Genomic DNA, 55,029 nt, shown 5'->3' on the forward strand with positions numbered 1-55,029 from the left:
CGCGGCAGTGGCGCGAGATCGGCCTCGGCGCGCAGATCCTGCGCGATCTGGGCGTGGTCTCGATCCGTCACATGGTGTCGTCCGCCGCCTCGCTCTCGGGCCTCTCTTATGTCGGCGTTTCGGGCTTCGGCATCGAGATCGCGGATACGATCACGCTGGGCGCCTAATTCCCCAGCAATTGTTCGTCGCGGGCCCAGCCGGCGTTGCCGTCGGCCATGGCGACCAGGGCCCAGCCGGCCTGATGGTCGAGGATGATCACGCGCTGGCGCCCGGCCGGCAGATGGCCGATCACCGGGCAGCGCTCGAGGCCGCAGCGGCGCAACTCGGCGCCGTCGCCGCCGAGGTCGACCAGGCGGGTCGGCGCCCGCGTGTCGCCCGGCGTGCGCAGCGCCTCGGCCGAGCGGACCAGGGTCGCGCCCGGCGGCGGCGCGCGGCCGGCGCCGCGCGGGGCCGCCACCTCGCCTTCCAGGGGAAAGACCACGTCGCCGAAACGGGCGACGCCAAAGGCGGTGACCACCGGATCTCGGCACGGCCGAAGATCGGCGAGGGCGATGCGCGCATGCCAGCCGGCATCGGGCAGATTGGGATGGCGCTCGCGGATATCCTCGCGCTCTCCCTCGACCGCCACCGTCGCGATCACCCGGTCGCAGGCGACCAGCAGGACATGGCTCATGCGCAAGCCCATGGAGACGTCGCCGGCCCAGCCCCCGATCTCCAGCATGCGGTCGTCGTGGCGGCTCTCCTCGATCCGGCCGACCGTGGTCTCGGTCGAGGCCGGCCGCCACAGCCAGATCGGATAGACCAGATCGCCGACGGCGCTGTCGACCGCCAGCGCCGGCCCGTCGGGCCCGCCCCGCCCCGCGATCAGTTCCAGCCCCGTCGCCACCGTCGCCGGGCGGTCTTCGCCGCCGATCCAGGCGGTGGCCGCGGCCATGGCGACCACGAGAGCGGAAAGCAGGAGAGCGGTGAGGCGTATCGGTGACATGGTGGCGATCGTGCAACACAGGCGAAAAACTGGCCGAGCCTAACATGGTTGGGCCGGGGATGCTTGCGCCCAGCCATGCATGGGCGGATGATCCTTAAATCGAATTATACCAGTCCTGGCTCGTCACGGATCAATCGCCATGGACAGATTTGACAGCGCCGCCCATCGCGCCCCCCCCTCCGCCGAGACACCCGCCCCCTCTCGCCGCACGGTCCTTCATGGGCTTGGCGCCGCCGGCCTGATCGCCGCCCTGCCGGGTCAGGTCCGGGCCCAGGATGCCCGCTATCTCCGCATTGCCACCGGCAGCGCCGCCGGCACCTATTACCCCGTGGGCGAGACCATCGCCCGCCTGCTCAGCCATCCGCCCGGCCTGCCGCCCTGCGATCCCGGCGCCGCCTGCGGCGTGCCCGGCCTGGTCGCCGCGGCCGAGACCAGCGAAGGTTCGGTCGCCAATGTCGAGGCGGTCGCCGGCCTCCAGGTCGAGACGGCGCTCGCCCAGGCCGACGTGCTCGCCTGGGCTCATGGTGCCCGGGGCGCTTTCGAGGGACAGCCGCCGCGTGACAATCTCCGCGTGATCACCAGCCTCTATGCCGAGAGCATGCATGTGGTCGTGCGCGCCGATTCCGGCGTGGCCGGCATTGGCGATCTCGCGGGGCGCCGGGTCTCCCTGGACCGGCCGGGGTCGGGCACGCGGGGCGACGCGGTCATGATCCTCGATGCCTATGGCATCGCAACCGATGCCGTCGAGGCGGTCGACCTCGGGCCGTCCCAGGCGGCCGCGGCCCTGATGGCGGGGGAAATCGACGCCTTCTTCTTCCTGGGCGGGGCGCCCGCCGTGAACGTGCGCGAAATCGCCGATACCGGCGGCATCGCGCTGCTGCCGATCGACGGGCCGGCGCGCGAGAAGCTGCTGGCGGCCGGTCGCTATTTCCAGTCGGGCGCGATCGCCGAGACGGCCTATCCGGGCCTGCCCGCGACCGAGACGGTGAACGTCAGCGCGCAATGGATCTGCGCTCTCGAAGTGGACGCCGACCTGATCTACGACGCCGTCCGCACCCTGTTCGACCCGGTCAATCGCGAAGCCCTGGACGAAGGCCACCCCAAGGCACGGGAAATCACCCTGGCCGGCGCGATCCTGGGGCTCGGCGCGCCGCTGCATCCGGGTGCCGTCCGCTTCTACCGGGAACAGGGCATGACCCTGCCGGCCGAAGCAATCTGACGCCCTGGTTCAGCACCCCGTCGCGAGCTGTTCCTCGGCGCCGGCCCGCCATGCCTGATATGCCGGATGGTGACTGGCGGCCGCGACATAGTCGGCGGCCGACGGCAGCAGGTGCGGGCCATAGGTGACGAAGCGGCTGACCACCGGCGCGAACATGGCGTCGGCGACGGTCCAGGCCCCGAACAGATAGGGACCGCCCCTGCCGTATTCGCGCCGACAGGCGTCCCAGATCGCCTCGATCCGGGCGATGTCGACGCGGCAGGCGTCGCTGAAGGGATGGCCGCCGTGGTCGGCCAGCATGTCCATGGGGCATTCCCGGCGCAGGCTGGCGAAGCCCGAATGCATCTCGGCCGAAACCGCCCGGCACACCGCACGCGCCACCGGATCCTCGGGCAGCAGGGGGCCGCTCCGGCTCTCTTCCGCCGCCCATTCGCAGATGGCGAGGCTCTCGGGGATCACCACCGCGCCCAGTTTCATGGCCGGGACCGTGCCGCTCGGCGAATGGCGCAGGATGGCGGCCTTGGTCTCCTCGGTGCGGAGCTTGACGTGCACTTCCTCGAAATCGATGCCGCCCGCCGTCAGCGCCAGCCATGGCCGCATGGACCAGGAAGAGTAGTTCTTGTCGCCGATCACCAGGATGGGCTTGTCGAGGACGGCCATGGGCAAGGTTCCGCGGATGGGGGTAAGATTCGCTACAGGCAACCCGAGCCCGAGTCGTTCCGCAAGTCCTTGCGTGCGGATGCCGAATATGCCGCGGAAGGAGATCATGTCCGAAGACCCTGCCGAGACCTTTGCCCTGGCCCTGCCGCTGGTCGCCGTGCGCGACGGTGCCGTGCCGATCCATTGCGTGGCCCGGGGCGCGCTCGACGAACTGGCGGACAGGGTGCCGCCCGCGGCCCTGCGCTTCGCCCGTGCCAGCGGCTTCGACGGCCGGCCCGGCGGCCATCTGGTGGTGCCGGATGCGGAGGGCGGTCTCGGCCTCGTGCTGTTCGGCGTCGGCGCGGTCCAGGAACATCAGCCCTTCGCCTTCGGCGCATTGTCGGCGGCGCTGCCCGCCGCCACCTATGAGATCGCCTCGCCCCTCGGCCCGATGGAGGCGACGGCGGCGACGCTGGGCTGGGTCATGGGGCGCTACGGCTTTCGGCGCTACCGCGACGACAGCCCGCCCGACGATCCCCTGCTGGTGCCGCCCGAAGGCGCCGACCTCGACGCCGTGCGCCGGACGGCGGAGGCGATGTTCCTGGTCCGCGATCTCGTCAATACCCCGGCCTCCGACCTCGGGCCGGAGGAACTGGCGGCGGCGGCCATGCGTCTCGCGGTCGCCCATGACGCGCGCATCGCCATCACCGTCGGCGACGACCTGCTCGATGCCGGCTACCCCATGATCCACGCGGTCGGCCGCGCCAGCGAACGGGCGCCGCGCCTGATCGACATGACCTGGGGCGAATCGGACCTGCCGCGCGTGACCCTGGTCGGCAAGGGCGTGTGCTTCGACACCGGCGGCCTGAACATCAAGACCGGCAGCTACATGAACCTGATGAAGAAGGACATGGGCGGGGCCGCCCATGTCCTCGGCCTCGCCCATATGATCATGGACGCGGACCTGCCGGTGCGGCTGCGCGTGCTGATCCCGGCGGTGGAGAATTCGGTTTCCGGCAATGCCATGCGTCCCGGCGACGTGCTGACCTCGCGGAAGGGCCTGACGGTGGAGATCGGCGATACCGATGCGGAAGGCCGCCTGGTGCTGGCCGATGCCCTGGCCGAGGCGGACGAGGAAAAGCCCGACCTGCTGGTCGATTTCGCCACCCTGACCGGGGCGGCGCGGGTGGCGCTGGGCCCCGAACTGCCGGCCCTGTTCACGCCCGACGACGAATTGGCCGCCGCCTTCGCCGACCACGGCCTCGAACAGCGCGACCCGACCTGGCGCCTGCCGCTCTGGCCGCCCTACGACCGCATGCTGGAAAGCCGCGTCGCCGATCTCTCCAACGTCGGCGAGGGCGGCATGGCCGGCGCGTCGACCGCGGCCCTGTTTCTCCAGCGTTTCGTGACCGATACGCCGTCCTGGGCCCATCTCGACGTCTACGCCTGGACCACCAAGCCTTCGCCCGGCCGTCCCGTCGGCGCCGAAGCCTATGGCATCCGCGCGCTCTTCGCCCTGATCGCGGAACGCTTCGCGTCATGAGCATGGCCTTCGACCGCCGCCTGACGCCGGCCCGGCCCGACCTCGCCGCGTCTCACCTCGAAGGCCGGGTGGATGCGACGCGCTTCGTGAAGGGGGAGCCGTTCCACGTCATCGTGCCCCATGCGCCGCTCCGTCCCCGGCCGGAAGCGGCCTGTTCCCTCGACACCGAAGTGCTCTACGGCGAAGGCTTCACCGTCTATGAGGATCGGCGCGACGGCTGGCTGTGGGGCCAGTCGGACGTCGACGGTTACGTCGGCTACATCCCGCGCGCGGCCGTGGTGCGCAGCCCGGCGCCGGTGGCGAGCCATGTCGTCGCGGTGCCGCGCAGCCATCTCTATCCGGTGCCGGAGTTGAAGCGCCCGGCGGTGATCGCGCTCTCCATGGGCGCGCGGCTCTGCGTGACCGGCGAAAGCGACGACGGGCGCTGGCTGGCGCTGTCCTGCGGGCGGCATATCTTCGCCGGCCATGTCGCGCCCGTCGACGCGCCCGACGCCGACGTCGTCGCGACGGCGGAGAAGTTCCTGGGCACCCCCTACCTCTGGGGCGGGCGCACGGCGGAAGGCATCGATTGCTCCGCCCTGGTGCAGACCGCTTTCGCCCGGGCCGGCATGGCCGTGCCGCGCGACAGCGACATGCAGGCCGCCTGGGGTACGGCGGTCGCCCCCGACGACATCCGCCGGGGCGACGTGCTGTGTTACCCCGGGCATGTCGCGTTGGCCCGGGGCGACGGCACGATCGTCCACGCCACCGCCCATGTCATGGCGGTGACGGTGGAGGATCAGGCCGCCCTCGAAGCCCGGGTCCGGGCGGAAGCGGGCGACCGGCCCCTGCCGACGGCGATCCGGCGCGGCGCCTGACACCGACGGGAAAACCCGCCACCGACGGGAAAACCCGCCACCGACAGGAAAAAGCGAATTCCGGCGTGGACGGTGCCGGGCCTAGAATTGCCGGGCCCCTTGCGCCCCGACGATGGAGACGCGATGACCGCCCGGCACCGCCCCGCCCCCGACGTCTTCTCCCTTTCCGAACTGATGCGGGAAGCGGCCGAACTCGCGGTTCGGGTGGCGCCGGAGGTCCCGGCCGACATGGCGATGGAAACGCCGCTGTTTTCGGGCCGCATCGCGGCGACGGAAGTGCAGCCCGGCCTTGTCGCCACCTGTCACGACATCACCTATGCCGACGACGGCGAAATGGCCATGGATGTCGACCGCTCCCTGGTCTTCGGCCTGCATCTGGGCGGGGCGGCGGATCGGATGGAGATCAGGGGGCAGGGCACGGTCGAGCAGGAGAGGGGACAGGCCATGGTCATCGGCTTCGACGGGCCGGTGCGCTGCAGCCGGGCCTGGCGCCAGGGCCAGCACAGCCGCCTGTCGGGCTTCGTGCTGGCGCCCGCCTTCTTCGATCGCTTCGGCGCCCTGGTGGACGACGACGGCATCGCCGGCCTCGGCGATCTGCTGCGGGCGGGCGGCATCCGGCGTCTCGCGCCGTCGCCCCGTCTCGCCGATCTGGCGCGCCGGGGCCTGGACCATCCCTATGGCGGCCCGCTGGGCCAGATGTTCCTGGAAAGCAACACGCTCTCCCTGGTGGTCGAGGTGGCGAGCCTGCTGGGCGAGGAGCGGCGCCATATCGCGCGGATCGGCCGGCGCTCCTACGAACGGGTGGCGGCGGCCCGCGCCATCCTGGACGACTCTCTTGTGGCACCGCCCAAGACCCTGGACCTGGCGCGCCGGGTCGGGGTCAACGTCACCAGCCTGCAGGATCATTTCCGCGCCGTCCTCGGCACCACCATCTTCGGCTATGTCCGCCGCCGCCGGCTGGAGATCGCCTGCCTGCTGCTGACAGAACACGGCCTCGGCGTCGCCGAGGCGGGCTATCGCGTCGGCTTCGCCAGCCCGGCCGCCTTCAGCGCCGCCTATCGCCGCCATTTCGGCCATCCGCCCGGACAGCACGTCCGCCGCGCCTGACCTGCTTCTGGCGACAGTGTTTCTGTGTCCCGCGACAGGGCGCGGCGTTCCGCGCCGCGCCATCGCCCGCTAGACTTGCATCTGATAGTCATTATCAGATGTTGCGTCCATGGACCGATCGACCTTCCTCATCCTGATGTCGGGCACCGCCGTCGGCATCGTCCTCGGCGCCGGCGTCGCGGCATGGGCCCAAAATGCGGTGGCCGAGAATGCGGTGGCCGGGGATGCGGTCACGGCGGAAGAGCCCACCGTCCTCGACGTGGTGACGGTCAGCGCGACGCGCCAGGATACGGCGGAAGACCGCATGCCGGCCTCCGTGACGATCCTGCCGCCCGAGCGGATTTCCCCCGCCGCGCTCGACCCCGGGGCCGAGATCATGCGCCAGTCGCCCACGGGCAATTTCGTCGACCTGTCACGGGCGGGGGAGGCCTATGCGACCATGCGGGGCGTCGCCAGTCTCGGCTCCCCGCTCAATTCCCTCGACAATACGGTGGGATTTTCGGTCGACGGCGTCCCCAGCAGCCTTGCCGGTTTCGCGCCGGTGCTGATGGACGTGCAGCAGGTCGAAGTGCTGCATGGGCCTCAGGGCACGGCCTTCGGACGAAACGCCATGGCCGGCGGTATCAATGTCGTCACCATGCCGGCCGACGGTTTCGCCGAAAGCCGCATCGACCTCGAGACCGGCAGCGACGGCTACAGCCTGGTGCAGGCCATGACGGCGGGCTGGCTCATGGCCGACGTGCTGGCCGGGCGCGCGGTCGTGCGCTGGCAAAACTACGACGGCGACATTTCCAATGTGATCACCGGCGGTACCGAAGGCGGCGTCGAACTGGGCGCCGGCCGCGCCAGCCTGCGCTTCACGCCGGACGAGACGCTGACCATCGACATCACGGGCGGTTACAGCCGCGACGAGCGCGACAATCCCGCCTATCTGCTCTACGAGACGCCGGATTTCCCGGTCAGCGCCTCCGACACCGAATCCTACGGCCGGCGCGAGATCGGCCACGGCACCCTGACGATCGAGAAGGTGCTGGAGGATCTGACCCTGACCGCCATCACCGGCCTGCAGAACATCGACATCCAGAACGACGGCGATTTCAGCGACACCCTGCTCTATTCCTCCTATCTGGGCCTGCCGCCGATCCTGGATTTCGTGCCGGAAGCCCTGTTCACCAACCCCGATCAGGACAAGATCGCGACGGGCGAGACGGAACGGATCTTCTTTCAGGAATTCCGCGCCAATGCGCCCGACGGCGCCGGCCTGCAATGGGTGGTCGGCGCCAATTACTTCCGCTCCGACTACGAGATCCACCGCGACATGCAGACCCTGCTGTTCGCGGTGCTGAACGGCACGGTCGACAACGACATCGACAGCGAGACCTGGGCCGGCTTCGCCGACGTCACCATCCCCCTGTTCGAGAGCTGGAGCCTTTCGGGCGGCATCCGCATCGCCCACGACAGCCAGCATCTGGTGGGCCGCTTTCGCGGCAACGGCTATCCCGGCACCGAGGACAGTTTCGATCAGGACGGCGAATTCTCCGACGACTACGTCACCGGCCGCATCGCCCTGGCGCGGCAATGGGGCGAGCGGGTGATGACCTATGCCTCGGTCGCCTGGGGTTACGCCTCCGGCGGATTCGAGCGTCTGACCCCCTATGCCGCCGAAGGGGCCGAAAGCGTGCCGTTTCGCCCGGCCCGGGCCGAGACCGTCGAGATCGGCGCCAAGCTCGGCCTGCTCGACTGGCTGCGCCTCGATCTCGGCCTGTTCCACAACGACGTGACCGACGGCCAGCTCGCCTCCTTCGATCCGGATACGATCCAGATCTTCTTCGCCAATCAGGACTATCGCAGCTATGGCTTCGAGGCGAGCCTGCTGGCGGAACCGGTGCGGGGGCTGACCTTCCGGGCCGGCGCCGGCTTCACCGAGACGCGTCAGGGCGAGACCACGGCCGACTCCGCGGCGGCGGGGGCGGCCAAGGGCAACAAGGTGCCGATGGTGCCGACCTGGACCGTCAATCTCGCCCTCGACTACAGAATGCCGCTCGGTTTCGCCGGCCTGCCCGGGGCCTTCGTCGTCGGCGCCGACTATCAATATGTCGGCTCGCGCCAGACCGATGCCGCCAACAGTGCCAAGCTCGATCCCTATACCATCGTCAATGCCCGCGCCGGCTGGCAGGGGGAACATCTGGGGTTCTATGCCTTCGGCCGCGACATGCTGGATTCCCGGCCGATCTCCTTCGCGGCGCCGTTCCGCGACGGCGTCACCGGGGTCTATGTCGGCCGGGGCCGGATGGTCGGTCTCGGCATGAACGTGAAATGGTGACCATGTTCGGACGGGTGCTGCGCGAAGCCGGGCGGACGCTGGTGCGCCGGCACCAGCACGCCGCCATCCGCCGCCGGGTCCGCAGCATCGCCGGCGACGGCCTGGTGCCGGCGGCGGACGTCGGGGCCGAGGATATCGCGTGTCATGAGATCGAAGGGCCGGGCGGGCCGCATCGGATCCACGTCATGCTGCCGCCGGCGCCGGTGCCGCCTGGCGGCTATCCCGTGCTCTATCTGCTGGACGGGGATGCCTGGATCGGCACGGCGGCGGATGCGCTTCGGGCCCAGGCGCGTTTTCCGGCCTTCAGCGGCGTCGGCCCCATCGCCCTCGTCGCCATCGGCTATCCGGGGCGGGAGCCGGTGAACCTCGGCCGGCGCGCGCGCGATTTCCTACCGCCTCACACCTCGCCGAAGCTGGCCGACCGCTTCATGCAGGGCGCGCCCTGGCACCAGCCGGGCGGCGCCGACGCCTTCCTCGACTTCCTGACCGGGCCGCTGGCGGCGGCACTCTGTCGCCGCTATCCGCTCGACATGGCGCGCCGCAGCCTGTGCGGCCAATCCTTCGGCGGGTATTTCGCGCTTCACGCCTTTCTCGCGCGGCCGGACGCCTTTCGCCGCATCGCGGCGATCAGCCCCTCCCTCTGGTGGGATGCGGAAAGTCTCGTCCGTTCGGCGCCGGAACGGATCGCGGCGCTGGCGCCCGAAACTTCGCCCCACCTCTTCATCGCCGTCGCCGAACACGAAATGCCGGGGCGCGACGATATCTGTCGCAAGATGATCGAACACACGCGCGATTTCGCCGCCCTGGCGACGGCACGCGGCTTGAACGCGGAATGGCGCGAGTTGAAGGGGGAAAACCACCAATCCGCCCTGACCGCCGCGATCTCCGCCGTGCTCCGCTTCGCGGCACCAGTGGGGGTGGACGGCTGATGGCGGCGCAACGGATGCTGACCGTGACCGGTGCCGAGGCCGTGACCCCGCGCATGCGCCGCATCGCCTTCGCCGGTGACGTGGCGGGTTTCATGCGCGACGATCAGATGCATCTGCGCCTGATGGTGCCGGTCGCGGGCGGGGGGATTGCGCCCCGGAAATATACCGTGCGCCGATTCGATGCAGCCGCCGGCCGGATCGAGATCGATTTCGCGCTCCACGACGAACCGGGGCCCGGTGCCGCCTGGGGGGCCGCGGCCCGGCCCGGCGACAGGATCGCCGCCATCGGACCCGGCGGCGGCGGCTTCACGGCGGCGCCCTGGTGCCTCCTGCTCGGCGACGAGGCGGGCCTGCCGGCGATCGGGCGCATCGTCGAGGGGCTGGCGCCGGGTGTCCGCGCCACGGCCCTGATCGAGGTCGACGGGCCGGCGGACGAACAGGCCTTCGACGTCGGCGCGGATGCGGCGATCCGCTGGCTGCATCGGAACGGGGCCGCGGCGGGGACGACGGATCTGCTGCTTCGGGGATTGCGCGACATTGCCTTTCCGGCCGATCCGGCGGAAATCTCGGTCTGGGCCGGGGTGGAGCATCAGGCCTTTCACGCCATCCGCGACCACCTGCGCGATGACCTGGGCCTGCCCCGCGCCTGCCACACCGTCGTCGCCTATTGGCGCCGCGACAGCGCGCAGAGGAGCCTGGCCGCATCCCTGGCCGGGCTCGGCCGGCGCCTGTTCGGCGCTCAGGCGGAAGGCTGACGCCGGCGGAACCAGTCCAGCCCCGCCATCGTGCCGTCGCGCGGCACATATTCGCAGCCGACCCAACCCCGATAGTCCAGCCGGTCCAATTCGTCGAACAGAAAGGGGAAGTTCAACTCCTCCCCGTCCGGTTCGTGGCGGGAGGGGACCCCGGCGATCTGGACATGGCCGATGATCGGCATCAGGCGGCGCAGCGCCATGGTCACGTCGCCGTGCAGGATCTGGCGGTGGAAGACGTCGAATTGAAGTCTGACGTTCGGCAGGCCGAGGCCATGGATCAGGTCCTCGGCAAAGCCGAAATCGTCCAGGAAGTAACCCGGCATGGAACGCCGGTTGATCGGCTCCAGCATCAGGTCGATGTTCCTTTCGTGCAGCTTTTCGGCGGCATGGCCGACGGCGCGGCGATAGGCGTCGACGGCGGCGGGACTGCCGCGTTCGGCGATGCCGGCCATCATGTGGATACGGTGGACACCCGTCGCCTCGGCATAGGGCAGGGCGGTCTCGATCCCCCTGCGCACATCGTCGAACCGGCCGGGCAGGGCGGCGAGGCCCCGTTCGCCGGCCGCCCAGTCGCCGGGCGGCAGGTTGAACAAGGCCAGTGTCAGGCCGTTCCGCGCCAGCCGGCCGGCGATCGCGTCGGGCGCATGGTCATAGGGAAAGAGGCATTCGACCGCCTCGAAACCCGCATCCGCCGCCGCGTCGAAACGGTCCAGGAAATCCCATTCGCCGAACATCAGGGAGAGATTGGCGGCGAAGCGCGGCATGGGTCTCAACCGTCCAGCATGGCGGCGTCGATCAGCGCCTTGGTATAGGCTTCGCGCGGGGCGGCGATGACGTCCTCCACCATGCCCTGTTCGACGATTTCGCCATGGTGCAGCACGATCATGCGGTGGCTCATGGCGCGGACCACCTTCAGATCGTGGGAGATGAACAGATAGGCGAAGCCGCGCCGTGCCTGAAGGCCGCGCAGCAGTTCGACGATCTGGCGCTGGATCGAGCGGTCGAGGGCGGAGGTCGGCTCGTCCAGCACCACGAGATCGGGATCGAGGGCCAGCGCCCGGGCGATCGCCACGCGCTGGCGCTGCCCGCCCGAGAATTCATGAGGGAAGCGGTCGATCATCTCGGGGTCCAGGCCGACTTCGGCCAGCGCCCCCTGAACCCGGGCACGCCGGGCCGCCCGGTCGGGCTCGATGCCATGGGCCGCAAGTCCCTCGCCCACCACCTCGCCGATGGTCATGCGCGGGCTGAGGCTGCCGTAGGGATCCTGGAACACGACCTGGAAGGCCCGGCGCTTGTCGCGCAGCGCCCGGCCCGACAGCGCGCGCAGATCATGGCCGAGGAAGGTGATGCGCCCGCCGGACTTCAGGAGGCGCAGCAGGGCGAAACCCAGCGTCGACTTGCCCGAGCCGCTTTCGCCGACCACCGCCAGGGTCTCGCCCCGGCGGATGGCAAGGCCGACGCCCCGCACCGCGACCAGGGATTTCGTCGCGACACCGAAGAGGTTCCGCTTCAGCGGAAAGGAGACGGTGATGTCCGCCGCCTCGATCACCGTCGGGGCGTCCGCCGCCACCGGTTCCGGGCGGCCCGCCGGCTCCGCCGCGATCAGGTGGCGGGTGTAGTCGTGCGCGGGGGCGGCGAAGATCCGTTCCGTCGGGCCGTCCTCGACCAGGCGGCCCTCGTGCATCACCAGGACGCGGTGGGCGTGTTTGCGCACGATGTTGAGGTTATGGGTGATCAGAAGGAGGCCGAGGCCGCGCTCGCGCACCAGATGGTCCAGCAGTTCGAGGATCCTGGCCTCCACCGTCACGTCGAGGGCGGTGGTCGGCTCGTCGGCGATCAGCAGGCGGGGCTCGCCCGCCAGCGCCATGGCGATCATCACGCGCTGGCGCTGGCCACCGGACAATTCGTGGGGAAAGGCGTCGAGCCGGCTGGCCAGCGCCTCCAGCCCGACTTCCGCCAGCAGTTCGACGATCCGTACCCGCCGCTCCGACGCCGACAGTCTGGTGCGGAGCGCCAGCACCTCGTCGATCTGGCGGCCGATCCGGTGCAGGGGATTGAGCGCCGTCATCGGCTCCTGGAAGATCATGGCGGCGACGGCGCCGCGCATGGCGCGCAGAACCGTCTCGCCCGCGCCGACCATTTCCTGGCCGTCGAGCACGATGGAACCCGCCGGATTGCTGCCCAGCCCCTTGGGCAGCAGTTGCAGGACCGAAAGCGCGGTGACCGATTTGCCGGACCCGCTCTCCCCGACCAGGGCCACGACCTCGCCGGGGGCGACGGTCAGGGATACGCCTTCGACCACGTCGCGTGGTCCCTTTTCCGTGCGAAAGCGCACCGAGAGGTCGCGGATCGAGAGGATGGGATCGCTCATGGCCCGCGCCTCGGGTCGAAGGCATCCCGCGTAGCCTCGCCGATGAAGACGAGGAGGCTGAGCAGGATCGCCACGGTGAAGAAGGCCGACAGCGGGATCCAGGGCGCCTGTACCGCCAGATCCTTGGCCTGGGACAGCAGCTTGCCGAGGGACGGCGCCGATTGCTCGAGGCCGAAGCGCAGATAGTCGAGGGAGGTGAGGGTGGCGATCGAACCGTTCATGACGAAGGGCATCATGGTCACGGTGGCGACCAGCGTATTGGGCAGCACATGGCGCAGCATGATCCGCGTGCTGGGCAGGCCCAGGGCCTTGGCGGCGCGGACATAGTCGAAATTCCGCGCCCGCAGCGCCTCCGCCCGGACGAGGCCGACCAGTTCCATCCAGGAGAACAGCAGCATGATGCCGAGCAGCCAGATGAAGGTGGGCTCGATCACCGCCGACAGGATGATGAGGAGATAGAGGACCGGCATGCCCGACCAGATCTCGATGAAGCGCTGGAGGAAGAGATCGGTCAGCCCACCCAGATAACCCTGCAGCAGACCGGCCAGCACGCCGATCACGCTGGAGGCGACGGTCAGGGCCAGGCCGAAGAGGATGGAGATCCGGAAACCGTAGATCAGGGTCGCGGTGATGTCGCGCCCGTCGTTGTCGGTGCCGAGCCAGTTGCGCGCGGAAGGCGCCGCCGGATAGGGCGCGGCGTCGCGCACCACCGTGTCCCAGGAAAAGGGGATCAGGGGCCAGATCACGGTGGCGCCCTTCTCGGCGAAGAGATCGGCCATGAAGGGGGCGGTGTAATCGGCCGGCGTGTCGAAGTCGCCGCCCAGTTCCGTCTCGGTGTAATCCTGGAAGACCGGGAAATAGGCCTGCCCCTCCATCCCGATATAGAGCGGGCGGTCGTTGGCGATGAATTCGGCGAAGAGGCTGAGACCGAACAGGCCAAGGAAGATCCACAGCGACCAGAAGCCCCGGCGGTTGGCGCGAAAGCGCGCGAGGCGGCGGCGTGTCAGGGGCGTGAGCTGGAAGCGGGCCATGGCGTCAGTCGCGCCGCTCGAAATCGATCCGGGGGTCGACCAGCGTATAGGTGAAGTCGGAGACGATGGAGGTCAAAAGCCCGATCAGGGAAAACAGATAGAGCGTGCCGAAGATGATCGGATAATCCCGCTTCTCCGCCGCCTGAAAGCCGAGGAGGCCGAGCCCGTCGAGGGAGAAGATCACCTCGGTCAGGAGGGACGACGTGAAGAAGATCGAGACGAAGGCGGCGGGAAAGCCGGCGATGACGATCAGCATGGCGTTGCGGAAGACGTGACCATAGAGGATGCGCCGCTCCCCCAGGCCCTTGGCGCGGGCCGTCGTGACATATTGCTTGCCGATCTCGTCGATGAAGGAATTCTTGGTCAGCAGGGTCAGGGTGGCGAAACCGCCGATCACCATGGAGAGGACGGGCAGCGCCATGTGCCAGGCATAATCGAGGATCTGCCGGCCCAGCGGCATGTCGGCGAAACCGTCGGAGACGAGGCCGCGCAGCGGAAAGATTGACCAGAAGGAACCGCCGGCAAAGAGCACGATCAGGAAGACGGCGACCAGGAAACTCGGCACCGCATAGCCGACGACGACGACGCCGGAGGTCCAAACGTCGAAACGGCTGCCGTCCCGGACCGCCTTGGCGACGCCGAGCGGGATCGAGATGAGGTAGACCAGCAAGGTGGTCCACAGCCCCAGCGAAATCGAGACCGGCAGTTTTTCGAGCACGAGGTCGATCACCGGGCGGGCCTGGAAGAAACTGGAGCCGAGATCGAAGCGCAGGAAATCGCCGACCATCTTCAGGAAGCGTTCGCCCATCGGCCTGTCGTAGCCGAACTGCTTTTCCAGCTTCTCGATGAAGGCGGGATCGAGCCCGCGCGCACCGCGATAGCGTTCCGACGTGCCGCTGCTCGACGTCGACGAGAAGGTCTCGTTGCCGCCGGACGACAGGCGCCCCTGCATGCCGCTGTCGGCGGTCGTGTAACGCGCGATGATCTGTTCCACCGGGCCGCCGGGTGCGAGCTGGACCACCAGGAAATTGATGGTGATGATGCCGAACAGGGTCGGCACGATCAGCAGCAGGCGGCGCAGCAGATAAATGCCCATCAAGGCGCCTTTCCGGCGTCGACGGCGGCGGAACGCGCGGCGTCGAACCACCAGGTGTCGATATGGCCGATGTCGAAGACCGGCTCGGTCTCGGGCCGGCCGAAACGGTCCCACCAGGCGATGGTGCGGCCGCGCTTGTAGAACTGGGGAATGAAATAGTCGTTCCACATGATGACTCGGTCCAGGGCATGGGCGGCGGTCATGTAATCGCGCCGGTTGTCGGCGGCGATCATGCGTTCGATCAGGGCGTCGACCACGGGATCGCGGATACCGCCCAGATTCTGGCTGCCCGGCACGTCGGCCATACCGGAACCCCAGAGATCGCGTAGCTCCGTCGTCGGCGTCGCATCGAGGATGAAACGCGCCGAGGTCACGTCGAAGTCGAAATCGTCGACGCGGGTCTGGAACGTGGTGATGTCGACCTCGCGGTAGCTCACGGCAATGCCGAGACGCTTCAGATTGTCCATGATCGGCTGGATGATGCGGGCGAAGGCCGGCTCGAAGGTCAGGAATTCGAGCGCGAAAGGCTCGCCCGCGCCATTCACCAGGCGCTTGTCGACAACGGTCCAGCCGGCTTGGGCGAGAAGGTCGCGCGCTACCTTCAGGCGTTCGCGGATGACGCCGCTGCCGTCGGTCCGGGCCGGGCGGTAGGGACCGCCGAAGACGGCGTCGGGGATCCGGCCGCGATACATCTCGAGAAGCGACAATTCGGCCGGGGTCGGATTGTCGTGGGCGGCCAGCACCGAATTCTCGAAGATCGAGGCCATGCGTTCATAGGCGCCGAAGAACAGCGCCTTGTTCGACCATTCGAAATCGAAGGCGAGGCCGATCGCCCGGCGCACGCGGACGTCGGCGAATTTCCCGCGCCGCAGGTTGAGGAAGAAGGCCTGGATGCCGGTCGGGCGTTCGTCCGCCACCTGGTCGCGCCTGATCAGGCCGGCGTCCATGGCCGGCCCGACATAGCCGCGCGCCCAGATGCGCGCCGTGAATTCCTCGCGAAAATCATAGGCACCGGCCTTGAAGGCTTCGAACTGCACGTCGCGGTCGCGGTAATAGTCGACGGAAATCGTGTCGAAGTTGAAACGCCCCCGGTTCACCGGCAGGTCGCGGGCCCAATAGTCGGCGCGGCGCTCGAAGGTGATGGAACGGCCGGCGTCGACCCTGGCGACGCGATAGGGGCCGGAGCCGAGGGGCGCGTCGAGCCCCGGCATCTCGAAATCCCGGCCCCGCCACCAGGCGGCGGACATCACCGGCATGGTCGAAATGGCGATGGGCACGGTATGGAGATTGGCGGCCTTGAAATGGACATGGACCGTCAGGGGATCGGTCGCCTCGATGGCCGCGATGTCGGCGAGCCGCCGGCTCCAGTCCGGATCGCCGTGCTCGCGCATGGCGGTCGCGGTGAACACCACATCCGCGGCCGTCACCGGCGTGCCGTCGGCGAAGCGGGCGTCGGGGTTCAGGCGGAAGGTGACGGCGGAGAAATCGGGCGCGATGTCGATACTCTTCGCCAGCAGGGGGTAGAAGCTGTCGGGCTCGTCCCGGCTCGGCGTCAGCAGGCTGTCGAAGGTCAGCGCCATGTGAGCGGGCACGACGGCGAGACCCCGGACGATATAGGGATTGAGCGAATCGAAGGTGCCGAGGCTGGCGAGGCGCAGCCGTCCACCCTTGGGCGCCTGCGGGTCGACATAGTCGAAATGCTCGAAGCCGGGCGGATATTTCGTGTCGCCGAAGGGCGAGAAGGCGGGCTGCGGCGCGGCGGCCAATGGCGCGGCGACGGCCAGGGCGGTCACGAGGGACAGCAGGATGGCCGTGGTCCGAAACAGAATGGTCAGCAAGGACGACATCGTCCGGATGATAGCAAGCCGCCTCGTGCTTTGAAGGCCTATCCCCCGGCTTTGGCGGCTTTCTCGGGGTCGAACCACCAGGTATCGGGGAATCCGGTGCCATATTCGGGTGCCGTGTCGGGCCGGCCGAAGCGGTCCCAGGCGGCGATGCGGGTGACCGCGACATACCAGTGGGGCACGACGTAGAAGCCCCAGGACAGTACCCGGTCCAGCGCGCGGCAGGCGGTGACCAGGGCTTGCCGCGATTCGGCGAAGATCACCTCGTCGATCAGGGCATCCACCACCGGATCCTTCACCCCGATCAGATTGCGGCTGCCCTTGGCGTCGGCGGCGGCGCTGCCCCAGAAGTCGCGCTGTTCGTTGCCGGGCGACAGCGACTGCGGGAACGAGCCGACGACCATGTCGAAATCGAAATCGTTCAGCCGGTTGATATAGGCCGACTGGTCGACGCTGCGAACGCCGGCGGCGATGCCGAGGAATTGCAGGTTCTGGACGAAGGGATCGGTGATCCGGTCGAAGGTCACGTCGAACAGCAGGAATTCGATCGAAAGCTGCTCGCCCGTCTCGTCCACCAGCTTCTTGTCGACGACGCGATAGCCCGCCTCGCGCAGCAGGTCGCGCGCCTTCAGCAGAAGCCGGCGGTCGCGGCCCGAACCGTCCGAGACCGGCAGTTCGAAGACCTCCGTGAACACTTCGCCCGGCAATCGGTCGCGGAACGGCTCGAGAAGGGCGAGTTCGTCACCTTCCGGCAGTCCGGTGGCGGCCATTTCCGAATTGGCGAAATAGCTGTCGTTCCGTGTGTAGGCGTCGAAGAACAGGGCCTTGTTCGACCATTCGAAGTCGAAGCACAGACCGATCGCCTGACGCACGCGGCGGTCCTGGAACTTGGGCCGACGGGTGTTGATGACATAGGCCTGCATGCCGGCCGGCGTGTTGTCCGGCAGCTCCAGCTTCTTCACGCGGCCGTCGCGGACCGCCGGGAAGTCGTAGGCCGTCGCCCAGAGGCGGGCCACCCGTTCCTGCCGGACGTCGACGGCGCCCGCCTTGAAGGCTTCGAAGAGCGCGGTCTCGTCGCGGTAGTAGTCGTAGCGGATACGGTCGAAATTGTCCCGGCCGCGGTTCACGTTCAGGTCGCGGCCCCAATAGTCGGGCAGGCGCTCGATGGTGATGCCGCGCCCCGGCTCGACGGCGCCGATGCGATAGGCGCCGCTGCCCGGCGGCACGTCCAGGCTGGGCCGGCCGAAATCGCGTCCTTCCCACCAATGGGCCGGCAGCACCGGCAATTGGCCGAGAATCAGCGGCAATTCGCGATTGCCGCCGGTGCCGAAGGTGAAGCGGACGAGATGGTCGCCCGAGGTTTCGGCCTTGGCGACATTGGCGTAATAGGCGCCGTAGAAGGGGGCGCCCTTGTCGCGCAGGACGTTCAGGCTGAACACCGCGTCCGCCGCCGTCACCGGCGTGCCGTCGTGGAAACGCGCCTCGGGCCGAAGCGCGAATTCGACATAGGCGCGGTCCGGCCCGACGGTGATCGCTTCCGCCAGCAGGCCGTATTCGGAGAAGGGCTCGTCCGGCGACTGAACGGTCAGCGTGTCGTAGATGGCGGCGGCGGCAACGGCCGGATCGCCCAGATATATGAAGGGATTGAGCGAATCGAAGCTGCCGATGGTGGCGAGTCGCAAATCGCCGCCTTTGGGCGCGTCCGGACGGACGAAGTCGAAATGCGGGAAACCGGCGGGATACTTCAGATCGCCGTAGATGGCGATGCCGTGGGTGGCGGCGGGGGCTGCGATGTCAGGCGGCGTTTGCGCGCGGGCGAAAAAGGGAAAGGCCCCCACGAGGGGGGCCGAACCCGCGAGGGCCAGGAAATGGCGACGGGAAAATCCGGTCATCATCCCGGCCCGGCCGCGATCAGGGCAGCGGCGCCGGATTGTCCGCCTGTTCGCGCAGATAGGCGATCAGGTCCGCGCGCTGTTCCGGCTTCTTCAGGCCGGCAAAGCCCATCTTGGTGCCCGGGGCATATTCCTTCGGGCTGCGCAGGAATTCGTAGAGCGAGTCGTAATCCCAGGGTTCCTGGATGTTCTTGATCGCGTCCGAATAGGCGAAGCCTTCCATGTGGCCGTGCTTCGCGCCGACGACACCCCAGAGGTTCGGACCGACCTTGGCCGGACCACCCTTCTCGATGGTGTGGCAGGACGCGCATTTGACGAACTGCTTCTTGCCGGCCTCGGCGGAGGCGGAGGCGAGCAGGGTCTCGATCGGCGGGTCTTCCGGCGCGGCCTCGGCGACGGCCGCGCCGTCACTGCCCTCTTCCTCGACGCCTTCGACGACGTAGGCCGGCTTTTCCAGCTCCTCCGGCGCGACGAGCGCATTGCCGATGTTGCCGATGACCAGAAGAACCAGCACGCTGCCCAGCACCGCACCGGCGATTTTGTTGAATTCGAAGGAATCCATGTGCCCTCGTCCCCTCTGTTCGGGCCAGAAACATCCCGACAGGCGCGCGGAGATTAGCCGCTTCCAAGCAATAGGTGCAACCCGTATAAGGTCGCGCGATCGCCTCGGAAACTGACGGCAAGGCGCGCGATCTTCTCTGTGTCATGTTGCCGCAGTGCCGTCTTGCCGCCAAGGCGTTGTCGAATGGTCCCACAGGAATCCGTCATGAGCGAAAATTCCCCCGCCCCAGCTCTTCCGGCGATGGTGGTGATTCCGGCGCGCATGGCCTCGACGCGCCTGCCGGGCAAGCCCCTGGCGGACATCTGCGGCGCGCCCATGATCGTTCAGGTGTGGCGCCGGGCGATGGAGGCGGATGTCGGCCCCGTGGTGGTCGCGGCGGCCGAACCCGAGATCGCGGATGCCGTGACCGCCGCCGGCGGCCGCGCGGTGCTGACCGCGCCCGACCTGCCCTCCGGCTCCGACCGCATCGCCGAGGCGCTGGCGATCGCCGATCCCGAGGGGCGGGCGCGGATCGTGGTCAACGTCCAGGGCGACCTGCCGACCATCGATCCGGGCGAGATCCGCGCCGCCCTTCGCCCCATGGCCGATCCCGCGGTCGACATCGCCACCCTGGCGGCCGAGATCCGTATCGAGGAAGAGCGCACCAACCCCAATGTGGTGAAGGCCGTGGTCGCCTGGCAGGGCGCGACGGGGGTCGGCCGCGCACTCTATTTCACGCGGGCGACGGCGCCCCATGGCGCCGGCGCGCACTGGCATCACATCGGGCTTTACGCCTATCGTCGCGACGCGCTGACCCGATTCGTGCGGCTGCCGCCGTCGCCTCTGGAACAGCGCGAGAAACTGGAGCAATTGCGGGCGCTCGAGGCCGGCATGCGCATCGACGTGGTGGCGGTCGATACCGTCCCCCTCGGCGTCGATACGCCGGAAGACCTCGCGCGGGCCCGCGCCATCATCGAAAGCCGCATCCGATGACCTTCGATCCCGCCATCGTCGGCAATGCCGTGGTCGCCTATCAGGGCGCGCCCGCCGCCTTCTCCCATCAGGCGCTGAACGAATTGTTTCCGGACGCGACGCCGCTCGCCTGCCCGACCTTCGACGAGGCGCTTTCGGCGATCAAGGACGGCCGCGCCGATTATGGCGTGATCCCGATCGAGAACACGCTGGCCGGCCGCGTGGCCGACATCCACCAACTCCTGCCCGGCGCCCATCTCTATATTGTCGGGGAATATTTCCTGCGCATCCGGCACCAGTTGGTGGCCCCGAAGGGCGCCACCCTCGAAGGCCTGAAGACGGTGCACAGCCATCAGATGGCCCTGGCGCAATGCCGCGACCTCCTGAACCGGCATCATCTGACGCCGGTGGTTCACGACGACACCGCCGGCGCCGCCCGCGACGTCGCGCTCTGGAACGACCCGACCGTCGGCGCCATCGCCTCCAGCCTGGCGGCCGAGACCTATGGCCTCGACACGCTGGCGGCGAACGTCGAGGACGCGGCCCACAACACGACGCGTTTCATCGTGCTCTCGCGCAGCCGACACGATCCGCCCCAGGGCGCCGCCAGCGTCACCACCTTCGTCTTCCGGGTGCGCAACGTGCCGGCCGCCCTCTACAAGGCGCTGGGCGGCTTCGCCACCAACGGCATCAACATGACCAAGCTCGAGTCGTATCAGATCGAGGGCAGCTTCACCGCGACCCAGTTCTACGCCGATATCGAGGGCCATCCGAACGACCGCTCGGTCCAGCTCGCTTTCGAGGAACTGGCCTTCTTCTCGACCAATGTCACCGTGCTCGGCTGCTACCCGGCGCATCCCTTCCGGACCAAGAATTATTGAAGCGGCGCGCTCTCGCCGAAAGCTGTGTTTCGCCCCTCACCCAAGCCTCTCCCCGGAGGGGCGAGGGCTTTAGTGGGTTCCCTCGCCCCGCTTGCGGGGAGAGGGGTGGGGTGAGGGGCTTTACGGTCAGACCTCGCCTTCGACCCAGGCGCGGACCAGATGGTGCGCGATCGCCAGGGGCGGGGGCAGGGCGAGGTCCGGGTTGCGGCCTTCGAGGGCGGCGGCGCAGGCCGCGCGGTCGAACCAGCCCGCATCGTCCAATTCGTCGCCGTCGACCGTGATCGCCTCGGTCTTCGCCTCGGCGAAGCAGCCGACCATCAGGGACGAGGGGAAGGGCCAGGGCTGGGTGGCGTGATAGGTGACGGTGCCGACGTCGATTCCGGCTTCCTCCTTCACCTCGCGGCGCACCGCCTCTTCGATGGTCTCGCCCGGCTCGACGAAACCGGCGAGCGCCGAATAGAAGCCGGGCGGGAATTTCGGCTGGCGGCCGAGCAGGCAGCGGTCGCCATGGATCGCCAGCATGATCACCACCGGATCGGTGCGCGGGAAATGCTCCGCCCCGCAGTCGGGATTGGTGCAGCGGCGCGACCAGCCGGCCGCTTCCATCGCGCTCGGCGCGCCGCATTGGGCGCAGAAGCGGTGGCGGGCGTGCCAGTCGACCATGGCCTTGGCCTGGGCGGCGATGGCGGCGTCGCGCGGGTCGATGGTCATGGCGGCGGCGCGCATGTCCTGAAAGCGGCCGAAGCCCGCGAGGGTGCCGCCCCGGGCCGGATCGGGTCCGGCGGAGACATCCACCGCGAAGACCGCCGAATCACCCTCGGTGCCCAGAAACACGGGCGGCGGGGCCGCCGCCACCAGGTCGTCGATCAGGCCGGGCCGCAGCAGGCCGAGCTGATGGGTGCCGCCGTCCTCGATGATGAAGGGGCGGGTGCGCCACAGCGGCAGGAACAGCGAATCGGCGGATTTCAGCTTCGCCGCCAGCCAGGCTTCGTCCTTCCGCCGTTCGGCGGCCCGGTCGAGGGGATTGCCGGCGAAGGTGGTCGCGGCGCTGGGTTCTGTCATGACGGCTGGACCTCCGGCGGGTTCAATCGCCGGCAGTCGAAGCACGCCCGGGCGGTGCGCGCAAGGTCCGTTCGCATTCCGACGCCTTGAACTGCAGATCGCGCAGGGCCGTGCCCTCGTCCGGCAGGTCCGGATCGCAGCGCCGCGCCAGGGTCAGCCACATGCGATAGCGCGCCGCCTGGGACGCGCCGGCGGCGGCATCCGGCGCGGGCAGGGGCGGGGCGTCGACGGCGGGGCGCAGCGGCGGCGGATCGGCCGGGGCCAGGATCAGGGCGGCCTGGGTCACGTCGGCCGGCTGGCGCGCCACGATCCAGCTTTCGCCGCCGTCGTCGGACTGATAGAGGCCGGTGCCGTCGCTCGCCAGCAAGGTGTCGCCCCAGAGGGCAAGCTTGTAGCCATTCTCGTCATAAGGCGAGGGGGAGCCGGCGAGGCGGTCGAGACAGCCTTCGAGATCGAGGGTGCGGGGGATCTCCCACTTCTCCTTGACGAGGCGGCGGCAGGCGGCGGTATCGCCGTCGTCGGCCGTCACGGCAGCTTGGCCGGGGGTGGGCGCGAGCAGGGCCATGGCGACGGCAAAAGCCGGCGCCAGCGGGATCGTCGCGATGCCTCGGGCCTTCTTCATGGTGCCAATGTCGTCCCTCTGGATGCCCCCGTCCACCGGGATCGCACCCGAAACCGTTGATATGCAAGGGCTTTCCGGGAAATTTGCGCGACCCCCTTGCCGAATGGCGCGGCTTGGTCGATATAGGGGGCGGGAGGTTGGCGGTGGACAGGTCCCTCGCCAACCCGGTCAGGTCCGGAAGGAAGCAGCCGTAACGAATTCGATCTGGGTCGTTGTCCAGCCTCCCACCCCGAAGAAGCCGCGTTTCGACGCGGCTTTTTTCGTGGCCCCGCCGTGCCTGGGCGCGGCTTTTTTCATGGCAAGCGGGCAGTGCAGCGGCCACAATCGCCCGCGATGACGGACAATCCGATTCCGATGGACACCCCGGCCGAGCCCTATCGCGTCCTGGCCCGGAAATACCGCCCCTCGACCTTCGCCGAACTGATCGGTCAGGAGGCGATGGTGCGTACCCTGACCAATGCCATCGCGGCGGGGCGGCTGGCCCATGCCTTCATGCTGACCGGCGTGCGTGGCGTCGGCAAGACGACGACGGCGCGAATCATCGCCAAGGGCCTGAACTGCATCGGCCCGGACGGCAGGGGCGGCCCCACGGTCGAGCCCTGCGGCACCTGCGCCAATTGCATCGCCATCGCCGAGAGCCGGCACATCGACGTCCAGGAAATGGACGCCGCCAGCCGCACCGGCGTCAACGACATCCGCGAGATCATCGAGGGCGTGCGCTTCGCCGCCGTCCAGGCACGCTTCAAGATCTACATCATCGACGAAGTGCACATGCTCTCGACCAGCGCCTTCAACGCGCTCTTGAAGACGCTGGAAGAACCGCCGCCCCATGTGAAGTTCATCTTCGCGACGACCGAGATCCGCAAGGTGCCGGTAACCGTGCTGTCGCGCTGCCAGCGTTTCGACCTGCGCCGTATCGATCAGGACCGGCTGATCGCCCATCTGGGCGGAATCGCGGCCAGGGAGGGGGCGAACGTCAGCCCGGCGGCGCTGGCGCTGCTGGCGCGGGCAGCCGAAGGTTCGGTGCGCGATGCCCTTTCGCTGCTCGATCAGGCGATCGCCCATGCCGCCGGCGAGGTCGGGGAAGAGGCGGTGCGCGACATGCTCGGCCTCGCCGACCGCGCCCGCGTTTTCGATCTCTTCGAGATGGTGATGCGCGGCGACGCCAAGGCGGCGCTGACCGAATTGGGCGATCAATATGACACCGGGGCCGATCCCGCCGTGGTGCTGCAGGACCTGCTGGAACTGTCCCACTGGCTGACGCGCCTCAAGATCGTGCCCGAGGCGGCGGCGGAGGCGACAGCTTCCGAACACGACCGCAACCGGGGCCTCGAACTCTCACGTGCCCTGTCGATGCCGGTGCTGGCACGGAGCTGGCAGATGCTGCTCAAGGGCCTGGGCGAGGTCCGGGTGGCGCCCAGTCCGCTGTCGGCCGCCGAAATGATCCTGATCCGCCTTGCCTATGCCGCCGATCTGCCGCCGCCGGCCGATGTGGTGAAGCAATATGTCGAGGAACGGGACGGCAGGACGCCGCCGCGCGGCCCCCAGGGCGGCGGCGGGGGCGGACCCGCCGCCTATGGCGGCGCGCCGGCCGTGGCCCGTCAGCCCGTGCCGGCGGAAGCGCCCGGCCGTGCCCCGATGGCCAGCCGGGACCACCAGCCCCGGGCGGAAGGCAATGTCGTCTATCTGAACCAGGAAGAGACGGCGCCGGCCGTGCCCGACAGTTTCGCGGCGGTCGTCGCCCTGTTCGAGCGCCACCGCGAGATCATGCTGTCGGCCCATCTCTCCAACGATGCCCATCTGGTCGAATTCGCGCCGGGACGGATCATCCTGCGCCTCGCCCCCGGCGCCCAGAACCGCCTGCGCGAGGTCGCGGCCAAGCTCGACGCCTGGACCGGCATGCGCTGGACCATCGACACCTCGACCGAGACCGGCGCCGACACCCTGGGCAACCAGGCGCGGGAGGCGCGCAATGCCCTGGTCGAGCGCCTGAAGGCCTCGGCCCCGGTGCGCGCGCTGGAGACGGCGTTTCCCGGCATCCGCCTGCTGGACGTCCGGCCCCTGCCGAAACAGGGCATGACCGGCCCGCTTGACGACGAGGCCGAGGAAACCGACATGGACGACGAGGATGCCCCCATCCTGGACATCTTCGATTTCGACACCGACGACGATTGAGGCTTCGGCAATGAAGATCATGGACATGATGAAGCAGGCCCAGGCCATGCAGGCCAAGATGGCCGAGATGCAGAACAGCCTGGACGAGGTCGAGGTCGAGGGCCGTTCGGGCGGCGGCCTGCTGACAGTCACCATGACCGGCAAGGGCGACGTGAAGGGGGTGAAGATCGACCCCAGCCTGATCGTGCCCGAGGATGCCGAGGTGCTGGAGGATCTGGTGGTCGCCGCCGTGCGCGACGCCAAATCCAAGGCCGAAGCCCGCATGGCCGAGGAAATGCAGAAGGCGACCGCCGGCCTCGGCCTGCCCGCCGGCTTCAAGATGCCGTTCTGACGGCGATCGGGCGACGGGCGGCATGGCGGTCGGCGGCCCCGAGCCGGGCGGCGCGCTCGACCGGCTGATCCAGCTCCTCGCCCGGCTGCCGGGCCTGGGGCCGCGGTCGGCCCGGCGCGTGGCGCTGCATCTGCTCGCCCGGCGCGAAAGCCTGATGGCGCCCCTGGCGGCGGCCATGGCCGAGACCCTGGAGAAGGTCCGTCCCTGTCCGGTCTGCGGCAACCTCGATACGGTCGAACCCTGCGCCATCTGCCGCGATGCAGGGCGCGACGGCAGCGTGCTCTGCGTCGTCGAGAATGTCGGCGATCTCTGGGCGATCGAACGTTCCGCCGCCTTTCGCGGGCGCTATCACGTGCTGGGCGGCCATCTCTCGGCGATCGACGGCGTCGGCCCCGGCGATCTGCGCATCGACGGGCTGATCGGGCGTCTCGGCGACGGCATGGTGCGCGAGGTGGTGCTGGCGCTGAACGCCACGGTCGACGGCCAGACCACGGCCCATTACATCGCCGACATCCTGGCCGACCGGCCGATCGCCGTCACCCGCCTTGCCCATGGCGTGCCCGTCGGCGGCGAACTCGATTATCTGGACGACGGTACGCTTGCCGCCGCCCTTCGCGCGCGTCGGCCGTCGGAAGGCTGAGGGGCGTCAGCCCGAAAAGCCGCCCTTCGCCAGGAATTCGCGTTCCGCCGCCGTGGTTTCGCGGCCCAGTGCCGGGTTGCGGTGGGGGAAGCGGCCGAAACGGGCGATGATGTCGCGGTGGATTTCGGCATAGGTCTCCACCTCCCGGCCGAGGGGGCGCATCAGCTCGACCGAGAGATCCTGGTCGGCCAGATCCTCGGAATGCTCGAAGGGCAGGTAGAAGAAGCCGCGCAGTTCCGGCGCCACCACCTTGTCGTGGCCGAGCGCCAGGGCGCGCCGGGCGAAATGGCGGGCCAGCCCGTCGGTCGCGAACATATGTGCCGTATCGCGGAAGGCGTTGCGCGGAAACTGGTCGAGCAGGATGATCAGCGCCAGGGCGCCGTCGGGCGTCATGGCCCAGGAATCCAGGCGGCGCGCGGCGGCGGCCAGATGCCGGTCGAGGAAGCGGTCGCGAAAGTCCGTGTCGAAGGCTTCGTCCTTCGAGAACCATTTGTCCGGGCCGGCGGCGCGCCAGAACGCGATGATCGCTTCGGCGTCCGAGACAGGCTGGAGCGGAACGGCCTTGAGCATGGCGTTGGTGTCCTTGTGGCAAGATCCCGTGGATCGTCTGCCGCCTTTCTAGCAGACAACTTCTTAACATGACGCGAACGCGGCATTTCCCCGTTCCGGAGAGTCTCAGTAGCGGATGGCCACCACTTCGAGGCTCTCCGGCCCCTGGGGCGTGCGGACTTCGACCACGTCGCCGACCTCGGCCTTCAGGAGGGCGCGGGCGACCGGCGAGATCCAGGAGATTTCGCCCCGGTCGGTGCGGGCCTCGTCGGTGCCGACGATGCGCACGGTCTTCTCCACGTCGTCGTCGCCGACATAGGTGACATGGGCACCGAAGAAGACGCGGGACTTCACCTTCTGGGCGGCGGGGTCGACCACGGTCGCGCCTTCGAGGCGCTTGATCAGGAAACGCAGGCGGCGGTCGATCTCGCGCAGGCGCTTCTTGCCGTAGATATAGTCGCCGTTCTCAGAACGGTCGCCGTTGCCGGCGGCCCAGGACACCACCTCCACCACCTTCGGCCGCTCCACCCGCGTCAGGTGGCGCAATTCGTCCGCCAGGCGGGCGTAGCCTTCGGGGGTGATGTAGTTTTTCGGTCCTTCGCTCAATGGGGCCGTCGCTCAGTCGGGGACCATCACTCGGCGGCGGCGCCCCAGCCGGCGGCCGGCTGCACCGCGATGTCGGTCGCCGTCTTCTTGATCCGGTTCTCGTCGTCGACATAGACCAGCCTGGCCTCGAAGGACGGCAGTTCCGCCTCCTCGACCTCGACATAGGCGGCGATGATCAGGATGTCGTTCTTCTGGGCGAGACGGGCGGCGGCGCCGTTCAGCGAGATCACGCGCGAACCGCGCTCGGCCCGGATGATGTAGGTCGAGAACCGCTCGCCATTGTTGACGTTGTAGATGTCGATCTTCTGCAGCGGCAGCAGGCCCGAGGCTTCGAGCAGATCCTCGTCGATGGCGCAGGAGCCCTCGTAGTCGAGTTCGCAATGGGTGACCTTCACCCGGTGCAGCTTGGCCTGCAGCATGGTCCGGCGCATGGCTTTCTCCCCTCGGCATGAAAGTTGGCGCCGGTCCTAGCATCGGGTGGATCCGGAGACAAGAAGGGTATGTGCCGCGCGCATCGCCGCCGCCTTGACGCCGCCCGCCGGACATCATACCTGTGGCCCATGGCCATGCGACCCATCCTCATCGCGCCCGATCCGCGCCTGAAACAGAAATCGACACCGGTCGAGGTGTTCGATGCCGATCTGCAATGCCTGATCGACGACATGTTCGAGACCATGTATGCGGCGCCCGGCATCGGCCTCGCCGCGATCCAGGTCGGCGTCGCCAAGCGCCTGCTGGTCATCGACATCTCGCGCGAGGACGAGGAGAAGGCGCCACGCGTCTTCATCAATCCCGAGATCGTCTGGACCTCGGAGGGCGAATTGTCGACCTATGAGGAAGGCTGTCTCTCGGTGCCGGAGCAATATGCCGAGGTGCAGCGCCCGTCCCGCGTCCGCGTTTCCTATCGCGACCGCGACGGCGAAGCGCACGAGGAAGAGATGGAGGGCCTGCTGGCCACCTGCATCCAGCACGAGATGGATCACCTCGAAGGCATTCTCTTCGTCGACCATCTCTCGCTCGCGCGGCGCTCCATGCTGATGCGCAAGCTCGCCAAGTCGCGCAAGTTCGCCCGGGTCTGACCCGGTTCCGCCACCCATGTCCGCTGCGCCCCACCGGCTCCGTCTCGCCTTCATGGGCACGCCCGATTTCGCCGTGCCGACCCTGGAGGCGCTGATCGCCGCAGGCCATGACGTCGCCGCCGTCTACAGCCAGCCGCCGCGCCCGGCCAATCGCGGCCACAAGCTCACCCCCTCGCCGGTCCACAAGGCGGCGGAGGCGGCGGGTATCGAGGTGCGCACGCCGAAGAGCCTTAAGGGTGTGGAGGAGCAGAAGGCTTTCGCCGATCTCGGCCTCGACGCCGCCGTCGTTGTCGCCTATGGCCTGATCCTGCCGGCGGCCGTCCTCTGGGCGCCGCGTCTCGGCTGCTTCAATCTCCATGCCTCCCTGCTGCCGCGCTGGCGCGGCGCGGCGCCGATCCAGCGCGCCATCTGGGCCGGCGACGACGAGACCGGCGTCGCCGTCATGGCCATGTCGGAGGGGCTCGACGAAGGACCGATCGTGCTCGAGGAAAAGATCGACATCGGGCCGGACGACAATGCCGGCACGATCCACGACCGTCTCGCGGCGCTGGGCGGCCCCTTGATGGTCGACGGCCTCGCCCTGATCGCGACGGGCCGGGTGACGCCCCGCGCCCAGGAGGCGGAGGGCGTGACCTATGCCCGCAAGATCGCCAAGGACGAGGCGCGCATCGACTTCACCCAGTCGGCGGAAGCGGTGGATTGCCAGATCCGCGCCCTGGCGCCGAGCCCCGGGGCCTTCACCGAAATCCTGGGCGAACGCTGCAAGATCCTGCGGGCCGAAGCCCTGCCGGAGGATGGTGGCGATGCCGTGCCCGGCACGGTCATCGACGCCAATTTGACCATCGCCTGCGGCACGGGCGCGATCCGGCCCCTTCTGGTGCAGCGCGCGGGCCGCGGCGCCCAGCCCGTCGCCGAGTTCCTGCGCGGTTTCGCGGTGCCCGCCGGCACGATCGCCGGCTTCCCGGTCGCCGCCGGCACGATCGCCGGCTGAGGGCCGGCCATGGCGCGCTATCGCCTGACCATCGAATATGACGGCGGCGCCTTTTCCGGCTGGCAGCGCCAGGAGGAGGGGCGCGCCTCGATTCAGGGCGCGATCGAGGCGGCGGCGGCCCATTTGAACGACGGCGCGGCGCCCACCCTGCATGCCGCCGGACGGACCGATGCGGGCGTCCATGCCACGGGCCAGGTCGCCCATTTCGACATGGCGCGCGATATCGACGGCGTCGGTCTGCGCAACGCCCTGAACTTCCACCTGAAGCCCCTGCCGATCTCGATCCTGGAAGCGGCGCGGGTGCGCGACGATTTCCACGCGCGCTTCTCCGCCATCGGGCGGCGCTATCGCTATCGCATCCTCGACCGCCGGCCGCCGCCGGCCCTCGATCTCGGCCGGGTGTGGCATACCTGTCGGAGGCTGGACGTCGAGGCCATGGCGGCGGCGGCCCGCGTCCTGGTCGGGCATCACGACTTCGAGAGTTTCCGCGCCACCGGCTGTCAGTCGAAATCGCCCGTCAAGACCCTCGACGCGCTCGACGTGCTGCGGGTCGGGGAAGAGATCCATGTCCATGCCGCGGCACGCTCGTTCCTGCATAACCAGGTGCGGATCATGGTCGGCACGCTCCGGCTGGTGGGCGAGGGCAAATGGGGGCCGGCGGATGTCGCGGCGGCGCTGGCCGCCCGGCGGCGCGACGCGGCGGGGCCGACGGCCCCGCCCGAAGGCCTGGTGCTGACCGCCGTCGACTACGACGACCGGGGCGATCTGCCGGGTCCGTAGCACCGGCACAGGAATCCGGCACAGGAAACCGGCACGCCGAACGTTCCAGAGGTGAATGTTCGCCAGTCGAATGGCTGAAGGAGACGTGCCGTGAACAAGACACTCGCGACGATTCTCGCCCTTTCCGTCGCCCTGACGGCGCCGCTCGCCGCCATGGCCCAGGGCGGGCCGCAACCCTATCCCCAACAGCACCAGGACAACCCGCACCAGGACAACCCGCACCAGGGCAGCCCGCATCGGAGCGGCCAGCGCCACGACGATCGCGGCCATGACAGGCGTCCGGTCGTGACCATCGACCACAGCCGCCAGGAACAGGTGCGGCAATGGCAGCAGCACCATCGGGGCTGGCATCAGCCGGTGCCCCAGAGCGTCAGCCGGACCGTGGTGGTGAACAGCCGGCTGGTGAAGGGGCACTATCGCCGCCCGCCCCATGATCTGGTCGACATCCTGCCCCGCCCGCCCGCCGGCTATGCCTATTTCGCGGTCGGCGGCGATGTCGTGCTGGCGGCGATCGCGACCGGCATCATCGCCCAGATCGTGCTTTCCGGGCATTGACCGCGGCGCCGGCCATGGGAACCCTTGTGGCTTCGGATGCGTTGAACGTTCCGAAGGCAGAAGGAGCACAGCAACCATGGTCGGAACCGGAAACCGCGCCGGTGCGGGACTTGCCGCCGCCTGGCTCGGGCTTTCCCTGGGTCTGGCGGTCGCCCTGACGGCGCCGGCCGCCCAGGCCGACACCGGCAGGAAAAGCGGCTACGGCGGCGCCCGTGTCGTGACCGTCGCGGCCGACCTCGGCTTTTCGGCGACCGATCGCCAGATCGTCTCCAATTTCTTCCTGCGCAATTCGGGCTATTACAGCAGCCTTCCGCCGGGGCTGCGCCGACAGCTCGTGACCAAGGGGCGCCTGCCGCCGGGCATCGCCAGGAAGGCGCTGCCGCCCGGCCTGTCGAACGCCCTGCCGCCGGCGCCCCGGGGCTATCAGCGCATGATCGTCGGGCCCGACGTGCTGCTGGTCGAGACCGCGACCGGGATCATCCTCGACATCATCCGTGACGTCGTTCGCTGACGGCGACGGAACCCGGGGCCCCGCACCGGGTTTATCCGACAGTTCCCCGATGGGAGGATACGACGATGGGTATCAGCAAGACACTGACGATCGCCGCCCTGGCCGCGGCGCTGACGCTGCCCGCCGCCGGGGCTTTCGCCCGCGATCGCGGACATCACGACGATGGTGGTTACAACCGGTATTCGTATCAGAACGGACATGGTCACGGCTACGACGACGGCCGGCGCTACGGCGACCGCGACCATCGCCATCCGTCCCAGGCCTATGCCCGGGGTTACGGCCGTGGTTACGACAAGGGCTATGGCGGCGGCTACCGCGACGGCGTGCGCTTCGAACAGCGCGAGCGCCAGCATTTCCATCACTGGTACAAGCGTTATCCGGCCTATTACCGGCCGATCCCGCCGGGTCATTATCATGGGCCGGTGCGCGGCGCCCATCTGCCGCGCGGCTACTACCAGCCGCTGCATCCGGTCCTGGTGGCGCAGCTTCGCCCGCTGCCCTACGGCTACCGCTACTATTCCGTGGGCGCCGACGTGGTCATCGCCTCGATCGCCACGGGCATCATTCTGGACGTGATCCTGGGCGGCCGCTGAACGGTCCGCCCGTGATGTGATCTTGTGGATCTCATTGCCGGCGGCGCGCGCCGAAGCGAAAGCCCGGGACGCGGACGACCACGCGGGCGACGATCTGGCATTCCGACACGCCGCCGAGGTCGATCGACGGCGCCGAGGCGGGGCCGTCGCCCGAAAGCCGGAAGCGGCCGTCCGCCGCGCGCGGGCCGAGGCGCTTGATCATCTGAAGCTCGCCCGGCCGCCGGACGCAGACGACGTCGCCGGGACGCGGCGGCCGGCCATGTCCCGGCAGGCGCCCGACGGCGATGTCGCCGTCGCGGAAGGTCGGCGCCATGCTCCGCCCCCGGACGCGGAACAGGCGCCAGCCCGACCACGGCGTGCCCATCGCCGGCGCGCGGAACGTCAAGGCGCGGGCATCAAAGCACGGGGTAGACGACGTCCAGCTTGGGCGGATAGGGGCAGGGCCTGCGCATGGTCTCGATCCCCTTGGTCGTCCAGAAGATCTCCGCGAAACGATTGACCAGGTCGACCAGCTTCTCGCCGTCGGCCCGATGGACGTCCTGGCGGCAGGCGCTCGCGGCCTGCATGATCTTCTGGGTCAGGTCATGGATCTCGGGGTGTTTCTCGACCAGCGGCGCCTTGAAATAGTCGCCCCAGATGATGCGGATCTCGGCCTTCACCTTTTCCGCCTCGCTCTCCTTGGCCGCGATGTTGCGCACCAGCGTATTGAGGCGCGACGCCTCGTCGACCCCGGTCTTGGCCGCGACCTCGTGGATGATGTCCATCATGCGCACCACCGAGACGGCGGCGATCAGGGCGGGGCCGGGGTCGTAGATGCCGCAGGGGATGTCGCAATGGGCGTGCGCGTCCTCGATCGCCGGCAGGCGGCCGATCAGTCTGTCGAGCAGGGTCATCCTGTCTTCCTTCGGTTGCGGAATGCCGCCTCGAAGCTAGATCAGATGATATTGATTCTCAATGTCGACAATGGCAGCCGGCTCAGCGCGCCGTCCGGAAGAAGTGACGCAGCATGTCGTGATAGATCCGGGTCAGGCGCTCCAGATCCTCGACCCGGACCTTTTCGTCCGCCTTGTGCATGGTTTCGCCGACCATGCCGAATTCGATCACCGGGCAATGGCGCGCGATGAAGCGGGCGTCCGATGTGCCGCCGCTGGTCGAGAGCTCGGGGATCGTGCCGGTCTCCGCCTGGACCGCGGCGGTGACGATCTCCGACAGGGCGCCGGGCTCGGTCAGGAAGGCTTCGCCCGAGACCCGGGTCTCCAGATCATAGGCAAGGCCGGTCCCGTCCAGGGTTCGCCGCAGCAGGGCGTCGAGCGAGGCGCCGGTGTGGCGGTCGTTGAAGCGGATGTTGAAACGGGCCGTCGCCACGCGGGGGATGACGTTGGTCGCCGCATTGCCGACGTCGATGGTGGTGATTTCCAGATTCGAAGGCTGGAAATGCTCGGTGCCGTCGTCGAGATGCAGGGCGTCCAGCGCCCCGAGCAGGCGCACCAGCCCGGGGATCGGATTGTCGGCCAGATGCGGATAGGCGACATGACCCTCGACGCCGGTGACCGTCAGCACGCCGTTGATCGAGCCGCGGCGCCCGATCTTGGCCATTTCGCCGAGACGGCGGGGATTGGTCGGCTCGCCGACGACGCAGGCGTGCCAGACTTCGCCCCGGGCCGTCAGGGTCTCCAGCATCTTCACGGTGCCGTTGATCGCCGGGCCCTCCTCGTCGCCGGTGATCAGCAGGGAGATGGCGCCGCCGCGCGGCACCTTGCCGTTGTGATCCGCGAGGAAGGCGCTGGCGGCGGCGGTAAAACAGGCGATCGCGGCCTTCATGTCGGCGGCGCCCCGGCCCAGCAGATAGCCCTGATCGACCGTCGCCTCGAAGGGATCGACGGTCCAGCGCGCCCGCTCGCCCACCGGCACCACGTCGGTATGGCCGGCGAAGCAGAAATGCGGGCCGGCGCCCGAACCGTCGCCGATCCTCGCATAGAGATTGTCGACGTCGGGCGTGCCGGGTTCCGAAAAGGGCAGATGCTCGACGCTGAAGCCCAGCGCCTTCAGGACCCCGCCCAACGTGTCCAGCGCGCCGGCGTCATCGGGCGTCACGCTGGGGCAGCGGATCAGTTCGATCGCCAGCGGCAGGGCATCCAGCACCGGGGGCTTCATCGCCGTCGCCGCCTCAGTCGCGCAGCAGTTCGTTGATCGAGGTCTTGGAGCGGGTCTGCTCGTCGACGCGCTTCACGATCACGGCGGCGTAGAGGCCGGGTTCGCCCTGGCCCTTGCCGGGGATGGTGCCGGGCACCACCACCGAATAGGCCGGCACGCGGCCCCGGAACACTTCGCCCGTGGCACGGTCGACGATCTTGGTCGAGGCGCCGATATAGACGCCCATGGACAGCACCGCGCCGGTCTCGACCACCACGCCCTCGGCCACTTCCGACCGGGCGCCGATGAAGCAATTGTCCTCGATCACCACGGGGCCCGCCTGCAGGGGCTCCAGCACGCCGCCGATGCCGGCGCCGCCCGAGATGTGGCAATTGGCGCCGATCTGGGCGCAGGAACCGACGGTCGCCCAGGTGTCGACCATGGTGCCCTTGCCGACATGGGCGCCGACGTTGACGAAGCTCGGCATCAGCACGACACCGGGGGCGACATAGGCGGACTTCCGCACGAAGCAGCCGGGCACGGCCCGAAAGCCGGCGGCCTTGAAGCGGGCATCGTCCCAGCCGTCGAACTTGCTCGGCACCTTGTCGTACCAGGCGCCGGCGGCACCGGGCCCGCCCGGCACGGCGACGGAATCGTTCAGGCGGAACGACAGCAGCACCGCCTTCTTCAGCCATTGGTTGACGACCCAGCCCGTGGGCCCGGGTTCCGCCACACGCGCCTTGCCCCCATCCAGCAGTTCCAGCGCGGCATCGACGGCCTCGCGCACCACGCCCGTGGTGGCGGCATTGATGCCGTCGCGCGCCTCCCAGGCGGCTTCGATGGTGGCTTCGAGTTCGCTTGCGGCCATTGTCGTCGACTCCCGATCAAAATCGGGTGGACATTAGGGGCCCGTCCGCCCAAGTCAACCGCCGCCTGCGGCGGCGACGCCCGCGTTCAGGCGTGTCCGGCGAGGAAGGCGGCCAGATCCTCGGCGACATGGTGGACATGGTCGCCGCCGCCCTGGGCCCCCCAGTCGGTGCCGTTGGGGATCCACACCGTGGCCATGCCGAGATCGGCCGCCGGCTTCAAGTTGCGGGCCATGTCCTCGACCATGGTGGCGCGGCGCGGATCGAAGTCGAGGGCGGCGATCATGTCGGCATAGGGCACGGGTTCGGGCTTGGGCACGAAATTGGCGGCGACGATGTCGAAGATGCCGTCGAAATGGCGCTCGATGCCGAGCCGGGCCACCACCCGTTCGGCATGGCGCCGCGAGCCGTTGGTGAAGATCACCTTCCGCCCCGGCAGCGCGGCGAGAACGTCATCCAGCCGGGGGGCGGCGTCCAGCGGCCCGAGGTCGATTTCATGGACGAAGCGGAGGAATTGATGTGGGTCAACGCCGTGTTCCTCCACCAGACCTTTCATGGTCGTGCCGTGTCGTTGGAACAATTCGCGTTTGAGCGCGCCCGCCGCCCCGTCGTCCATGGCCAGATGGTGACGGATGAATTCACGCATGCGCGCCTCGATCTGATCGAACAGCCTGCACGACGCGGGGTAGAGGGTGTTGTCGAGGTCGAACACCCAGGTTTCCGTCTGTTTGCTTCGGGAGCGTGCCATGACGGGGAGAGTGGGCGGAAAGCCGGTGGCCGGCAAGGGGCGTCAACGATTTCTTGACGAAGGCGTTCTAGCCTCGGTGGTCGTCAATACCGCCGGGACGGAATCCACCGCAATGTCGCGTGAGGCCATGGAAGAAAAAGTACCGTTCAGCCGCCCCAGTGCCGCGGCGGTACTCGACCGTCTGGTGGAAAGCCACCCCGGTCCCGCGCTGATCGTCGGCCAGGGAATTCGGGTCGTCGAATCCAATGACGCCGCCCGCCCCCTGATCGAGGCGCTGCGCGCCGGCCACGGCGAACTCATCGATCTCCTGGACCAGACCCGCAACGGCACCGAAGGCCATCGCGCCGAGATCGTCCTGGTCTCGGGCAAGGTCTTCGACGTCGCCGCCACCCCGATCGGCGCCGCCGTCCTGTTGACCGCCCGGGATCTGACGGGCGAGCGCCAGCGCATCGGCCGTTTCGCCGAACAGGCGGCGCGCCTCGCCGACATCATGGACTGCCTGTCCGACTTCGCCTTCGAGACCGACCGCGAGGGGCGTTTCGTCTTCTGCGCGCCCGACGTCGCCTTCGGCTACCGGACGTCATCCCTGATCGGGCATTACGCCGTCGACCTTCTCGACGGCGACTGGCTGGAAGGGCGGAGCGATCCCTTCATCGGCGAACGCGCCCTCGCGGGCGTCGAAGTCTGGCTGGCGGGGGCGGATGGAACCCGGGTGGTGACGCAAATGTCGGCCCGGCCGGTGCTCGACGATCTCGGCCGCTGCGTCGGCCTGCGCGGCTTTCTGCGCGATCTTTCCGGTGTCCGCGCGCGCGAGACGGCACTGACCCAGGCCCTCGACCGCGAACGTCTGCGCGGGGCCGTGGTCGATGCCATGCGTGGCGCCGGCGGGCCCGAGCGGGCGATCCGTGTCGCCGCCGAAGCCTCTCTCGCCTCGCTTCACGCCCAGGGCGCCCTGGTCATGGCGCGCGATGCCGACAGGCGGATGAATGCCGTCCTCGGGCTCGGCGACGCGGGCGCCGCGCTCGGCGCCGAGGTTTCCGACGCGGTGACCCGCATCGCCGCCCAGGACCAGGTGGCCGGCCGGGTCGAGACCCGCGCCGTGGGCGCCATGTCGGCCCTGATCGCACTGGCGGTCGAGGGCGGCGTGGCGGTCGGCGCCATCGTCCTGCTGCGGCCGCGCCATCTGCCGTGGACCGGCATCCAGGCGGGCATTCTCAGCGCCGTGGCGGATCAGCTCGGCCTCGTCCTCGGCATCCGCGAGCGCGTCGGCCAGCTCGAACGCCTGTCCCGCATCGATGCCCTGACCGGCATCCTGAACCGCCGCGCCTTCGACAACGAAATGCCCGGCCGCCTGCGCCAGGCCGACCGCGACGCCGGCGGCGTGCTGCTGCTCGTCGACCTCGACGACTTCAAGCCGGTGAACGACCGTTTCGGCCATGCCATGGGCGACAAGGCGCTGAGCCTGATGGGCGCCGCCTTCCGCGGCCTGGTCGGCCGGCACGAGATGGTGGCGCGCCTCGGCGGCGACGAATTCGCCTTCTGGCTGCCGGGCTGCGACGGCCAGCAGGCCTTCGCGCGGGCGGACGCATTCCACGGCGTGCTCTACGATCTCGACCGCCGGCCGGACATGCCGTCGCTCGGTCTCGGCATGTCGATCGGCATCGCCGAGGTCCGCACCGGCAGCGGCGAGAATCTGGACAATCTGATGGCGCGCGCGGATGCCGCGCTCTATCGCGCGAAGCAAGGCGGGCGCAACCGCACGGAACTGGCGCCCCGCACCGGGAAGGATTGATGTTCAAGCGGCTTTTCGGACGCAATCGGCAGGCCGCGATGGAGGTCCTGCCCTATGAGGCGCAGCGCGACCGGCTCGAATCGGGCCAGACCCGGGACCGCCGGACGCTCGCCGCGCGCGAGGACACGCGCCCGGAAATCCTGTTCTATCTCGCGGACGACGAGGATGTGGACGTGCGCCGCGCCGTCGCCTCGAACGTCTCCACACCCCACCAGGCCGACCGCCGCCTGACCGCCGATCCGAGCGAGGACGTGCGCTGCGACCTGGCGCGCAAGGTCGCCCGCCTCCTGCCCGACCTGCCGCCCGAGGAACAGAGCCGGATGCGCGACCGGGTGATCGAACTGATCGACATCCTGGCGCGGGACCAATTGCCGGCGGTGCGCCGCGTGCTGGCCGACGAGTTGAAGACCAGCCGCAACGTGCCGAAGCGCGTCGTGCAGCAGCTCGCCGCCGATCTCGATCTGATCGTGGCGGCGCCGATCCTCGAGTATTCGCCCCTTCTGAACGACGACGACCTTCTCGAGATCATCGCCACCTGCCGGGTCGAAGGGGCGCTGGCCGCGATTTCGCGCCGCCGCAACCTGCCGGACAAGGTGTCGGAGGCGATCGTCGCCACCCTCGACATTCCGGCCGTCGCCGCGCTGCTCGCCAATCCGAGCGCGGCGCTGCGCGACGACGTGCTCGACCGTGTGATCGATGCCGCGGCCTCGGTCGACGCCTGGCACCAGCCGCTCGTGCTCCGGACCGAATTGTCCATGCGCGCGATCCGCCGCATCGCCGGCTTCGTCGCGTCGTCGCTGGTCGATCAGCTGATGTCGCGGAACGATCTGGACGAAGAGACGGCGGCCACCCTGGCGCGCCGCGTGCGCGAGCGCGTCGCCGCCGGCGCCCACGAGAATCCGCAGCAGGAATTCGAAAGCCTGGTCGCCGCGATCCAGGCGCAATACCGCAAGGGCGAGCTGGAGGAATCGGAGATCGAGGCCGCGGTCGACGGCGGGCGCCGCGATTATGTCGTCGCCGCCCTTTCGGTCTGCGCCGGCCTGCGGCCCGTCGCCGTCCGCCAGATCCTGGGCTCGCGCCTGCCGAAGCCGGTGGTGGCGCTGATCTGGCGCGCCGGCCTTTCGATGCGTCTCGCGGTCAAGATCCAGCGCCAGTTCGCCCTGATCCCGCAGTCGTCGATCCTGCACGCGCGGGGCGGCACCGCCTATCCGCTGTCGCCCGACGAAATGGCCTGGCACCTCGAATTCTTCGCCCTCGACGGCAACCGCTGAGCGAGGATTCGCTGGGCCTCAGTCGGCCTGGCGCTCGATCATGGTGCCGGCGCCGTGGGAGGTGAAGGTTTCCAGCAGCAGGGCGTGGGGTGTGCGGCCGTCCAGGATGACCGCCGCCTCGACCCCGTTCTCGACCGCTTCGAGGCAGGTCTCGACCTTGGGGATCATGCCGCCGTGAATGGTCCCGTCCTCGATCAGGGCACGGGCCTGGCCGGCCGTCATGCGGTCGATCAGCTTGCCTTCCTTGTCGAGCACGCCGGGGACGTCGGTCAGCAGCAGGAAGCGCGAGGCGCGCATGGCGGACGCGATGGCGCCGGCCGCCGTGTCGGCATTGATGTTGTAGGTGTGGCCGTCCTCGCTGATGCCGATGGGCGCGACCACGGGAATGAAGTCCGAACGCTCGAACAGATAGAGGATGCGCGGATCGACCGAATCCGGTTCGCCGACGAAGCCGAAGTCCAGCACCTTCTCGATGTTGCTGTCGGGATCGCGCTTGGTCTTGGTCAGCTTGCGGGCGCGGATCAGCGGGCCGTCCTTGCCCGACAGGCCGACGGCATTGCCGCCGGCCGCGTTGATCGAGCCGACGATCTGCTTGTTGATGGAGCCGGCAAGGACCATCTCGACCACTTCGACCGCCGCCTGATCGGTGACCCGCAGCCCGTCGATGAAGGACGATTTGATCGCCAGGCGTTCCAGCATCTTGCCGATCTGCGGCCCGCCGCCGTGAACCACGATGGGATTGATGCCGACCTGCTTCAGAAGGACGATGTCCCGCGCGAAGGCCTTGCCCGCCGTGTCGTCGCCCATGGCGTGACCGCCGTATTTGACGACGAAGCTGCGGTCGGCATAGCGCCGCATGTAGGGCAGGGCTTCGGTGATGGTGGCGGCCGTGTGCAGCCAGCGGGTGCGCAGCTTCAGGTCCGCGCGCTCGGCGGCGCTGATCTCGGGCTTGTCGCTCATCACTTCCTCTTCCTGCTCGGGCCTTACGGGCGGTGGCGGGCCTCGCTTAACGCGAAACGGGCGGTTTGCCAAGGGCGGCGAGGGCGGCGCGCAATTCGGGAATGCCGGCGCCGCTCTCGCTCGAGGTCGGCATGATCACCGGATGCGCGGCGACATGGGGGCGGATCTCCTCGGCCACGCGCTTCATCATGGCGTCGAGTTCCGCCGGCTTCAGCTTGTCGGTCTTGGTCAGCACCACCTGGAACGACACCGCGGCCTTGTCGAGCTGGGTCATGGCGGCGTGGTCCGGTGCCTTGGGCCCGTGGCGGCTGTCGATCAGGACGAGGACGCGCTGCAGGTTGGGGCGGCCGGCCAGATAGGTCTCGGTCAGGTAGACCCATTGCGCCACCTTGTCCTTCGAGACCTTGGCGAAACCGTAGCCCGGCAGGTCGACGAGGGCGAGGCGCCCGGCCAGATCGAAGAAGTTGAGCTGCTGGGTGCGCCCCGGGGTGTTGGAGACGCGGGCCAGGGTATTGCGCCCGGTGAGCGCATTGACCAGGGACGACTTGCCGACGTTGGAGCGCCCGGCGAAGGCGACCTCGGGCAGGCCCGGCGGCGGCAGTTCGGAAAGTTTCGCCGCCGCCCAGGTGAATTTGCATTCACCGGCGAAGAGAAGGCGCCCCGCCTCGATCGTCTCGGGGGTCGGGGCGCCGTCCTCGGCGCGGAGCGCGTCGCTCACGATGGGCGCTTTCGGGCCCGTCCGGTCAGCGCTTGCCCGGAGGGCGGCCGCCGGTCGGATTGCCCGAGCGGCCGGGGGTCGGGGCCTTGGCCTTCCTGCCCGCCTTGTCGCCGTTGGCGGCACCCGCCTCGACGGGCGCGGCGGCGGTGATCATCGGCGGCGTCTGGCGCCGGATCATCCATTGCTGGGCGATCGACAGCAGGTTGTTCCACGTCCAGTAGATCACCAGGCCGGCCGGGAAGCTGGCCAGGAAGAAGGTGAAGACGATCGGCAGGAACATGAAGATGCGCTGCTGCACCGGATCGGGCGGCGCCGGATTCATCTTCTGCTGCATCCACATGGAAATGCCCATGAGGATCGGCCAGACGCCGAGCGCCAGGAAGCCCGGCGGATCCCAGGGGATCGCGCCGAAGAGATTCAGCACATGGGTCGGATCGGGCGCCGAAAGATCCTGGATCCAGCCGAAGAAGGGGGCATGGCGCATCTCGATGGTGACGTAGAGCACCTTGTAGAGCGAGAAGAACACCGGGATCTGCACCAGGATCGGCAGGCAGCCGGCCAGCGGGTTGATCTTCTCGCGCTTGTAGAGCGCCATCAGTTCCTGTTGCTGGCGCGCCTTGTCGTCGGCGAAACGCTCGCGCAGGCGCTGCATCTCGGGCTGCACGTCCTTCATCTTGTTCATCGCCCGGTAGGATTTGTTGGCCAGCGGGTAGAACAGGCCCTTGATGATCAGGGTCAGGATCAGGATGGCGACGCCGAAATTGCCGACCATGCGGTAGAGGAAGTCGAGGATCAGGAAGATCGGCTTCGTCAGGAAGAAGAACCAGCCGAAATCGACGGCATATTCGAACATGGCGATGCCGAGATCGTCGCGATAGGCCTGCAGCAGGTCGACGATCTTGGCGCCGGCGAACAGCCGATGGGTGGCGACGCCGATGGTGCCGGGCACGACCGTGGTCGCGTCGCCGACATAGGACACTTCATAGCGGTCGCGATTGCCGTAATGGACGTGGTCGAAGGTGCCGGTGATGGCGGCATCCTGGGCCGGGATCACGGCCGCCAGCCAGTATTTGTCGGTGATGCCGATCCAGCCGCCGGTCGATTTGGTGGCGGGCGGGTTCTCTTCGCGCAGGTCCTTGTAGTCGTGTTCCTGGACCTTGCCGTTCAGGACGCCGATCGGGCCTTCGTGCAGGATGAACAGGCCTTCGGTCTCGGGCGTCTCGATGCGCACCACGTCGGCGCGGGGATAGAGGGCGACGGCGCCGCCGGTCCTGTTCTCGACCCGGTCCTCGATCGTGAACATGTAGTTGGCGTCGAGGCCGATGACGCGGGTGAAGATCAGGCCTTCGCCATTGTCCCAGGTCAGGGTCACGGGCGTCGTCTCGGTCAGCTTGCCCGAACCTGTCCAGAGCGTATCGGGCCCCGGCAGCTTCACCGTGGCGCCGGCCGGCGCCGACCAGCCGAAATCGGCGAAATAGGGGGCGAGCGAGGCGAGCGGCGAGAGCAGCTTGATCTCAGGGCTGTCGGGATCGACGGTCTCGCGGTAGTCGCGCAGGGTGACGTCGTCGATGCGCGCGCCGCGCAGCGCGATCGAGCCGTGCAGCTTTCCGGTCTCGATGGCGATCCGGGGCGACAGCGCCAGCGCATCGGCGCGCTCCATCAGCACGTCGGGGCCGACCAGCTCGCCGTTGCCGGCGGGGGCCGCCGGGCTGCCGGGCGCGGGCGCCGCTGCCGGCGTGGCGGGGGTCGCGGGCGCGGCGGCCGGGGTGCCCGACGTCGCTGTCGCCGTTTCGGGCGCGGGCGCCGGCGGCATGATGACGTCCGAGAAATACTGGAAGCCCAGCATGATCACGAGCGAAAGGCCGAGTGCGAGAAGAAGATTGCGGTTTTCGAACATCACCGGCACCTGTGGGCGTGATGGGGGGCTCCGCCGCCCTTGGACGACGCGGGACTGGGAGAATGGCCTGGGGACCGGCGCGGCGGCACCGGGTCATAGCCGTGACCGCCCCAGGGATGGCAGCGGCACAGCCGGCGCACTGTCAGGGTGCTGCCCCGGACCGGGCCGTGGACCCGCAGCGCCTCGAGGGCATATTCGGAACAGCTCGGCATGTAGCGGCAGGCCGGCGGCATGGCGGGCGAGATCAGATAGCGCCAGACCAGGACCGGCAGGCTGAGGATCCGCGCCAGAAGCCGGGACAGCGAGGCGGTCATGGCCGCGCCTCCCGCAGCAGCCGCAGACGACCGAGCGCGGTCGTCAGATCCTCGCGCAGCAGCGCGAACGACCGGGTCGCTGTTTCCTGGCGGGCGATGAGAACATAGTCGATGCCGCCCTGGGCCCGGCGGGCGACGACATCGGCCGCCAGTGCGCGCAGCCGGCGCTTGGCCCTGTTGCGGGTGACGGCATTGCCGACCTTGCGCGAGGCCGTGAAGCCGACGCGGGCGGCGGCGGGATCGGAATCGGGGCGGGCCATGGCCTGCAGCATCAGGCCCGGGGTCGTGAACTTTCGCCTTGCCCCTGCCACCGCCAAGAACTCCTGCCGTGTCTTCAGGCGAACGAGCCGCAGCGGCGCCACCGTCCCTTGCGCGGGGCCGGCTTGCGGCTGCGGCTGATCCTCAGAGGCCGGCCCCTGCATGGCCGGCACGCCGTCAGGCCGAGAGACGCTTGCGACCCTTGGCGCGACGGCGCGCGATCACGACACGGCCGCCGACGGTCGACATGCGCGCACGAAAACCATGGCGGCGCTTGCGCACGATGGCGCTGGGTTGATAGGTCCGCTTCACCGGATGACTCCATTGCTCAAGGGGGCGCGCGGGAGGGCGCCGCCGCCGAAAAACGAGCCCCGGTCTATACGAGGGCTTGGCGCCGAAGTCAACCGGAGTCCCCGGCACCGTCCTGTATCGCAGGGAACAGGTGCTTTCTCCTGCCTGCTGATATCAAATCCAGGCACCCGGAGATTGCGGTGGCGAGTCGCCCAAGGCGCGGCAGTCATCACCACAGGCCCCCGGGATGCGTGATCGGTGTCTTCCCGTTCAATGGGCCGAGGGGGTCCCAGGGCGGGTTACGGGGCCGGTGGCCCAGGGGGACGATATGGCTGACATTCGTGGTACCACTTCCGGCGAGACGCTGGACGGCGCCGATGGCGTCACCAGCAAGCCCGACGACATCTATGGTCGCGGCGGCAGCGACAGGATCTTCGGCCTCGGCGGCGACGATTTCATCGCCGACGGCGCCTGGAGCAGCGGCCCGGCCCGCACCGTCTTCAATTTCGCCACCCACGGCTTCGCCGACTGGAGCAGCGGCGGCAACGACGAATTCCATGGCGGCTCCGGCGACGACGTGATCTTCGGCGACGGCGGCAACGACAAACTCTTCGGCGACGCCGACGACGACATCCTGCACGGCGGCGCGGGCAACGACACGCTCGACGGCGGCTCGGGCGACGACATCCTGTTCGACGACAGCGGCAATGAAATCATCATCGGCGGCTCCGGCACCGACACGGTACGCTTCGACGGCGGTACCGGCGACGCGGAGCCGAATGATTCCGAGCCCCTCTTCCCGGCGGGCCTGAAGGGCATCTTCGTCGACATGGAGGCGGGCCGCTCCGGCTTTGCCTTCACCAACAGCGCGAACAACAGCCTTTTCGACGTCAGCTACGACAGCGTCGAAATCTTCGAGATGAGCAAGACCTTCGACCATGACGACGAATTCCATGGCGACGATACGGCTCAGATCGTGCGCGGCTTCGGCGGCGACGACGTTCTGGAGGGCCGGGGCGGCGCCGACACGCTCGATGGCGGCGAAGGCAACGACACCGCCTCCTACGAAAGCGCGCCGCGCGGCGTGACGGTCTCCATCCGCAGCACCGATCTGCGGCAGATCTCGGGCAATTCCGACGAATTCCTCGACCGCCTGATCAGCATCGAGAATCTGACCGGCTCGAAATTCGACGACAGGCTCTTCGGCGGCGACGGCGCCAATATCTTGAAGGGTCTCGGCGGCGACGATCTCCTCGGCACCGATAAGGGCGCCGACCGGCTCGACGGCGGCAGCGGGCGGGACACCGCCGACTATCAGGGCTCGACCGCCGCGATCACCATTTCGACCGACGGCTCGGCCGGCACCGGCGGCTTCGCCGCGGGCGACCGCCTGACCTCCATCGAAAACATCATCGGCTCGGCCTTCAACGACCTGATCTCGGGCGACAGCCGCGCCATCGACAATGTCCTCGAGGGCCGCGACGGCAACGACACCCTGCGCGGCTTCGCCGGCGACGACACCCTGGCCGGCGGCCTCGGCGCCAATCAGCTCGAAGGCGGCACGGGCACCGACACCGCCAGCTACCGCGACCTGACCAGCGCGGTCAGCGTCGTGCTGCAGGATTTCGGCAGCGGCGGCAGTGCCTCCGCCACCGGCGTCAGCGACCGCATCTTCGAGGTCGAGAACGTCGACGGCACCGATTTCGACGATTTCGTCCTGGCCGACGACGGCGTCAACCGCCTGCGCGGCTTCGACGGCGACGACGACCTGCGCGGCCTCGCGGGCGAGGACACGCTAGAGGGCGGCGACGGCGACGACATCCTGATGGGCGGCGAGAACGGCGACGTCATCGACGGCGGCGCCGGCATCGACACCGCGACCTATCGCCTGTCGGTGAAGCCGGTCCACGTCGACCTCACCCTCGGCGCCGGCTTCACCGGCGAGGCGCGGAACGACACGCTGTTCTCGATCGAAAACCTGATCGGCTCCGGCGGGGACGACATCCTGATCGGCAACAAGGGCGCCAACGACCTCAGCGGCCTGAACGGCGACGACCTGCTGATCGGCGGGGCCGGCGGCGACAGGCTGATCGGCGGCAGCGGCTTCGATACCGCGTCCTACGAGACGGCGTCGAGCGGCATCACCCTCGATCTCGTCGATCCGACGGTAAACCGGGGCGACGCCGCGGGCGACACATTCTCCTCGATCGAGCGTTTCGTCGGCTCGGACTTCGGCGACTTCATGGGCGGCAACGACGACGCCAACACCTTCGACGGCGGCGCCGGCGACGACAAGATCTTCGGGCGCTGGGGCGACGATGTCGTCCACGGCGGCGACGGCAACGACGTGATCGACGGCGGCGGCTGGAACGACACGCTGTTCGGCGACGCCGGCAACGACGTGCTGATCGGCGGCGCCGGCGCGGATGCCATGGACGGCGGCGAGGGTACCGACTTCGCCTCCTACGAGACCGCGACCGGGCCGGTCGCCGTCGACATGAACGATCCCGGCTTCGGCCGGGGCGATGCCGCCGGCGACACCTTCACTTCGATCGAAGTCGTCGTCGGCTCGGCCTCGAACGACGAGATCCGGGGCCTGCGGGACCAGTCCATGATGCTGCAGGGCGGCGGCGGCGACGACATCCTGGTCGGCGGCGATCGCGCCGACGTGCTGGAGGGCAATTCGGGCGACGACGTGCTGATCGGCGGCGCCGGTGGCGACACGCTGCGCGGCGGCTCCGGCACCGACGTGGCGTCCTACGAGAATTCGACCCGCAGCGTGATCCTCGATCTCCATGCTCCCGGCCTCAACGGCGGCGACGCCCAGGGCGACACTTTCGATTCGATCGAGATCTTCCGGGGCTCGAACAACATCGACATCTTCATCGGCAACGACCAGAACCTGAGCTTCGAGGGGCTGGCCGGCAACGACCTCTTCCTCGCCGGCAGCGGCAAGGAGAGCTTCTCGGGCGGGCTCGGCTTCGATGCCGTCTCCTACGCGCTGGCCGATCAGGGCGTGCTCATCGATTTCGGCAATCCGGCTGCCAACACCGGCTTTGCCGCCGGCGACAGCTTTTCCTCGATCGAGGTCGTCCGTGGTTCCAATTTCGCCGACGAGATGCGCGGCGGCGCCGGCGACGATTCCTTCGAAGGTGCGGACGGCGACGATCTGCTGGTGGGCGGCGCCGGTGACGACACGCTGGTGGGCGCCGGCGGCGACGATACGCTGGTCGGCGGCGAAGGGGCCGATACGCTCAATGGCGACGAGGGCGTGGACACGGCCTCCTATGCCGACTCCGCCGGTGTCACCGTCGCCCTCGACGGCAGCCTGGCCGGGACCGGCGACGCGGCCGGCGACACGTTCATCGACGTCGAGAATCTGATCGGCTCGCGCACCGGCGCCAACAACCTGCGCGGCGATGCCGGCGCCAACCTGCTGATCGGCGGCGACGCCGTCGACAAGATCGAGGGCGGCGGCGGGCGGGACACGCTCGACGGCGGCGCCGGCAACGACCGTCTCTTCGGCCTGGCGGACCAGGACACCCTGCGCGGCGGCGCCGGCGACGATCGCCTGTTCGGTGGCGGCGAGAACGACATCCTGCTGGGCGGCGACGGCGACGACGAACTGTCGGGCGGCAACAACCGCGACACCCTGCGCGGCGATGCCGGCAACGACATCCTGATCGGCGGCGGTCACGAGGACCGCTTCCTGTTCGCGACACGCAATTTCGGCCACGACACGATCGCGGACTGGCAGGACGGCATCGATACGCTGCAGGTCAGGTCGGCCGTGGCCGACGACATCGCGGATTTCGCGATCACCGGCAACGGCACCGATGTGGTGACCCTGACCCTGATCGCGGACCCGAGCAGCGTGATCGAAATCCACGGCGCCGCGCCCTTCACGATCACGGCGGGCGACTTCGATTTCGTCTGATCGCGTGCAAAGGCCTCCGATTCGCCTGTTTCGCTTCATTCTCCCGGGAACGCGTCCTATTCTGCATTGCAACCAGGAGACAAAGCGGCGAATCGGGGGCACGGCATGGCGAAGGTTGTAACGGTCGCGCAGCAGAAGGGTGGTGCCGGCAAGACCACCGTGGCCGCCCATCTGGCGGTGGCCCTGGCCGAAAAGGGCCACAGGGTGGTGGTGGTCGACACCGACCCGCAGCAGAGTCTGGCGGCATGGGTCCGGGTCCGTGCCGCCTTCGGCGTCGGCGACGTGCCGATGACCGTGAAGGCGGCGCCGGGCTGGAAGGCGGGCCCGGAGATCGATCGGGCGAAGCGCGAGGCCGACATCGTCGTGGTCGACAGTCCGCCCCATACCGAAAGCACGGCGAAGACCGCGATCCGCGCCGCCGACCTGATGCTCGTCCCGCTCCAGCTTTCGCCCATGGACATGTGGGCGACCAAGCCGACGCTCGATCTCGCCGCCTCCAGCAAGGTCGCCTTCATGCTGGTGCTGAACCGGGTGGCGCCACGCGGCAATCTGAACGAACAGGTGATGAAGGAAATCGCCAAGGCCGGCTATCCGGTCGCCATGGCCCGTCTCGGCAATCGCACCGCCTTCGCCGCCAGCCTGCTCGACGGCGTCGGCGTGACCGAGGCGCAGTCGCGCAGCACGGCGGCGGAAGAGATCCGCGCCCTCGCCCTCGAAGTGGCGGAGCGCCTGGGCTTCTCGTGACGGGCCATCCCGTGCCGGGCCTTCCTGCCCCGGGTCGGCGCAATCTGATCACCGACGTCGCCGGGCTGCGGGTCGGCAATGCCGAGGATGCGGCGGTGCGCAGCGGCTGCACCGTGCTGCTGCCCGACCGGCCGGCGGTCATGGCCGTCGATCAGCGCGGCGGCGCCCCCGGCACGCGCGAGACGGACAGTCTCGATCCCGCCAATTTCCTCGAGAGTTTCCATGCCCTGGTGCTGTCCGGCGGTTCCGTCTTCGGGCTCGGGGCGGCGGACGGGGTGACGGCGGCGCTTTCGGCGGCCGGCACCGGCATCGCCATCGGCGGCGCGCCCATGGCGGTGCCCGTGGTGCCCTCCGCCATTCTCTTCGATCTCGGCAATGGCGGCGACAAGGCCTGGGGCGTGGAGCCGCCCTATCGCCGGCTCGGCATGGCGGCGCTGGCGAAGGCCGGTGGCGATTTCGCGCTGGGCAATGCGGGCGCCGGCTTCGGCGCGATCTGCGGCCGCCTGAAGGGCGGGCTCGGCTCCGCCTCCGTGGTGGTCGACGGGATCGAGGTCGGCGCCCTGGTCGCGGACAATGCGGTCGGCAGTGCCCTGATGCCGGAAAGCCCGGTGTTCTGGTCCCATGCCCTCGAATGGCAGGGCGAATTCGGCGGCCGCAAGCCGGGCCCGGAAGAGGCGGCGCGCCCGCCCGCCTACGACCTGCCGGCGGATGGCAAGATCGTCATGGGCGGCCATACCACGATCGCCGTGGTGGCGACCAATGTCGCACTGACCAAGGCCCAGGCGAAACGCTTCGCCATGATGGCGCAGGACGGCCTGGCCCGGGCCCTGCGCCCGAGCCACACGCCGTTCGACGGCGATACGGTCTTCGCCGTCTCGACCGGGGCGGTGCCGCTCGACGGCCCGCCGGCGCTCGCCATCGCCCGTCTCGGCCATCTGGCGGCCGATTGTCTGGCCCGCGCCGTGGCGCGCGGCGTCTATGAAGCGGAGAGTCTCGGCGGCGTGCCGAGCTATCGCGAGCGCTGGGCCCTATAGGCCGAAACGATCAGCGGATATAGAGGCGGACTTCCGGCACCGAGGCTTCGCCGCTGGTGGTCGCGGCGACCGAGACCCGGTCGGACGGCAGGCCCATGTCGGTCAGGGTGCGCAGCACGCCCTGGGCGTTCTGCTTCGACTTGGTCTGGTTCAGGGCGACCTCGGCGGCGGTACCGCCCGACGGCGTGACCGCGATCAGGTCGAAGCCGGTCTGCGGGCGCTGTTCCAGCACCTTGGAGACGGCGTTGTAGAGCGCCTGCTGATAGGCGACGTTCGGATTGTCGAAGCGGATCACCACCAGCGGGCGGCGTTCGTCCAGGATCGCGCTGGCCGAGGCGCCGGGGCGATAGGCCGGTGCGTCCTGATAATAGGTCGGCGTCGCCGAGACGCGGCTCGGGGTGAAGGTCCGGGTCGCGATCGAATCGCCGTAGAGTTCGCCGTTCTTGATCGCCAGCGCCATGGTGGTCAGATTGCCGCGCTCGCCGGCGACATAGACGGTCTGGCGCGAGATCTGGTCCGAAAGGGCGGTCAGCAGGCGGTCGATGCGGACGACGAGGCGCGCCGTATCGTCCTCGATCATGTTGAGGGCGACCCGGTCCTGATCGATACCGCCGGAGAGGCCGAGGGCGGCCTGGGTCGATTCGAGCAGATAGGCGGCGGAGGTCGAGGACGAGGCGACCGCATTGGCGAGCTGGCCGAGGGCGGTGACGTTGCCGGTGACCGAATCGAGCTCGCGCTGGGCCTGGTTCCACTGCTGCACGAGAAGCGGGTTGCCCGGCGTGGTGCCGAGCTGGAGGCGCGCCTGGATGGCGGCGACCACGCCGTGATAAGCCTCGGACGAGCGCACGGTCTGGGCGATCAGCGAATCGAAGTTGGTGCGCTGGGCTTCGACATTGGCGTTCAGGCGTTGCAGGTCGCCGCGCAACTGCTCGACCTTGCGGCCGACCACGGTACCGGTGGAGCCGACGTTGAAGCCGCTGAAGACGCCGCCGCTGCCGCCCGACGCCTCTTCATAGCTCCGCGACGGCGGAGAGGAGAGCCAGCTGCAGCCGCCGAGCCCGGAAACCGCCAGGATCAGAAGGGTGACGGGAAGGACGCGACCGCGCCCGGTTGAAGCCGTTCTGCCGTCCACGGGTGCCGTGGCGGTTTCGAAAGCACGATCGGTCGCGAAAGCCATCCCGTTTCACTCGTCATTATGGGGCGGGGCGCACGAGCCCTGTGACGCGCCTAACGACGTCTGCCTCGCCCAGCCGATCCGCACCTAGTCGTCCCCTTAAGCCAGGGCGATACTAGCCACAGCGGGGAAAGGCCACAAGCGGACAAAGCCAAAGAATTCAGTCCGTTGCATATCGGTCGCGCTTCGGTGGCGCCCCGATCGCGCCCCAGCCGCCCCAAGGCGGCGCCGGGGCCCCCGTGGCGCGCGTCCGCCGCCGCCGCCGGCCAGCCATGTTTTTCGCATTTCCCTGTTGCAAGCCCGAACCCCTTCGGTTAGGTTCCCGGCCTCCGAAGCGGCCCCGCCGCATCAGGACAGCGCGCCCGTAGCTCAGCTGGATAGAGCATCAGACTACGAATCTGAGGGTCAGGAGTTCGAATCTCTTCGGGCGCGCCAATCCTTCCTTTTTAAATCGATGGGTTAGGAAACGGTCTTTTGGCCGTTGGCCAGGTCGAGCTAGGCCGTTAAGCGTACCGTAAGCGGGGTAGGGGCGCCGGCCCGATTCCTCATTGCAATCGCCTGCGGCCTACTAGGCGGGTTCGAGGAAAAATCGCACCTCTTCCAACGTATCGATTAACCCTCCAAAGAAGCCCTGTGAGGTAACGTTAACAAGCCCTTCAGGCTCGCTTATGTCTCCCTCATCGAAAAAACTGTCACCGGGCCGCTTCACCTCGAACGGGAGGTTGGGGATGTTCAGCAGTTGATTGTAGCTGTCGCCTTGCCCGTGCTTCAGCACGTTTACGGCAAGATAGTAAGAGTGAAGTCGCTCCGCGAGATTGTTCCGGCCGGCAGCATTCAGTCGTTGCTTGAGTTGGCCAAAGAACGATCCTTGCGGAATGTGCTGCTGCATCCGCGATTCAAAAAGTGAAAATATGCCCACGGCGGCAACCTCGATCTCGACAGTGACCGTCCGCAATCTGTTGACGAAGACGGTCTGCCCACCCTCTCTGTCCATTTGCTCCACAATTGCGGAAGCTTCCGCATGGGCCTTGTTCGCAATTACCTGCGCCGCTCTCAATAGAAGCGGTATGCCACCCAGCGCGCCCATTCTCGTCCCCTCCTATCAACGATATTCGAGGGTAGCGGATGACGACGGTCCCTCAAAGCAACAGCCCCGCCGTTGGGCAGGGCTGCGTATAGGGTACGGCTGGAGACATCAGCCTATGCAGGCCGCCATACCCCATTGTCTTCCCAACCCCGCAAGGCGTTGATCACAACTGCCATGTCGCGGCGGTCTAGCCTGTCGGCCCGCACCTCGGCCTGCGCATGAGCCGCAAAGGCGCCGAGCTGCCATTGGCTCGCGTCAGCATGGCACCGCTGTCCATGTGCTCAGCTCTGCTCTTAAGCTGTCGCAGGGCAGGACCGACAATTCTCATCGCGCTCGGTTCAGGAGCACTCGGCGATGGCCTCGGGTTCCGCGTTGCCTGCACCCAAAACGGTTACATGATGGTTGTTTTGACGATTGACCAGACATATCCGGGTTGTCGACTATGGATAATAAGAATCATGAAAAAATTAACCATATTGGGAAAGCGCACGCGGATGGCATTGGGTCACTTAAGTTGCCGCGAGGTAAATGTGTCTATCAATATGGACGAAATGGAAGAAAAGCCGAAGGTCCTGGTGATCGATGGCGACGCCGACCGCCGTTCCGTGCTTCTCCATTATATCTCGTCTTGGGGCTTCGAAGTCGAAGGCGCCTATGACGGGTACTCGGGCATGCGCTGCGTGCTTCATGGCCGGCCGGACGTCATCGTGGTCGACGGCGGGCTGCGCGGCTGGGCGCCGGCGCGGGTGATCGACGGCGTCGCCAGGCTCGGGTCCCGGGCCAAGGTGATCATGCTGAACGAGCCGGCGCTTTCCACGGTCGAGCGAAAGGGGCCGCGCCGCGTCTTCGGGGTCGTCGGCGACGACATGCCGTTCTCCAGCATGCGGCAATTGATCGCCGCCGCTCTCGACCGGCGCGCGCCGCAACCGGCGGCCTCGCGCATGCAGGCGCTCTAGGCGGATCCGGTCGACGGCCGATCAGGGGCAACGGGCGGCGCGGGGCGCGATCAGAACCCCGCCGCCGACCGGATTGGCGATCACTTCCGCGTCGATGCCATAGACAGCGGCGATCAGGCCGCGATCGAGGGTCGCGCCCGGCGGCCCGTCGGCGACGATGCGCCCGCCCGCCATCACCACCAGACGATCGCAGACCGACGCCGCGAGGCCGAGGTCGTGCAGCACCGCCAGCACGCCGAGGCCGCGCCGCGAAAGATCGCGGGCCAGCGTCATGACGGCCAGCTGATGCGCCGGATCGAGGCTGGCGGTCGGTTCGTCGAGCAACAGATAGCGCGCCCGGTCCGGCCGTTCCCCGGCCAGGAGGTCGAGCTGGGCGAGGCAGCGCGCGAGCTGCACCCGCTGCTGTTCGCCGCCGGAGAGCGTGGTGTAGAGCCTGTCGCCGTAATCGGCGAGATCCACCTGCGCCAGGGCGGCGGCGACCACGGCCCGGCCGCGTCCCCGCGTCTCGTCGTCGCCATGGGGCAGACGGCCCAGGCCCACGACTTCCGAGACCCTGAAGGCGAAATCGAGATGGGTGCTCTGGGGCAGGACGGCGATGCGTCGCGCCCGCTCCCGCCCCCGCAGGCGGGCAAGCGGCGTCTCGTCCAGGTCGGCGCGGCCTTCCGCCGGCCGCGCCTCGCCCGCCAGCAGGCGCAGCAGGCTGGACTTGCCGGCGCCGTTCGGGCCGATCACGGCGGTCAGTTGCCCGGGTGCGACCGAGAGTGAGGCACGGTCGAGAATGCGCCGGCCCGACGGCAGGATCAACGACAGCTCACGCGCGGCCAGCACGGCGATGCACCAGAAGCCAGAGGAAGAAGGGCCCGCCGATACAGCCGGTGACGATGCCGACCGGCAGTTCGGCCGGGGCAACGGCGAGGCGGGCGGTGATATCGGCCAGCAGCATCAGGAAGGCGCCGATCAGCGCCGCCGCCGGCAGCAGCAGGCGATGCCCGGGCCCGAGCGCGAGGCGGGCGAGATGGGGCGCCATCAGGCCGATGAAGCCGATCACCCCGGCAAGCGCCACCGCCGCGCCGACGCCGATGCTGGTGGCGACGACGACGATCCGCTTCAGGCGCACGACGTCGAGCCCGAGGTGATGGGCCTCGCGCTCGCCGAGCAGCATGGCGTCGAGCGCGCGCGCCAGCCAGGGCAGGGCGACGAGGGGCGCCAGCAGGGCCGGCAGGCCCCAGAGGATGCCGTCGATCGGCGCCGCCGACAGGCTGCCCATGGTCCAGAACACCAGGGCGCGCAATTGCTGGTCGTCGCCGACGAAGACGAGAAGGCCGGTGCCGGCGGCGGCGAGTGCCGCGATGGCGATCCCGGCGAGCAGCAGGGCGGCGGTCGAGCCGCCGGCCAGCGCCGCGATCCGGGCGACGAGAAGGGTCGCGCCCAGGGCCCCGGCGAAAGCGGCCAGCGGCAGGGCATGGATACCGGCGAAATCGAGGCCCAGCGCGGGGCCGAGCACGATGAAGCCGACGGCGCCCAGCGTGCCGCCCGACGAGACGCCGATGATCCCGGGATCGGCCAGCGGGTTGCGGAACAGGCCCTGGAAGGCGGCGCCCGCGACCGCGAGGCCGGCCCCGACCAGAATGCCCAGAATCACGCGCGGCAGGCGGATGGCGAAGAGCACGGCGCCATGGGTGGGATCCGCCGGGGCCTGGCCGAACAGCATGGCCAGAATCTCGCCGGGCGGAATCGGCACCGGGCCGAGGCCGAGGCCGGCGATGGCGGCACCGCCGACGGCCAGTCCCAGCAGGCCCAGCACCAGGCCGCGCAGGCGGCGCCGGGCACTCACGTCCTGCCCCGGCGCCGCGACCGTGCCCACGGTCATGGGGCGGCCAGTTCGGGATGGATGTGGCGGGCGAGTTCCAGCACCGCCGCCGGGGTGCGCGGCCCGAAGCCGAGAAGAAACAGCCCGTCCATCACCACGATGTCGCCGTTCCGGCCCGCCGGGGTCTGATCCAGGGGGGCGAGGGCGGCGATCGCGGCGGGGCCGCCCAGGCGCTCGGCGACGTGATCCATCAGTACGATATAGTCGGGGGCGGCGGCGACGATCGCCTCGGTGCTGACGGGGCGAAAGCCGGTGACGCCCGACACGGCGTTGATGCCGCCGGCCATGGCGATCATGGCGTCGGCCGAGGTCCTGTCGCCGCCGGCGAGCGGCGCGCCCTTGCCGAGGTCGAGGAGGAAGAGCACGCGGGGCCGGCTGGTCGCCCGGCCGACGGTGGCGAAGGTTTCGGCGAAGGCGGCGGTAACCTCGGCGGCCAGGGCATCCCCCGCCGCCTCGGCATCGACCAGGGCGGCGACGGCGCGGATCTTCTCGGCGATGCCGTCGGGGCGGGGATCGTCGGGCAGGGTGCGGATGGGAATGCCCGCGCTCTCGATCTGCGCGATCGCATTGGCGGGACCGGCGTCCGGCGGCGCGATGATCAGATCGGGCGAGAAGGCGATGACGCCTTCCGCCGTCAGGGCGCGGACATAGCCGACCTTGGGCAGGGCGAAGACCGCCGGCGGATAGGTGCTGGTCAGATCGGTCGCGACCAGATCCGTCTCCTTGCCGAGACGGTAGAGAATTTCCGTCGCCGAGCCGTCGAGGGAGACGATGCGGCCCGGCTCGGCCATCGCCGGCGCGGCGAGGGCGGAGAGGATGAGGGCGGCGGCGAGAAGGCGGCGCGGCATCACGCCCGGCCCGGCAGGCCGTCGACCAGATGGCGCCAGGCGTCCAGTTCGATCTCGCCGGGCTTGCGCTTGCCGAACAGCATGGCGATCAGATCGCCCTCGGCGTCGAACAGTTCGACCGAGGTGACGGTGCCGTCGCGCGTGGGCTTCTTCACCACGTAACTGCTGGCGATCCGGTCCAGACGCAGATGCAGGTTGAAGCCCGGGTCCATCACGTTGATCCAGGGCCCCATCTCGACGATGTTGGCGACGGGGCCGGTGTGGATCTGGATCACGCCTGCACTGCCGACGAAGATCATGATCGGCAGGGCCTCGCCCGATGCGGTTTCCAGCAAGGGGCGGATGGCGGCCCTGTCGAGCGGGCGGCAGAATTCGTCGCCGATCAGGCGCAGCGCCTGTTCGCGGCGGACGTCGAAACGGCGCAGCAGGGCGAAGAACTCGTGGGTATCCTCCAGGGCGCGCCAGGCGGCGGCGAAGCCGCCGACGTCGATCGCCGCATCGGGGCGTTCCGCCGGCTTCGGCGCGACGGCGAAGACCGGCTGTTCCGGGCCCTGGCCGTCGGCGGTGAAATCAGCGACGAGGCGGTCGAAGGCGGCAATGTCGCTGCCGGCCCGCAGATAGACCTTGTGAACCGCCGTGCCGTCCTTGTCGA

Annotated in this window: 56 protein-coding genes, 1 tRNA gene and 1 other RNA gene (2 of these 58 only partly in view); 27 read left to right on the plus strand and 31 right to left on the minus strand. The window is 68.8% G+C overall.

Annotated elements, in window-relative coordinates:
- On the plus strand, positions 1-167 hold the end of the coding sequence (gene ribB / locus L2U69_RS09135) for a 3,4-dihydroxy-2-butanone-4-phosphate synthase (RefSeq protein WP_236106501.1). 1,135 nt of this gene lie to the left of the window's left edge; only the last 167 of its 1,302 coding nucleotides appear in the window; its start codon lies beyond the left edge, outside the window; its stop codon occupies positions 165-167.
- On the opposite strand, the gene L2U69_RS09140 is transcribed toward ribB, so the two are convergent.
- Complete coding sequence (locus L2U69_RS09140) at positions 164-985, minus strand: SH3 domain-containing protein (RefSeq protein WP_236106502.1); 822 nt, start codon at positions 983-985, stop codon at positions 164-166. The two genes, ribB and L2U69_RS09140, sit on opposite strands and share 4 nt — an antisense overlap.
- A gap of 139 nt (positions 986-1,124) precedes the next feature.
- Between L2U69_RS09140 and L2U69_RS09145 the strand changes: the two genes are divergently transcribed.
- Positions 1,125-2,204 (plus strand): TAXI family TRAP transporter solute-binding subunit, encoded by a 1,080-nt coding sequence (locus L2U69_RS09145; protein ID WP_236106503.1) that lies wholly within the window; start codon positions 1,125-1,127, stop codon positions 2,202-2,204.
- Positions 2,205-2,213: 9 nt separating this feature from the next.
- On the opposite strand, the gene L2U69_RS09150 is transcribed toward L2U69_RS09145, so the two are convergent.
- The gene (locus tag L2U69_RS09150) at positions 2,214-2,864 is read right to left on the minus strand and encodes a glutathione S-transferase family protein (RefSeq protein WP_236106504.1); all 651 of its coding nucleotides are present in this window, start codon (positions 2,862-2,864) and stop codon (positions 2,214-2,216) included.
- Between the two features lie 106 nt (positions 2,865-2,970).
- On the opposite strand from L2U69_RS09150, the gene L2U69_RS09155 reads away from it, so the two are divergent.
- The 6 genes from L2U69_RS09155 to L2U69_RS09180 all read left to right on the plus strand — a co-directional run bounded on the left by L2U69_RS09155 (position 2,971) and on the right by L2U69_RS09180 (position 10,357).
- Positions 2,971-4,386: a leucyl aminopeptidase family protein gene (locus tag L2U69_RS09155; protein WP_236106505.1), complete on the plus strand. Its 1,416-nt coding sequence runs from the start codon at positions 2,971-2,973 to the stop codon at positions 4,384-4,386.
- The gene (locus L2U69_RS09160; RefSeq protein ID WP_236106506.1) at positions 4,383-5,243 is read left to right on the plus strand and encodes a C40 family peptidase; all 861 of its coding nucleotides are present in this window, start codon (positions 4,383-4,385) and stop codon (positions 5,241-5,243) included. Before L2U69_RS09155 ends, L2U69_RS09160 begins: the two co-directional genes overlap by 4 nt.
- A gap of 123 nt (positions 5,244-5,366) precedes the next feature.
- Complete coding sequence (locus tag L2U69_RS09165) at positions 5,367-6,350, plus strand: helix-turn-helix transcriptional regulator (protein WP_236106507.1); 984 nt, start codon at positions 5,367-5,369, stop codon at positions 6,348-6,350.
- A 109-nt stretch (positions 6,351-6,459) separates the two neighbouring features.
- The gene (locus L2U69_RS09170) at positions 6,460-8,673 is read left to right on the plus strand and encodes a TonB-dependent receptor (protein WP_236106508.1); all 2,214 of its coding nucleotides are present in this window, start codon (positions 6,460-6,462) and stop codon (positions 8,671-8,673) included.
- Positions 8,667-9,602, plus strand: a complete 936-nt coding sequence (locus L2U69_RS09175) for an alpha/beta hydrolase (RefSeq protein WP_236106509.1) — start codon at positions 8,667-8,669, stop codon at positions 9,600-9,602. Before L2U69_RS09170 ends, L2U69_RS09175 begins: the two co-directional genes overlap by 7 nt.
- Positions 9,602-10,357 (plus strand): siderophore-interacting protein, encoded by a 756-nt coding sequence (locus L2U69_RS09180; protein ID WP_236106510.1) that lies wholly within the window; start codon positions 9,602-9,604, stop codon positions 10,355-10,357. The genes L2U69_RS09175 and L2U69_RS09180 overlap by 1 nt, the downstream gene beginning before the upstream one ends.
- Here the strand turns inward: L2U69_RS09180 and otnI are convergent.
- From otnI to L2U69_RS09215, 7 genes are read right to left on the minus strand one after another with little or no spacing between them, the layout of a single operon-like run.
- Positions 10,342-11,121: a 2-oxo-tetronate isomerase gene (gene otnI / locus L2U69_RS09185; RefSeq protein WP_236106511.1), complete on the minus strand. Its 780-nt coding sequence runs from the start codon at positions 11,119-11,121 to the stop codon at positions 10,342-10,344. The two genes, L2U69_RS09180 and otnI, sit on opposite strands and share 16 nt — an antisense overlap.
- 5 nt (positions 11,122-11,126) lie before the next feature.
- The gene (locus tag L2U69_RS09190; RefSeq protein ID WP_236106512.1) at positions 11,127-12,728 is read right to left on the minus strand and encodes an ABC transporter ATP-binding protein; all 1,602 of its coding nucleotides are present in this window, start codon (positions 12,726-12,728) and stop codon (positions 11,127-11,129) included.
- Positions 12,725-13,759 carry an ABC transporter permease gene (locus L2U69_RS09195; protein ID WP_236106513.1) on the minus strand — a complete coding sequence of 345 codons (1,035 nt, stop codon included), beginning with the start codon at positions 13,757-13,759 and terminating at the stop codon, positions 12,725-12,727. Before L2U69_RS09195 ends, L2U69_RS09190 begins: the two co-directional genes overlap by 4 nt.
- A 4-nt stretch (positions 13,760-13,763) precedes the next feature.
- The gene (locus L2U69_RS09200; protein WP_236106514.1) at positions 13,764-14,855 is read right to left on the minus strand and encodes a microcin C ABC transporter permease YejB; all 1,092 of its coding nucleotides are present in this window, start codon (positions 14,853-14,855) and stop codon (positions 13,764-13,766) included.
- Positions 14,855-16,693 (minus strand): extracellular solute-binding protein, encoded by a 1,839-nt coding sequence (locus L2U69_RS09205; RefSeq protein WP_236106515.1) that lies wholly within the window; start codon positions 16,691-16,693, stop codon positions 14,855-14,857. Before L2U69_RS09205 ends, L2U69_RS09200 begins: the two co-directional genes overlap by 1 nt.
- Positions 16,694-16,740: 47 nt before the next feature.
- Positions 16,741-18,591: an extracellular solute-binding protein gene (locus tag L2U69_RS09210; RefSeq protein ID WP_236106516.1), complete on the minus strand. Its 1,851-nt coding sequence runs from the start codon at positions 18,589-18,591 to the stop codon at positions 16,741-16,743.
- 19 nt (positions 18,592-18,610) lie between these two features.
- On the minus strand, positions 18,611-19,153 hold the full coding sequence (locus L2U69_RS09215) for a c-type cytochrome (protein ID WP_236106517.1): 543 nt from the start codon (positions 19,151-19,153) through the stop codon (positions 18,611-18,613).
- Positions 19,154-19,357: 204 nt separating this feature from the next.
- Here L2U69_RS09215 and L2U69_RS09220 point away from each other — a divergent pair, with 204 nt between their 5' ends.
- On the plus strand, positions 19,358-20,125 hold the full coding sequence (locus tag L2U69_RS09220; RefSeq protein ID WP_236106518.1) for a 3-deoxy-manno-octulosonate cytidylyltransferase: 768 nt from the start codon (positions 19,358-19,360) through the stop codon (positions 20,123-20,125).
- A complete protein-coding gene (locus tag L2U69_RS09225; RefSeq protein WP_236106519.1) occupies positions 20,122-20,985 on the plus strand; it encodes a prephenate dehydratase in 864 nt (287 codons plus the stop codon). The genes L2U69_RS09220 and L2U69_RS09225 overlap by 4 nt, the downstream gene beginning before the upstream one ends.
- Before the next feature lie 126 nt (positions 20,986-21,111).
- On the opposite strand, the gene nudC is transcribed toward L2U69_RS09225, so the two are convergent.
- Together nudC and L2U69_RS09235 are read right to left on the minus strand one after the other, a co-directional pair.
- Positions 21,112-22,047: an NAD(+) diphosphatase gene (nudC, locus tag L2U69_RS09230; protein WP_236106520.1), complete on the minus strand. Its 936-nt coding sequence runs from the start codon at positions 22,045-22,047 to the stop codon at positions 21,112-21,114.
- Positions 22,048-22,069: 22 nt separating this feature from the next.
- A complete protein-coding gene (locus L2U69_RS09235; RefSeq protein WP_236106521.1) occupies positions 22,070-22,669 on the minus strand; it encodes a hypothetical protein in 600 nt (199 codons plus the stop codon).
- A gap of 131 nt (positions 22,670-22,800) precedes the next feature.
- On the opposite strand from L2U69_RS09235, the gene ffs reads away from it, so the two are divergent.
- From ffs to recR, 4 genes are all read left to right on the plus strand, one after another.
- Positions 22,801-22,898, plus strand: an RNA gene (gene ffs / locus L2U69_RS09240) — signal recognition particle sRNA small type.
- A 104-nt stretch (positions 22,899-23,002) separates the two neighbouring features.
- Positions 23,003-24,844 carry a DNA polymerase III subunit gamma/tau gene (locus L2U69_RS09245; protein WP_236106522.1) on the plus strand — a complete coding sequence of 614 codons (1,842 nt, stop codon included), beginning with the start codon at positions 23,003-23,005 and terminating at the stop codon, positions 24,842-24,844.
- A gap of 10 nt (positions 24,845-24,854) precedes the next feature.
- Positions 24,855-25,175, plus strand: a complete 321-nt coding sequence (locus L2U69_RS09250; protein WP_236106523.1) for a YbaB/EbfC family nucleoid-associated protein — start codon at positions 24,855-24,857, stop codon at positions 25,173-25,175.
- A 22-nt stretch (positions 25,176-25,197) separates the two neighbouring features.
- Positions 25,198-25,815, plus strand: coding sequence for a recombination mediator RecR (recR, locus tag L2U69_RS09255; RefSeq protein WP_236106524.1), 618 nt, complete (start codon positions 25,198-25,200; stop codon positions 25,813-25,815).
- Positions 25,816-25,821: 6 nt separating this feature from the next.
- On the opposite strand, the gene L2U69_RS09260 is transcribed toward recR, so the two are convergent.
- From L2U69_RS09260 to panD, 3 genes are all read right to left on the minus strand, one after another.
- Positions 25,822-26,385 carry a DUF924 family protein gene (locus L2U69_RS09260; protein WP_236106525.1) on the minus strand — a complete coding sequence of 188 codons (564 nt, stop codon included), beginning with the start codon at positions 26,383-26,385 and terminating at the stop codon, positions 25,822-25,824.
- Between the two features lie 105 nt (positions 26,386-26,490).
- Positions 26,491-26,970 (minus strand): transcription elongation factor GreB, encoded by a 480-nt coding sequence (gene greB / locus L2U69_RS09265; RefSeq protein WP_236106526.1) that lies wholly within the window; start codon positions 26,968-26,970, stop codon positions 26,491-26,493.
- A 26-nt stretch (positions 26,971-26,996) separates the two neighbouring features.
- Positions 26,997-27,401: an aspartate 1-decarboxylase gene (panD, locus tag L2U69_RS09270; protein ID WP_236106527.1), complete on the minus strand. Its 405-nt coding sequence runs from the start codon at positions 27,399-27,401 to the stop codon at positions 26,997-26,999.
- A gap of 129 nt (positions 27,402-27,530) precedes the next feature.
- Between panD and def the strand changes: the two genes are divergently transcribed.
- The 6 genes from def to L2U69_RS09300 all read left to right on the plus strand — a co-directional run bounded on the left by def (position 27,531) and on the right by L2U69_RS09300 (position 31,479).
- A complete protein-coding gene (gene def / locus L2U69_RS09275) occupies positions 27,531-28,049 on the plus strand; it encodes a peptide deformylase (protein ID WP_236106528.1) in 519 nt (172 codons plus the stop codon).
- 16 nt (positions 28,050-28,065) lie between these two features.
- The gene (gene fmt / locus L2U69_RS09280) at positions 28,066-29,040 is read left to right on the plus strand and encodes a methionyl-tRNA formyltransferase (RefSeq protein ID WP_236106529.1); all 975 of its coding nucleotides are present in this window, start codon (positions 28,066-28,068) and stop codon (positions 29,038-29,040) included.
- 9 nt (positions 29,041-29,049) lie between these two features.
- A complete protein-coding gene (truA, locus tag L2U69_RS09285) occupies positions 29,050-29,820 on the plus strand; it encodes a tRNA pseudouridine(38-40) synthase TruA (protein ID WP_236106530.1) in 771 nt (256 codons plus the stop codon).
- A 90-nt stretch (positions 29,821-29,910) separates the two neighbouring features.
- Complete coding sequence (locus L2U69_RS09290) at positions 29,911-30,375, plus strand: RcnB family protein (RefSeq protein ID WP_236106531.1); 465 nt, start codon at positions 29,911-29,913, stop codon at positions 30,373-30,375.
- Positions 30,376-30,451: 76 nt separating this feature from the next.
- Entirely contained in the window at positions 30,452-30,886 is a 435-nt protein-coding gene (locus tag L2U69_RS09295; RefSeq protein WP_236106532.1) for an RcnB family protein, read from the plus strand.
- A 65-nt stretch (positions 30,887-30,951) separates the two neighbouring features.
- Entirely contained in the window at positions 30,952-31,479 is a 528-nt protein-coding gene (locus L2U69_RS09300) for a hypothetical protein (protein ID WP_236106533.1), read from the plus strand.
- A 31-nt stretch (positions 31,480-31,510) separates the two neighbouring features.
- Here L2U69_RS09300 and L2U69_RS09305 read toward each other — a convergent pair whose 3' ends face one another.
- From L2U69_RS09305 to L2U69_RS09325, 5 genes are all read right to left on the minus strand, one after another.
- Entirely contained in the window at positions 31,511-31,864 is a 354-nt protein-coding gene (locus L2U69_RS09305; RefSeq protein WP_236106534.1) for a S24 family peptidase, read from the minus strand.
- A gap of 10 nt (positions 31,865-31,874) precedes the next feature.
- Positions 31,875-32,372, minus strand: a complete 498-nt coding sequence (gene sodN / locus L2U69_RS09310) for a superoxide dismutase, Ni (RefSeq protein ID WP_236106535.1) — start codon at positions 32,370-32,372, stop codon at positions 31,875-31,877.
- 82 nt (positions 32,373-32,454) lie between these two features.
- A complete protein-coding gene (gene dapE, locus L2U69_RS09315; RefSeq protein ID WP_236106536.1) occupies positions 32,455-33,633 on the minus strand; it encodes a succinyl-diaminopimelate desuccinylase in 1,179 nt (392 codons plus the stop codon).
- A 13-nt stretch (positions 33,634-33,646) separates the two neighbouring features.
- Positions 33,647-34,480, minus strand: a complete 834-nt coding sequence (dapD, locus tag L2U69_RS09320; protein WP_236106537.1) for a 2,3,4,5-tetrahydropyridine-2,6-dicarboxylate N-succinyltransferase — start codon at positions 34,478-34,480, stop codon at positions 33,647-33,649.
- 86 nt (positions 34,481-34,566) lie between these two features.
- Positions 34,567-35,190, minus strand: coding sequence for a pyrimidine 5'-nucleotidase (locus tag L2U69_RS09325; protein ID WP_236106538.1), 624 nt, complete (start codon positions 35,188-35,190; stop codon positions 34,567-34,569).
- 148 nt (positions 35,191-35,338) lie between these two features.
- Here L2U69_RS09325 and L2U69_RS09330 point away from each other — a divergent pair, with 148 nt between their 5' ends.
- Complete coding sequence (locus tag L2U69_RS09330) at positions 35,339-37,018, plus strand: sensor domain-containing diguanylate cyclase (protein WP_236106539.1); 1,680 nt, start codon at positions 35,339-35,341, stop codon at positions 37,016-37,018.
- Entirely contained in the window at positions 37,018-38,289 is a 1,272-nt protein-coding gene (locus tag L2U69_RS09335) for a DUF2336 domain-containing protein (protein WP_236106540.1), read from the plus strand. The genes L2U69_RS09330 and L2U69_RS09335 overlap by 1 nt, the downstream gene beginning before the upstream one ends.
- An 18-nt stretch (positions 38,290-38,307) precedes the next feature.
- On the opposite strand, the gene argB is transcribed toward L2U69_RS09335, so the two are convergent.
- The 6 genes from argB to rpmH are packed head-to-tail and all read right to left on the minus strand — an operon-like array spanning position 38,308 to position 42,748.
- On the minus strand, positions 38,308-39,249 hold the full coding sequence (gene argB / locus L2U69_RS09340) for an acetylglutamate kinase (RefSeq protein WP_236106541.1): 942 nt from the start codon (positions 39,247-39,249) through the stop codon (positions 38,308-38,310).
- Positions 39,250-39,295: 46 nt separating this feature from the next.
- Positions 39,296-39,970, minus strand: coding sequence for a ribosome biogenesis GTP-binding protein YihA/YsxC (gene yihA / locus L2U69_RS09345; RefSeq protein WP_408065811.1), 675 nt, complete (start codon positions 39,968-39,970; stop codon positions 39,296-39,298).
- 22 nt (positions 39,971-39,992) lie between these two features.
- Positions 39,993-41,864: a membrane protein insertase YidC gene (gene yidC / locus L2U69_RS09350; protein ID WP_236106543.1), complete on the minus strand. Its 1,872-nt coding sequence runs from the start codon at positions 41,862-41,864 to the stop codon at positions 39,993-39,995.
- Positions 41,864-42,178 (minus strand): membrane protein insertion efficiency factor YidD, encoded by a 315-nt coding sequence (gene yidD, locus L2U69_RS09355; protein ID WP_236106544.1) that lies wholly within the window; start codon positions 42,176-42,178, stop codon positions 41,864-41,866. Before yidD ends, yidC begins: the two co-directional genes overlap by 1 nt.
- Positions 42,175-42,600 (minus strand): ribonuclease P protein component, encoded by a 426-nt coding sequence (gene rnpA / locus L2U69_RS09360; RefSeq protein WP_268967334.1) that lies wholly within the window; start codon positions 42,598-42,600, stop codon positions 42,175-42,177. Before rnpA ends, yidD begins: the two co-directional genes overlap by 4 nt.
- 13 nt (positions 42,601-42,613) lie before the next feature.
- Positions 42,614-42,748 carry a 50S ribosomal protein L34 gene (gene rpmH, locus L2U69_RS09365; protein ID WP_236106545.1) on the minus strand — a complete coding sequence of 45 codons (135 nt, stop codon included), beginning with the start codon at positions 42,746-42,748 and terminating at the stop codon, positions 42,614-42,616.
- A 307-nt stretch (positions 42,749-43,055) separates the two neighbouring features.
- On the opposite strand from rpmH, the gene L2U69_RS09370 reads away from it, so the two are divergent.
- The 3 genes from L2U69_RS09370 (at position 43,056) to L2U69_RS09380 (ending at position 48,442) form a co-directional block, all read left to right on the plus strand.
- A complete protein-coding gene (locus L2U69_RS09370) occupies positions 43,056-46,664 on the plus strand; it encodes a calcium-binding protein (RefSeq protein ID WP_236106546.1) in 3,609 nt (1,202 codons plus the stop codon).
- 105 nt (positions 46,665-46,769) lie between these two features.
- Complete coding sequence (gene parA, locus L2U69_RS09375) at positions 46,770-47,408, plus strand: ParA family partition ATPase (RefSeq protein ID WP_236106547.1); 639 nt, start codon at positions 46,770-46,772, stop codon at positions 47,406-47,408.
- Positions 47,405-48,442 (plus strand): P1 family peptidase, encoded by a 1,038-nt coding sequence (locus tag L2U69_RS09380; protein ID WP_236106548.1) that lies wholly within the window; start codon positions 47,405-47,407, stop codon positions 48,440-48,442. Before parA ends, L2U69_RS09380 begins: the two co-directional genes overlap by 4 nt.
- A 10-nt stretch (positions 48,443-48,452) precedes the next feature.
- Here L2U69_RS09380 and L2U69_RS09385 read toward each other — a convergent pair whose 3' ends face one another.
- Positions 48,453-49,619, minus strand: a complete 1,167-nt coding sequence (locus tag L2U69_RS09385) for a hypothetical protein (protein ID WP_236106549.1) — start codon at positions 49,617-49,619, stop codon at positions 48,453-48,455.
- A gap of 355 nt (positions 49,620-49,974) precedes the next feature.
- Here L2U69_RS09385 and L2U69_RS09390 point away from each other — a divergent pair.
- Positions 49,975-50,051, plus strand: a tRNA-Arg gene (locus L2U69_RS09390).
- Between the two features lie 133 nt (positions 50,052-50,184).
- Here L2U69_RS09390 and L2U69_RS09395 read toward each other — a convergent pair.
- Positions 50,185-50,703 (minus strand): hypothetical protein, encoded by a 519-nt coding sequence (locus L2U69_RS09395; RefSeq protein WP_236106550.1) that lies wholly within the window; start codon positions 50,701-50,703, stop codon positions 50,185-50,187.
- Positions 50,704-51,233: 530 nt separating this feature from the next.
- On the opposite strand from L2U69_RS09395, the gene L2U69_RS09400 reads away from it, so the two are divergent.
- Entirely contained in the window at positions 51,234-51,659 is a 426-nt protein-coding gene (locus L2U69_RS09400) for a response regulator transcription factor (protein ID WP_236106551.1), read from the plus strand.
- Positions 51,660-51,680: 21 nt separating this feature from the next.
- Here L2U69_RS09400 and L2U69_RS09405 read toward each other — a convergent pair whose 3' ends face one another.
- The 4 genes in view from L2U69_RS09405 to L2U69_RS09420 are tightly spaced (each overlapping or abutting the next) and all read right to left on the minus strand, a layout consistent with a single transcriptional unit that may run on beyond the window.
- Positions 51,681-52,487 (minus strand): heme ABC transporter ATP-binding protein, encoded by an 807-nt coding sequence (locus L2U69_RS09405; protein ID WP_236106552.1) that lies wholly within the window; start codon positions 52,485-52,487, stop codon positions 51,681-51,683.
- Positions 52,471-53,529: a FecCD family ABC transporter permease gene (locus tag L2U69_RS09410; RefSeq protein ID WP_236106553.1), complete on the minus strand. Its 1,059-nt coding sequence runs from the start codon at positions 53,527-53,529 to the stop codon at positions 52,471-52,473. The genes L2U69_RS09405 and L2U69_RS09410 overlap by 17 nt, the downstream gene beginning before the upstream one ends.
- Positions 53,526-54,377 (minus strand): heme/hemin ABC transporter substrate-binding protein, encoded by an 852-nt coding sequence (locus tag L2U69_RS09415; RefSeq protein ID WP_236106554.1) that lies wholly within the window; start codon positions 54,375-54,377, stop codon positions 53,526-53,528. The genes L2U69_RS09410 and L2U69_RS09415 overlap by 4 nt, the downstream gene beginning before the upstream one ends.
- Positions 54,377-55,029, minus strand: partial view of a hemin-degrading factor gene (locus L2U69_RS09420; protein WP_236106555.1) — the 3' portion only. Its footprint extends 418 nt past the window's final position; the window shows 653 of its 1,071 coding nt (coding positions 419-1,071); the start codon falls outside the window, past its right edge; it ends in the stop codon at positions 54,377-54,379. The genes L2U69_RS09415 and L2U69_RS09420 overlap by 1 nt, the downstream gene beginning before the upstream one ends.

The organism is Zavarzinia marina (genome assembly GCF_021568905.1).
GTDB classification, from domain to species: domain Bacteria; phylum Pseudomonadota; class Alphaproteobacteria; order Zavarziniales; family Zavarziniaceae; genus Zavarzinia; species Zavarzinia marina.

What these genes read in the sequence shown, in the direction of transcription:
- recR (WP_236106524.1), top strand. Translation starts at nt 25,198, where the DNA reads ATGGCGGTCGGCGGCCCCGAGCCGGGCGGCGCGCTCGACCGGCTGATC.
- L2U69_RS09165 (WP_236106507.1), top strand. Translation starts at nt 5,367, where the DNA reads ATGACCGCCCGGCACCGCCCCGCCCCCGACGTCTTCTCCCTTTCCGAA.
- truA (WP_236106530.1), top strand. Translation starts at nt 29,050, where the DNA reads ATGGCGCGCTATCGCCTGACCATCGAATATGACGGCGGCGCCTTTTCC.
- L2U69_RS09385 (WP_236106549.1), bottom strand. Translation starts at nt 49,619, where the DNA reads ATGGCTTTCGCGACCGATCGTGCTTTCGAAACCGCCACGGCACCCGTG.
- dapD (WP_236106537.1), bottom strand. Translation starts at nt 34,480, where the DNA reads ATGGCCGCAAGCGAACTCGAAGCCACCATCGAAGCCGCCTGGGAGGCG.
- nudC (WP_236106520.1), bottom strand. Translation starts at nt 22,047, where the DNA reads ATGACAGAACCCAGCGCCGCGACCACCTTCGCCGGCAATCCCCTCGAC.
- L2U69_RS09245 (WP_236106522.1), top strand. Translation starts at nt 23,003, where the DNA reads ATGACGGACAATCCGATTCCGATGGACACCCCGGCCGAGCCCTATCGC.
- L2U69_RS09330 (WP_236106539.1), top strand. Translation starts at nt 35,339, where the DNA reads ATGTCGCGTGAGGCCATGGAAGAAAAAGTACCGTTCAGCCGCCCCAGT.
- panD (WP_236106527.1), bottom strand. Translation starts at nt 27,401, where the DNA reads ATGCGCCGGACCATGCTGCAGGCCAAGCTGCACCGGGTGAAGGTCACC.
- yidD (WP_236106544.1), bottom strand. Translation starts at nt 42,178, where the DNA reads ATGACCGCCTCGCTGTCCCGGCTTCTGGCGCGGATCCTCAGCCTGCCG.
- L2U69_RS09210 (WP_236106516.1), bottom strand. Translation starts at nt 18,591, where the DNA reads ATGACCGGATTTTCCCGTCGCCATTTCCTGGCCCTCGCGGGTTCGGCC.
- L2U69_RS09150 (WP_236106504.1), bottom strand. Translation starts at nt 2,864, where the DNA reads ATGGCCGTCCTCGACAAGCCCATCCTGGTGATCGGCGACAAGAACTAC.
- L2U69_RS09200 (WP_236106514.1), bottom strand. Translation starts at nt 14,855, where the DNA reads ATGGGCATTTATCTGCTGCGCCGCCTGCTGCTGATCGTGCCGACCCTG.
- L2U69_RS09260 (WP_236106525.1), bottom strand. Translation starts at nt 26,385, where the DNA reads ATGCTCAAGGCCGTTCCGCTCCAGCCTGTCTCGGACGCCGAAGCGATC.
- L2U69_RS09370 (WP_236106546.1), top strand. Translation starts at nt 43,056, where the DNA reads ATGGCTGACATTCGTGGTACCACTTCCGGCGAGACGCTGGACGGCGCC.
- L2U69_RS09195 (WP_236106513.1), bottom strand. Translation starts at nt 13,759, where the DNA reads ATGGCCCGCTTCCAGCTCACGCCCCTGACACGCCGCCGCCTCGCGCGC.
- rnpA (WP_268967334.1), bottom strand. Translation starts at nt 42,600, where the DNA reads ATGCAGGGGCCGGCCTCTGAGGATCAGCCGCAGCCGCAAGCCGGCCCC.
- otnI (WP_236106511.1), bottom strand. Translation starts at nt 11,121, where the DNA reads ATGCCGCGCTTCGCCGCCAATCTCTCCCTGATGTTCGGCGAATGGGAT.
- L2U69_RS09250 (WP_236106523.1), top strand. Translation starts at nt 24,855, where the DNA reads ATGAAGATCATGGACATGATGAAGCAGGCCCAGGCCATGCAGGCCAAG.
- sodN (WP_236106535.1), bottom strand. Translation starts at nt 32,372, where the DNA reads ATGACCCTGCTCGACAGACTGATCGGCCGCCTGCCGGCGATCGAGGAC.
- L2U69_RS09215 (WP_236106517.1), bottom strand. Translation starts at nt 19,153, where the DNA reads ATGGATTCCTTCGAATTCAACAAAATCGCCGGTGCGGTGCTGGGCAGC.
- L2U69_RS09155 (WP_236106505.1), top strand. Translation starts at nt 2,971, where the DNA reads ATGTCCGAAGACCCTGCCGAGACCTTTGCCCTGGCCCTGCCGCTGGTC.
- dapE (WP_236106536.1), bottom strand. Translation starts at nt 33,633, where the DNA reads ATGAAGCCCCCGGTGCTGGATGCCCTGCCGCTGGCGATCGAACTGATC.
- L2U69_RS09180 (WP_236106510.1), top strand. Translation starts at nt 9,602, where the DNA reads ATGGCGGCGCAACGGATGCTGACCGTGACCGGTGCCGAGGCCGTGACC.
- def (WP_236106528.1), top strand. Translation starts at nt 27,531, where the DNA reads ATGGCCATGCGACCCATCCTCATCGCGCCCGATCCGCGCCTGAAACAG.
- L2U69_RS09140 (WP_236106502.1), bottom strand. Translation starts at nt 985, where the DNA reads ATGTCACCGATACGCCTCACCGCTCTCCTGCTTTCCGCTCTCGTGGTC.
- L2U69_RS09415 (WP_236106554.1), bottom strand. Translation starts at nt 54,377, where the DNA reads ATGCCGCGCCGCCTTCTCGCCGCCGCCCTCATCCTCTCCGCCCTCGCC.
- L2U69_RS09335 (WP_236106540.1), top strand. Translation starts at nt 37,018, where the DNA reads ATGTTCAAGCGGCTTTTCGGACGCAATCGGCAGGCCGCGATGGAGGTC.
- L2U69_RS09170 (WP_236106508.1), top strand. Translation starts at nt 6,460, where the DNA reads ATGGACCGATCGACCTTCCTCATCCTGATGTCGGGCACCGCCGTCGGC.
- L2U69_RS09395 (WP_236106550.1), bottom strand. Translation starts at nt 50,703, where the DNA reads ATGGGCGCGCTGGGTGGCATACCGCTTCTATTGAGAGCGGCGCAGGTA.
- L2U69_RS09410 (WP_236106553.1), bottom strand. Translation starts at nt 53,529, where the DNA reads ATGACCGTGGGCACGGTCGCGGCGCCGGGGCAGGACGTGAGTGCCCGG.
- parA (WP_236106547.1), top strand. Translation starts at nt 46,770, where the DNA reads ATGGCGAAGGTTGTAACGGTCGCGCAGCAGAAGGGTGGTGCCGGCAAG.
- L2U69_RS09235 (WP_236106521.1), bottom strand. Translation starts at nt 22,669, where the DNA reads ATGAAGAAGGCCCGAGGCATCGCGACGATCCCGCTGGCGCCGGCTTTT.
- argB (WP_236106541.1), bottom strand. Translation starts at nt 39,249, where the DNA reads ATGAGCGACAAGCCCGAGATCAGCGCCGCCGAGCGCGCGGACCTGAAG.
- L2U69_RS09145 (WP_236106503.1), top strand. Translation starts at nt 1,125, where the DNA reads ATGGACAGATTTGACAGCGCCGCCCATCGCGCCCCCCCCTCCGCCGAG.
- L2U69_RS09190 (WP_236106512.1), bottom strand. Translation starts at nt 12,728, where the DNA reads ATGAGCGATCCCATCCTCTCGATCCGCGACCTCTCGGTGCGCTTTCGC.
- L2U69_RS09160 (WP_236106506.1), top strand. Translation starts at nt 4,383, where the DNA reads ATGAGCATGGCCTTCGACCGCCGCCTGACGCCGGCCCGGCCCGACCTC.
- L2U69_RS09220 (WP_236106518.1), top strand. Translation starts at nt 19,358, where the DNA reads ATGAGCGAAAATTCCCCCGCCCCAGCTCTTCCGGCGATGGTGGTGATT.
- yidC (WP_236106543.1), bottom strand. Translation starts at nt 41,864, where the DNA reads ATGTTCGAAAACCGCAATCTTCTTCTCGCACTCGGCCTTTCGCTCGTG.
- L2U69_RS09225 (WP_236106519.1), top strand. Translation starts at nt 20,122, where the DNA reads ATGACCTTCGATCCCGCCATCGTCGGCAATGCCGTGGTCGCCTATCAG.
- L2U69_RS09295 (WP_236106532.1), top strand. Translation starts at nt 30,452, where the DNA reads ATGGTCGGAACCGGAAACCGCGCCGGTGCGGGACTTGCCGCCGCCTGG.
- fmt (WP_236106529.1), top strand. Translation starts at nt 28,066, where the DNA reads ATGTCCGCTGCGCCCCACCGGCTCCGTCTCGCCTTCATGGGCACGCCC.
- L2U69_RS09175 (WP_236106509.1), top strand. Translation starts at nt 8,667, where the DNA reads ATGGTGACCATGTTCGGACGGGTGCTGCGCGAAGCCGGGCGGACGCTG.
- L2U69_RS09300 (WP_236106533.1), top strand. Translation starts at nt 30,952, where the DNA reads ATGGGTATCAGCAAGACACTGACGATCGCCGCCCTGGCCGCGGCGCTG.